Here is a 57671-nt window from a genome sequence, read left to right as displayed (position 1 = left end):
CTGGCATCGAAAGCCACCGGCTTCCCGATTGCGCGTATCGCTGCCAAGCTGGCGATCGGTTACACCCTGGACGAGTTGCAAAACGAAATCACTGGCGGCGCTACGCCTGCATCCTTCGAGCCGTCCATCGACTACGTCGTGACCAAGCTGCCACGTTTTGCCTTCGAGAAGTTCGCCAAGGCTGACGCTCGCCTGACCACCCAGATGAAATCCGTCGGTGAAGTCATGGCCATCGGCCGGACTTTCCAGGAGTCCCTGCAGAAAGCCCTGCGTGGCCTGGAAGTGGGTGTTTGCGGTCTGGACGAGAAGCTCGACCTGAGCAACCCGGAAAGCATGAGCGTGCTCAAGCGCGAGCTGACCGTGCCGGGCGCCGAGCGTATCTGGTACGTGGCCGATGCTTTCCGCGCTGGCATGACTGTCGAACAAATCTTCGGCATGAACATGATCGACCCGTGGTTCCTGGTGCAGATCGAAGATCTGATCAAGGAAGAAGAGAAGGTCAAGACCCTCGGTCTGTCCTCCATCGACCGCGACCTGATGTTCCGCCTCAAGCGCAAAGGTTTCTCCGACCAACGTCTGGCCAAGCTGCTGGGTGTGACCGAGAAGAACCTGCGCACGCATCGCCACAAGTTGGATATCTTCCCGGTCTACAAGCGCGTTGACACCTGCGCGGCCGAGTTCGCCACGGACACTGCGTACCTGTACTCCACCTATGAGGAGGAGTGCGAAGCCGCACCGTCGGGCCGCGACAAGATCATTATCCTGGGCGGCGGTCCAAACCGTATCGGCCAGGGCATCGAGTTCGACTACTGCTGCGTACACGCCGCTCTCGCCCTGCGCGAAGACGGGTACGAGACCATCATGGTCAACTGCAACCCGGAAACCGTTTCCACTGACTACGACACTTCCGACCGTCTGTACTTCGAGCCGGTCACCCTGGAAGACGTGCTGGAAATCTGCCGCGTCGAGAAGCCAAAAGGCGTGATCGTCCAGTACGGTGGCCAAACTCCGCTGAAACTGGCTCGCGCCCTGGAAGCAGCCGGCGTGCCTATCATCGGCACCAGCCCGGACGCCATCGACCGTGCCGAAGACCGTGAGCGCTTCCAGCAGATGGTTGAGCGCTTGAGTCTGCGTCAGCCGCCTAACGCCACCGTGCGCAGCGAAGACGAAGCCATCCGCGCAGCCAGCAAGATCGGTTACCCGCTGGTGGTGCGTCCGTCCTACGTATTGGGCGGCCGTGCGATGGAAATCGTCTACGAAGAAGAAGAGCTCAAGCGTTACCTGCGTGATGCGGTGAAAGTGTCCAACGACAGCCCGGTGCTGCTGGACCACTTCCTCAACTGCGCCATCGAGATGGATGTGGATGCTGTTTGCGACGGCACCGACGTAGTGATCGGCGCGATCATGCAGCACATCGAACAGGCGGGCGTTCACTCCGGTGACTCCGCCTGCTCACTGCCGCCATACTCGCTGCCGGCGCACATCCAGGACGAGATGCGCGAGCAAGTCAAGAAAATGGCCCTGGAGCTGGGCGTGGTCGGCCTGATGAACGTTCAGTTGGCGCTGCAAGGCGAAGACATCTACGTCATCGAAGTCAACCCGCGTGCTTCGCGTACCGTGCCATTTGTTTCCAAGTGCATCGGCGTTTCCCTGGCGATGATTGCTGCCCGTGTGATGGCCGGTAAGACCTTGAAGGAAATCGGCTTCACCAAGGAAATCATTCCTAACTTCTACAGCGTGAAAGAGGCGGTGTTCCCCTTCGCCAAATTCCCTGGTGTGGACCCGATCCTGGGCCCAGAGATGAAGTCCACCGGTGAAGTGATGGGCGTGGGCGACACCTTCGGTGAAGCGTTCGCCAAAGCCCAGATGGGTGCAAGCGAAGTGCTGCCGACCGGCGGTACCGCGTTCATCAGTGTGCGGGATGATGACAAGCCGCTGGTTGCAGGCGTGGCCCGTGATCTGATCAACTTGGGCTTTGAAGTCGTGGCCACCGCCGGGACCGCCAAGCTGATCGAAGCTGCCGGCCTGAAAGTGCGTCGCGTGAACAAGGTGACGGAAGGCCGTCCGCACGTGGTCGACATGATCAAGAATGACGAAGTCACCCTGATCATCAACACCACTGAAGGTCGCCAGTCGATCGCGGACTCCTACTCCATCCGTCGTAATGCCTTGCAGCACAAGATCTACTGCACCACCACCATTGCTGCTGGCGAAGCCATCTGCGAAGCGCTCAAGTTCGGTCCGGAAAAGACCGTGCGTCGCTTGCAGGATCTACACGCAGGATTGAAGGCATGACCAAATACCCAATGACCGTCCAGGGCGCCAAGGCCCTGGAAGAGGAACACGCCCATCTGACCAAGGTTGTCCGTCCGAAGCTGAGCCAGGATATCGGTACGGCCCGCGAGCTGGGTGACTTGAAGGAAAACGCTGAATACCATGCTGCTCGCGAGCAGCAAGGTATGGTCGAAGCGCGGATCCGGGACATTGAAGGCCGTATGCAGAACGCGGTGATCATCGACGTCACGACCATCCCGCATACCGGCAAAGTGATTTTCGGTACCACCGTGGAAATCGCCAACGTCGAGACGGATGAGCGCGTTGTTTACCACATCGTTGGCGAGGACGAAGCTGACTTCAAACTCGGCAAGATCTCGGTTGGTTCGCCTCTTGCTCGCGCCTTGATTGCCAAGGAAGAGGGTGATGTGGTGGCGGTGAAAACGCCCGGTGGCGTGATCGAGTACGAGATTGTTGAAGTTCGTCACATCTGAAAGACGGCGCCCGCTTCGTGCGGGCGCCATGCTTTGGCAGCTTGCCCAGATGCTTTGGGTGGGCGGCGTGTGGTTGTTACACATTGGTTTACTGCCGACGCTGGGCCTGATTGGCCTGGCGCCGTTGCTGATCGATGAAATCGACGGATTGCTCAGCGCGCTGCTGGTAGGTTTTGCGGCGGCGTGCGTGACGCTCCAGGTGCTGGTGCTGATCAAGGCCGAGGGCTTGGGGAGTTTGTGGCGGGATATTCGCGGCCAACTGCTGTTGATGGCGCTGTACGCATGCGCAATGTTTTGCGTGGTGCATACGTGGCTGCCGGAAGCGTTGCGCTGGCAGCTATTCAGCTATCTTGTGCTAGGGTTCTCCGGCTTGGTGCTGGTTTTACAACCGGCGCCAGGATGGAGTGGCGGGGCGCGCGAAGCACGCCCGTGACCCTTTTGTTACTTGAAGCGGTGTACGTTCGACAGTTGCTTGTTGACGCTGAAGTTCTTGCGATACAGCAGCGCCATCTTGCCGATGACCTGAACCAGATCCGCTTTGCCGACCTTGCACAGTTCTGCAACGGCGGCCAAACGCGCTTCGCGGTCAAGGATGTTGACCTTGATCTTGATCAGTTCGTGATCGCCCAATGCGCGTTCAAGTTCGGCTAACACACCTTCAGTCAAACCGTTGTCTGCCACAATCAGAACTGGTTTCAGATGGTGGCCAATGGATTTGTACTGTTTCTTCTGCTCTTGAGTGAGCGGCATAATCTGACCCCTGCGTCTGATCTTGTAAAAAGCGGCGGCCAGTTTACCCGAGCGAGTCCGGGACCGCCCAGTTAATCACGACCCGTTTTATTTTTCGAGGTGGCCCGTGGCCCGTTCCAAAACTAGCCTTAAGTGGCTGCAAGAGCATTTCAACGATCCTTACGTCAAAAAGGCTCAAAAGGACGGTTACCGTTCGCGGGCCAGCTACAAGCTCCTTGAGATCCAGGACAAGGACAAATTGATTCGCCCCGGCATGAGCGTTATTGATCTTGGCGCGGCCCCTGGTGGCTGGTCCCAAGTGACCAGTCGTCTGATTGGTGGGCAGGGCCGCTTGATCGCTTCCGACATCCTGGAAATGGACAGCATCCCGGATGTGACCTTTGTTCACGGTGACTTCACCCAGGACGCCGTGCTCGCAGAGATCCTCGAGGCAGTGGGAAATTCGCAGGTAGACCTTGTGATTTCCGACATGGCCCCCAATATGAGTGGATTACCGGCCGTCGATATGCCGCGCGCAATGTTCCTGTGTGAACTGGCGCTGGATTTGGCGGGGCGGGTGTTGCGTCCGGGTGGTGATTTTTTGGTGAAAGTCTTCCAGGGCGAAGGTTTTGACGAGTACCACAAGAACATCCGCAAGTTGTTCGACAAGGTGCAAACGCGCAAGCCAGACTCTTCTCGGGACAGGTCTCGAGAGCAATACCTGCTGTGCCGCGGCTTCCGCGGTGTTGAAGGTGCGGCGAGTGAAGAGCGTTTTTGAGGAATTCGAGGAGGGCGATAGGTTTTTTTATATCGCTTTCGTCACGAAGCTTTACGAATATTGTGTAGTCAAAGTTTCACAAAGGGTTACAGACGGCGCCTGCCAGAGTTGTAGGTAATGTAGTAAGTTAGGCCGGTGAATATCATGCGAAGCGCGCGCCAGTAGCGGAGCTTGCTTCAGAGGGTAGTTAATTGAACGATATGGCAAAGAATCTGATCCTGTGGTTGATCATCGCGGCAGTCCTGGTGACGGTGATGAACAACTTCTCCAGCCCTAACGAGCCGCAGACCCTCAACTATTCCGACTTCATCCAGCAAGTTAAGGATGGCAAGGTCGAGCGCGTAGCGGTTGATGGCTACGTGATCACCGGCAAACGCAACGATGGCGACAGCTTCAAGACCATTCGTCCGGCTATCCAGGACAACGGTCTGATCGGCGATCTGGTGGATAACCACGTAGTCGTTGAAGGCAAGCAGCCTGAGCAGCAGAGCATCTGGACTCAACTCCTGGTCGCCAGCTTCCCGATCCTGGTGATTATCGCCGTGTTCATGTTCTTCATGCGCCAGATGCAAGGCGGTGCGGGAGGCAAGGGCGGGCCGATGAGCTTCGGCAAGAGCAAGGCGCGCCTGCTCTCCGAGGATCAGGTCAAGACCACCCTGGCTGACGTTGCAGGTTGCGACGAAGCCAAGGAAGAGGTCGGTGAGCTGGTCGAGTTTCTGCGCGATCCGGGCAAGTTCCAACGCCTGGGCGGCCGTATTCCACGCGGCGTACTGATGGTTGGTCCTCCGGGTACCGGTAAAACCTTGCTGGCCAAGGCGATTGCCGGCGAAGCCAAAGTGCCGTTCTTCACCATTTCCGGTTCTGACTTCGTCGAAATGTTTGTTGGTGTGGGTGCCAGCCGTGTTCGCGATATGTTCGAACAGGCCAAGAAGCACGCACCGTGCATCATCTTCATCGATGAAATCGACGCTGTTGGTCGCCATCGTGGTGCTGGCATGGGTGGCGGTCACGATGAGCGTGAGCAGACCCTCAACCAGTTGCTGGTGGAGATGGACGGCTTCGAAATGAATGACGGCATCATCGTCATTGCTGCAACTAACCGTCCTGACGTACTGGACCCTGCACTGCTGCGTCCAGGTCGTTTTGACCGTCAGGTTGTGGTTGGCCTGCCGGATATCCGCGGTCGCGAACAGATTCTGAAAGTGCACATGCGCAAAGTGCCGATGGGCGACGATGTTGCGCCGGCCGTGATTGCTCGTGGTACGCCAGGCTTCTCGGGTGCAGACCTTGCCAACCTGGTGAACGAGGCTTCGCTGTTCGCAGCCCGTACCGGTAAACGCATCGTTGAAATGAAAGAGTTCGAGCTGGCAAAAGACAAAATCATGATGGGCGCCGAGCGCAAATCCATGGTCATGTCCGAAAAAGAGAAGCAGAACACCGCTTATCACGAAGCCGGTCACGCCATTGTGGGTCGTGTTGTGCCTGAGCATGACCCGGTCTATAAAGTGTCGATCATCCCTCGTGGTCGCGCGCTGGGTGTCACTATGTTCCTGCCGGAAGAGGATCGTTACAGCCTCTCCAAGCGAGCGCTGATCAGCCAGATCTGCTCGCTGTACGGTGGCCGGATTGCTGAAGAAATGACCTTGGGCTTTGACGGTGTGACCACCGGTGCCTCCAACGACATCATGCGTGCCAGCCAGATTGCACGAAACATGGTGACCAAGTGGGGCTTGTCGGAAAAACTCGGTCCATTGATGTATGCCGAGGAAGATGGTGAAGTGTTCCTGGGGCGTGGCGGCGGCGGTCAAAGCGCCAGCTTCTCCGGTGAGACGGCCAAGCTGATCGACTCCGAGGTGCGCAGCATCATTGACCAGTGCTACGGCACTGCCAAGCAGATCCTGACTGACAACCGTGACAAGCTGGATGCCATGGCTGATGCGCTGATGAAGTACGAGACCATTGACGCCGACCAGATCGACGACATCATGGCCGGTCGTACGCCTCGTGAGCCTCGCGACTGGGAAGGCGGTTCAGGCACCTCTGGCACCCCGCCAGTGGTTCAGAACGAACGCCCTGAAACCCCGATCGGTGGCCCTGCGGCTGACCACTAAGGTTTGAAATGACTTCTGCGTCGTCCTCCACCCGGTTGCCTTGCGGCAACCGGGTTCTTGATTTGGCCCATACACACGTCATGGGCATTCTTAATGTAACCCCTGATTCCTTTTCCGACGGCGGCCGTTTTAGTCAGCAGGACGCCGCATTGCGTCACGCCGAGGCTATGGTGCTGGCGGGGGCAACGTTGATTGATGTTGGTGGCGAATCGACTCGCCCGGGAGCACGTGTTGTTTCTCCCCTGGAGGAGCTGGAGCGCGTCGCGCCGATAGTTGAGCGTATCGCCCGCGAGCTTGATGTGATCATCTCGGTTGATACATCTACGCCGGCGGTAATGCGTGAAACGGCACGCCTGGGGGCGGGCCTGATCAACGATGTGCGCTCCCTGCAGCGAGACGGTGCCCTGGATGCAGCGGCGGCAACCGGTCTGCCGGTGTGCCTGATGCATATGCTGGGAGAGCCCGGCAACATGCAAGACAGCCCGCACTACGACGACCTGGTAGGTGAAGTGAGTGGGTTTCTCGCCGAACGAATCGCTCAGTGCGCCAAAGCGGGAATCGCTGCCGAAAAGATCATCCTTGATCCCGGGTTTGGGTTTGCCAAGACGCTCCAGCACAATTTGAGTCTCTTTAAGCATATAGAAGCCCTGCATGCCCTTGGTCGGCCCTTGTTGGTCGGTGTTTCGCGCAAGAGCATGATAGGGCTGGCCTTGAATCGCCCGGTAGGCGAGCGGCTGTACGGCGGTCTGGCGCTTGCTGCGCTTGCCATGACCAAAGGTGCGCGAATTTTGCGCGTGCATGATGTCGCCGAGACGGTCGACGTGGTGCGTATAATTGCCGCTGTAGAATCAGCCGTATAAGAATGATGGAGCACTTATGACTAAAAAATATTTTGGCACCGACGGTATTCGCGGTCGGGTCGGCGAATTTCCGATTACTCCTGATTTCATGCTCAAGTTGGGCTGGGCGGCAGGCATGGCGTTCCGCAGCATGGGCGCTTGCCGCATTCTGGTGGGCAAGGACACCCGTATTTCGGGTTATATGTTCGAATCGGCGCTGGAGGCAGGTTTGTCCGCCGCCGGTGCTGATGTGATGCTGTTGGGGCCAATGCCTACGCCTGCAATCGCTTACCTGACGCGTACCTTTCACGCTGAAGCCGGGATCGTGATCAGTGCGTCGCACAATCCCCACGATGACAACGGCATCAAGTTCTTCTCGGGCCAGGGCACCAAGTTGCCGGACGAGATCGAGTTGATGATTGAAGAGCTGCTGGATGCACCGATGACGGTGGTTGAGTCCAGCAAGCTGGGCAAGGTGTCGCGTATCAACGACGCATCAGGCCGTTATATCGAATTTTGCAAAAGCAGCGTTCCGAGCAGTACCAATTTTGCCGGGCTGAAGATCGTTGTCGACTGCGCCCATGGTGCGACCTATAAGGTGGCTCCGAGTGTATTCAAAGAGCTGGGTGCGGACGTGACGGTGCTTTCGGCGCAACCGAACGGCTTGAACATCAATGAAAATTGCGGTTCCACCCACATGGGGCAGTTGCAGGCGGCCGTTCTGGCTGAGCATGCCGACCTGGGCATCGCTTTTGATGGCGATGGCGACCGTGTGTTGATGGTGGACCACACCGGTACCGTGGTTGATGGCGATGACCTGCTGTTTATCATTGCTCGCGACCTGCATGAGCGTAACAAGCTGCAAGGCGGTGTCGTCGGCACATTGATGAGCAATCTTGGGCTTGAGCTCGCTCTGGCTGAGCTGGGTATTCCGTTCGTACGCGCCAACGTCGGTGACCGGTATGTGATCGCCGAGCTGCTGGAGCGTAACTGGCAGGTGGGGGGTGAAAACTCCGGGCATGTTGTCTGCTTCCAGCACACCACCACGGGCGATGCCATTATTGCTGCTCTGCAAGTGTTGTTGTCGTTGCGTCGCCGTGAAGAGAGCTTGGCTCAGGCGCGACAGGCGCTGCGTAAGTGCCCGCAAGTTCTGCTCAATGTGCGTTTTGCCGGTGGCGAAAACCCGATCGAGCACCCTGCTGTCAAAGACGCGTGCGAGCGCGTAACCCTGGCAATGGCGGGGCGTGGACGGGTGCTGTTGCGCAAGTCCGGCACAGAGCCTCTGGTGCGCGTCATGGTCGAAGGCGAAGACGAAACACAGGTTCGCGGCCATGCCGAAGACCTGGCAAAACTGGTAACTGAAATTTGCGCCTGAATTCGGCTTGCCAGTGATGATGTGGTTGGGTAACATCTGCGCCCACTTTGACCGACGAGGTACAGCATGCGTCGCACTATGGTAGCTGGTAACTGGAAGATGCACGGTACCCGCGCCAGTGTCGCTGAGCTGATCAATGGCCTTCGTCACTTGGCCTTGTCTGGCGGTGTTGATGTTGCGGTTTTCCCGCCTTGCTTGCATATCAACCAGGTTGTTGATGGCTTGAAGGGTAAGTCGATTCAGGTCGGCGCGCAGAATTCTGCGGTGGAGCCCATGCAAGGTGCGTTGACCGGCGAGATTTCGCCGAGTCAGCTGGTAGATGCGGGTTGTTCCTATGTGCTTGTCGGGCACTCCGAGCGCCGTCAGATGATGGGCGAGCGTGATGGGACACTCAACCGCAAGTTCGCAGCGGCACAGGCTTGTGGCTTGATTCCAGTGTTGTGCATAGGGGAGACCCTGGAGCAACGTGAATCGGGCAAGACTCTTGAAGTTGTCTCGCGTCAGCTGGGCAGCATCATCGAGGAGCTGGGTGTTGGTGCATTTGCAAAGGCAGTCATTGCTTACGAGCCGGTCTGGGCTATTGGCACCGGGCTGACTGCTACGCCGCAACAGGCGCAGGATGTGCACGCAGCCATCCGCGCTCAGTTGGCGGCAGAGAATTCTGAAGTCGCGCAAGGTGTGCGGCTTCTATACGGCGGCAGCGTGAAGGCGGCCAATGCGGTCGAACTGTTCGGCATGCCGGATATCGATGGGGGGCTCATTGGTGGAGCTTCCCTGAATGCAGATGAGTTCGGTGCGATCTGTCGCGCCGCGGGAAACTGAAAAAATGCTGGAAACAGTCGTAGTCGTTTTTCATCTGTTGGCTGCCCTGGGCGTAGTTGCCCTGGTTTTGTTGCAACAGGGTAAAGGTGCGGATGCTGGTGCGTCTTTCGGTGCAGGTGCTTCAAATACTGTGTTCGGAAGCCAAGGTTCCTCTACCTTTCTTAGTAAGTTTACTGCTATACTTGCCGCCGGTTTCTTCATAACCAGCTTGGGGTTAGGTTACTTTGCTAAAGAGAAAGCTCATGTGCTGACTCAAGTAGGTCTCCCAAACCCAGCAGTGTTGGAAGTACCAAAAGCAAAACCGGCTTCTGATGATGTCCCGGTGCTTCAAGAGCAAAAGTCGGCTACTCCAGCGACTGACGTACCTCCAGCTCAAGAGCAGAAGTAAGAAGGGTTGTAAACGCTGTATTGCCGAGGTGGTGGAATTGGTAGACACGCAACCTTGAGGTGGTTGTGCCCATAGGGTGTAGGGGTTCGAGTCCCCTTCTCGGTACCAATTATCAGGAGAGCCCGCTGTTGCGGGCTTTCTTGTAGGTGGAAGGTTACATTGACCCTGTAAGGGATCGGTCGTATACTTCCGCCCCAGCTTTGTCGCGGGGTGGAGCAGTCTGGTAGCTCGTCGGGCTCATAACCCGAAGGTCGTCGGTTCAAATCCGGCCCCCGCAACCAGTTTTAGCGGAGCCCCTTTTAAGGGGCTTTTTGTTAGCTGGACACTTTCAACGCCGCTGTTCGACGGCGTTTCAAGGATGGGCGTTTCGCCCATTTTTTTATTTTGCACAGCATGCACATACATGCACGAGGGGGTTCAGGTGTCGAGCAAGCTAGAAGAGTTGCAGGCCTTGTTGGCCCCGGTGGTCGTGGCCCTAGGCTATGAATGCTGGGGTATTGAGTTTTCGGCTCAAGGTCGCCACTCAATGTTGCGCGTTTATATCGATAAAGAGGGCGGCGTGCTGGTGGACGATTGTGCCATTGTCAGCCGTCAGATCAGCGGTGTCCTGGATGTTGAAGATCCGATTTCCGTTGAATACACCCTCGAAGTTTCCTCGCCAGGCATGGAACGCCCACTGTTCACTATTGATCAGTTTGCAAAATTTGCCGGTGAACAAGTGAAGATCAAGCTGCGCTCTCCCTTTGAAGGGCGACGCAACTTTCAGGGCCTTCTGCGCGGTGTAGAAGAACAGGATGTCGTGGTGCAGGTAGAAGACCATGAATTCCTGTTGCCGATCGATATGATCGACAAGGCCAACATTATTCCCAGTTTTGACTGAGACGCGGATCCCGCGGATCCAATGGCTTGCGAAAGGCGAGGCGTACGATGAGCAAAGAAGTACTGCTGGTTGTTGAGTCGGTATCCAATGAAAAGGGCGTACCGGCAAACGTGATTTTTGAAGCGCTGGAGCTGGCCCTGGCCACTGCTACCAAAAAGCGTTTTGAAGACGAAGTTGATCTGCGTGTGGAAATCAACCGCCACACCGGTGCCTATGAGACTTTCCGTCGCTGGACGGTCGTCGAAGAAGCCGATCTTGATGATCCGGCCATCGAAACCTGGCCAAGCAAGGTTGCCGAAACGCACCCTGGCGCCAAGGTCGGTGATGTCGTCGAAGAAAAGATCGAGTCGATCGAATTCGGCCGTATTGCTGCACAGACCGCCAAGCAGGTCATCGTGCAGAAGGTTCGCGAAGCTGAGCGCGCTCAAGTCGTTGACGCTTATCGCGAGCGCCTGGGTGAAATCATCTCCGGTACCGTGAAAAAAGTTACCCGCGACAACGTGATCGTTGACCTGGGCAACAACGCTGAAGCGTTGCTGGCCCGCGAAGACATCATCTCTCGCGAAACCTTCCGTGTCGGCGTGCGTCTGCGTGCGCTGCTCAAGGAAATCCGCACCGAGAACCGCGGCCCTCAGTTGATCCTGTCGCGTACCGCGCCGGAAATGCTGATCGAGCTGTTCCGTATCGAAGTGCCGGAAATTGCCGAAGGCCTGATCGAAGTCATGGCTGCGTCCCGCGACCCGGGTTCGCGCGCCAAGATCGCGGTCCGCTCCAAGGACAAACGCATCGACCCGCAAGGCGCTTGCATTGGTATGCGCGGTTCGCGCGTCCAGGCAGTGTCGGGCGAGTTGGGCGGCGAGCGTGTGGACATCGTCCTGTGGGACGATAACCCGGCGCAGTTCGTAATTAACGCCATGTCGCCGGCTGAAGTGGCGGCAATTATCGTTGACGAAGATGCCCATGCAATGGACATCGCCGTTGGCGCAGATAATCTGGCTCAGGCCATTGGTCGTGGTGGTCAGAACGTGCGTCTGGCCAGCCAACTGACCGGCTGGACCCTGAACGTGATGACCGAATCGGACATCCAGGCTAAGCAGCAAGCTGAAACCGGTGACATCCTGCGCAACTTCATCGACGAGCTGGAAGTCGACGAAGACCTGGCGCAGGTGCTGGTAGATGAAGGCTTCACCAGCCTGGAAGAGATTGCCTACGTACCGTTGGAAGAAATGCTCAACATCGACGGCTTTGACGAAGACACCGTCAACGAGCTTCGCGCTCGGGCCAAGGATCGTTTGTTGACTAAAGCCATCGCTACTGAGGAAAAGCTGGCAGACGCCCATCCGGCCGAAGACCTGCTCTCGCTTGAGGGTATGGACAAGGATTTGGCGATGGAACTGGCGGTGCGCGGCGTAATTACCCGCGAAGACCTGGCCGAGCAGTCTATTGACGATCTGCTCGACATCGACGGCATTGACGATGATCGTGCCGGCAAGTTGATCATGGCCGCCCGAGCCCATTGGTTCGAGTAACTAGGCGCGGCCTGAGGAGAGAAGTGCATGACGCAAGTCACGGTGAAACAACTGGCCGATGAGGTCAAAACACCGGTAGAGCGCCTGTTGCAGCAGATGCGTGAGGCAGGTCTGCCGCACACCGCCGCCGATGAAGGTGTGAGCGACAGTGAGAAGCAGTCTTTGCTGACTCACTTGAAGAGCAGCCACAAGGCGAAAGTGGAAGAACCGCGCAAGATTACATTGCAGCGCAAAACCACCAGCACCCTGCGTGTTGCTGGTAGCAAGAGCATCAGCGTTGAAGTACGCAAGAAGAAAGTCTTCGTACAGCGCAGCCCGGAAGAAATCGAAGCCGAGCGCAAACGCGAACTGGATGAACGTCGCGCAGTAGAAAATGCTGCTCGTCAGAAGGCTGAAGAAGAAGCCAAGCGTCGCGCCGAAGAAGAAGCGCGCCGCCAGCCTGCTGCTGCGCAACCTGCTGGTACTGACGCGGTCGCCGCTCCTGCAGCGCCTGTTGAAGCTGTGCGTGAGGCTGCTCCGGTTGCCGCTGCACCTGCTCCTGCAGCAGACGCTCGCAAGCGCGACGAACCTCGTCGTCCGGACAAGCCACGTGCCGACGATAACAATCGTCGCGGTGGTGGTGGCGATGGCGAGCGTAAAAACGCTCCACATCGTGCCTCGGTCAAAGAGAAGGCGCCTGCTCCACGCGTTGCCCCACGTACTACCGACGAAGAAAGCGATGGCTTCCGTCGTGGTGGTCGCGGCAAGGCCAAGCTGAAAAAGCGCAACGCCCACGGTTTCCAGAGCCCAACCGGCCCTGTCGTGCGTGATGTGCAGATCGGCGAGACCATCACAGTTGGCGATCTCGCCAATCAGATGTCGGTCAAGGCTGCTGAAATCATCAAGTTCATGTTCAAACTGGGTACGCCGGCGACCATCAACCAGGTACTGGACCAGGAAACTGCCCAGCTGGTTGCTGAAGAGCTGGGCCACAAAGTGACCCTGGTCAGCGACACCGCCCTGGAAGATTCCCTGGCCGAGTCCCTGAAGTTTGAAGGTGAGTCGTTCTCCCGTGCGCCAGTTGTGACCGTAATGGGCCACGTTGACCACGGTAAGACCTCGCTGCTCGACTACATCCGTCGTGCCAAGGTAGCTGCTGGCGAAGCCGGCGGTATCACCCAGCACATCGGTGCATACCACGTTGAAACCGAACGCGGCATGGTCACTTTCCTCGACACCCCTGGTCACGCCGCGTTTACCGCAATGCGTGCCCGTGGTGCCAAGGCGACTGACATCGTGATTCTGGTGGTTGCAGCGGACGACGGCGTGATGCCGCAGACCATTGAAGCTGTCCAGCACGCCAAGGCCGCTGGTGTTCCACTGGTTGTTGCCGTGAACAAAATCGACAAGCCGGGCGCCGATCTCGATCGCATCCGTAGCGAACTGTCGGTTCACGGCGTGACGTCCGAAGAGTGGGGCGGTGATACGCCGTTCGTTTCGGTTTCGGCAAAAGTCGGTACCGGTGTAGACGAACTGCTCGAAGCGGTCCTGCTGCAAGCTGAAGTGCTCGAACTGAAAGCAACGCCATCGGCCCCGGGTCGCGGTGTTGTGGTTGAATCGCGTCTCGACAAAGGTCGTGGCCCGGTTGCAACCGTTCTGGTTCAAGACGGTACGCTGCGCCAAGGCGACATGGTACTGGTTGGTTCGAACTACGGCCGTGTACGTGCCATGCTCGACGAGAACGGCAAGCCAATCAAGGAAGCCGGTCCTTCCATCCCTGTCGAGATTCTCGGCCTGGACGGTACCCCGGACGCTGGCGACGAGATGAGCGTAGTAGCCGACGAGAAGAAAGCCCGTGAAGTGGCTCTGTTCCGTCAAGGCAAGTTCCGCGAAGTCAAACTGGCCCGTGCTCACGCCGGCAAGCTGGAAAACATCTTCGAAAACATGGGCCAGGCAGAGAAGAAGACGCTTAACATCGTCCTCAAATCTGACGTCCGTGGTTCCCTCGAAGCGTTGAACGGCGCCTTGAACGGCCTGGGTAACGACGAAGTGCAAGTGCGCGTTGTCGGTGGCGGTGTCGGTGGTATCACCGAGTCCGACGCCAACCTGGCGCTGGCTTCCAACGCTGTACTGTTCGGCTTCAACGTGCGTGCCGATGCTGGCGCTCGCAAGATCGTCGAGCAGGAAGGCCTGGACATGCGTTACTACAACGTCATCTACGACATCATCGAAGACGTCAAGAAAGCCCTTACCGGTATGCTTGGCAGCGACGTTCGGGAGAATATCCTGGGTGTTGCCGAGGTGCGTGACGTGTTCCGCTCGCCGAAATTCGGCGCGATCGCCGGTTGCATGGTTATCGAAGGTGTTGTGCACCGTAACCGTCCAATCCGTGTACTGCGTGAAGACATCGTTATCTTCGAAGGCGAGCTGGAATCCCTGCGCCGCTTCAAGGATGACGCTTCCGAAGTGCGTGCCGGCATGGAATGCGGTATCGGCGTCAAGAGCTACAACGACGTCAAAGCTGGCGACAAGATCGAAGTCTACGAGAAGGTTCAGGTTGCTCGCAGCCTCTAACTCGCGCAGTTCCGGAGCCACGCGACGCGTGGGCATGCAGATGCCCCGCGCAGCGTACGGACTCTAAACGCAACGCCCGGTCTGGCTTTTGTCAGGCCGGGCGTTTGCCGCTTTCAGACCCCACGGGTTTCACCGTGTGGCAGTAACAGGTAACAAGACATGGCAAAAGAATACAGCCGTACCCAGCGTATCGGCGATCAGATGCAGCGCGAGCTGGCCCAACTGATCCGTCGCGAAGTCAAAGACCCACGCGTTGGCCTGGTCACCATCACCGCCGTTGAAGTGAGCCGCGACGTAGGTCACGCGAAGATCTTCATCACCGTGATGGGCCAGGACAGCAGCGAAGAAATCGCGCAAAGCATCAAGGTGCTCAACGCGGCTGCAGGTTTCCTGCGCATGCAGTTGGCCCGCGAAATGAAGCTGCGCAGCGTGCCTCAGTTGCACTTCCACTACGACGAAAGCGTCGTGCGTGGTGCGCACCTGTCGGCGCTGATCGAGCGCGCCGTGGCTGAAGACAGCCAGCACCCGTCCACACCTGAAGACGCCAAGGAGTAAGCGGTGGCTCAGGTCAAACGTATCCGTCGCAACGTCAGCGGCATTATTCTGCTCGACAAGCCCATTGGCTTTACCTCCAATGCTGCCTTGCAGAAAGTTCGCTGGCTGCTCAATGCCGAGAAGGCCGGGCATACCGGCAGTCTCGACCCCCTGGCCACCGGCGTGCTGCCGTTGTGCTTTGGTGAGGCGACCAAGTTCTCGCAATACCTGCTCGATTCCGACAAGGGTTACGAAACCCTGATGCAACTGGGCAAGACCACCACCACGGCCGATGCCGAAGGTGATGTTCTGCAGGTTCGCGACGTGACCGTTGGTCGTGCTGATATTGAAGCTGCTTTACCCGGTTTTCGTGGGCAAATCAGTCAGATACCGCCGATGTACTCGGCCCTCAAGCGTGATGGCCAGCCTCTGTACAAGCTGGCACGTGCGGGCGAAGTAGTGGAGCGCGAACCGCGTTCTGTTACTATTGCGCGCTTGGAATTGCTCGCCCATGAAGGCGACACTGCCCGCTTGGCCGTGGACTGCAGCAAAGGCACCTATATCCGTACCCTGGTGGAAGATATTGGTGAAAAGCTCGGTTGCGGCGCGTACGTTGCAGAACTGCGACGCACCCAGGCCGGTCCTTTCAGCCTGGCCCAGACGGTCACGCTGGAAGAGTTGGAAGCGGTACACGCCGAAGGCGGCAATGAAGCAGTTGATCGCTTCCTGATGCCATCGGACAGCGGTTTGCTGGATTGGCCATTGCTGCACTTCTCGGAGCACAGCGCGTTCTACTGGCTCAACGGCCAGCCGGTGCGTGCCCCGGACGCTCCGAAGTTCGGTATGGTGCGGGTACAGGATCATAACGGTCGCTTCATCGGTATCGGTGAAGTGAGCGAAGACGGGCGCATCGCGCCGCGTCGACTGATTCGGTCAGAATGACCGAACGAGTGTGGCTGTTAACAGGCACGGTCAACACTCATTTTTAGATACAGGGATTTGTCCCTGGCCTGTTGAGATCACCCTTTGGGTGGTTTCCTGAAAAAAGGATTGCCTCATGGCTCTCGACGTTCAAGAAAAAGCACAAATCGTAGCTGACTATCAGCAAGCTGTTGGTGACACTGGTTCGCCAGAAGTGCAAGTTGCACTGCTGACCCACAACATCAACAAGCTGCAAGGTCACTTCAAGGCCAACGGTAAAGATCACCACTCCCGTCGTGGTCTGATCCGCATGGTAAACCAGCGCCGTAAGCTGCTGGACTACCTGAAAGGCAAGGATCTGGGTCGTTATCAGGCTCTGATCGGTCGCCTGGGTCTGCGTCGCTAATCAGCGATTGCGCTAGAGGTTGGTTGTCTGCCGTGTGTCAGTGGGATTCCCGCTGGCCCATGGCAGGCTCCCAGCCTCAAGTTTTATCTGGATACACGTTTTACCCTGGACGAGCGTCGGGCCGATTCCCGGCATTGCCCAAGAATTTCGCAAGAAGACAAGTTCCCCAAGAGCCACAAAGAAGGTAGGACACCGTGAACCCGGTTATCAAAAAATTCCAGTTCGGTCAGTCGACCGTTACCCTCGAGACAGGCCGTATCGCCCGTCAAGCCTCCGGCGCAGTGCTGGTCACCGTTGACGACGACGTCACCGTATTGGTGACCGTTGTTGGCGCCAAGACCGCTGACCCAAGCAAAGGCTTCTTCCCTCTTTCCGTTCACTACCAGGAAAAGACTTACGCTGCCGGTAAGATCCCTGGCGGTTTCTTCAAGCGCGAAGGCCGTCCTTCCGAAAAAGAAACCCTGACTTCCCGACTGATCGACCGTCCGATCCGTCCGCTGTTCCCAGAAGGCTTCATGAACGAAGTGCAGGTTGTCTGCACCGTCGTTTCCACCAGCAAGAAGACCGATCCGGACATCGCTGCGATGATCGGTACTTCGGCTGCCCTGGCCATCTCCGGTATTCCTTTCGATGGCCCGATCGGCGCAGCTCGCGTTGCTTTCCACGAAAGCACCGGCTACCTGCTGAACCCGACTTACGAACAACAGAAAGCGTCGAGCCTGGACATGGTCGTTGCCGGTACGTCGGAAGCCGTGTTGATGGTTGAATCGGAAGCCAAAGAGCTGACCGAAGACCAGATGCTGGGCGCGGTACTGTTTGCTCACGACGAGTTCCAGGTTGTGATCAACGCTGTTAAAGAACTGGCTGCCGAAGCTGCCAAGCCGACTTGGACCTGGGCTCCACAGGCCGAAGCGACTGAACTGCTGGGTGCGATCCGCTCCGAGTTCGGCGCTGCCATCTCCGACGCCTACACCATCACCGTCAAGGCCGACCGCTACGCTCGCCTGGGCGAGCTGAAGGAGCAGGTTGTGGCCAAGCTGTCCGGCGAAGAAGGCCAGCCTTCTTCCAGCGACGTCAAAGCTGCCTTCGGTGAAATCGAATATCGCACCGTTCGCGAAAACATCGTTAACGGCAAGCCGCGTATCGATGGTCGCGACACGCGCACCGTACGTCCGCTGAACATCGAAGTCGGCGTTCTGCCGAAGACCCACGGTTCGGCTCTGTTCACCCGTGGTGAAACTCAGGCTCTGGTTGTTGCAACACTGGGTACTGCCCGTGACGCACAGCTGCTGGACACCCTGGAAGGCGAGAAAAAAGACCCGTTCATGCTGCACTACAACTTCCCTCCGTTCTCGGTAGGTGAGTGTGGTCGCATGGGTGGTGCAGGTCGTCGCGAAATCGGTCACGGCCGTCTGGCCCGTCGTTCGATTGCAGCCATGCTGCCTGCCGCCGACGTGTTCCCGTACACCATCCGTGTTGTGTCGGAAATCACCGAGTCCAACGGTTCCAGCTCCATGGCTTCGGTCTGCGGTGCTTCCCTGGCGCTGATGGACGCTGGTGTGCCGATGAAGGCACCGGTTGCCGGTATCGCCATGGGCCTGGTTAAAGAAGGCGAGAAGTTCGCCATCCTGACCGACATCCTGGGCGACGAAGACCACCTGGGCGACATGGACTTCAAAGTAGCCGGTACCGCTAAAGGCGTTACCGCGCTGCAGATGGACATCAAGATCAAGGGCATCACCGAAGAGATCATGGAAATCGCTCTGGGCCAAGCCCTGGAAGCGCGCCTGAACATCCTCGGCCAGATGAACCAGATCATTGGTCAGTCGCGTACCGAGCTGTCGGAAAATGCTCCGACCATGATCGCGATGAAAATCGACACCGACAAAATCCGTGATGTTATCGGTAAAGGTGGCGCGACCATTCGTGCGATCTGTGAAGAGACCAAGGCTTCGATCGACATCGAAGACGATGGCTCGATCAAGATCTTCGGCGAAACCAAAGAAGCTGCAGAAGCTGCACGTCAGCGCGTTCTGGGTATCACCGCAGAAGCCGAGATCGGCAAGATCTACGTCGGTAAAGTTGAGCGCATCGTCGACTTCGGCGCATTCGTCAACATCCTGCCGGGCAAAGACGGTCTGGTGCACATCTCCATGCTGAGCGACGCTCGTGTTGAGAAAGTGACCGACATTCTGAAAGAAGGTCAGGAAGTGGAAGTGCTGGTACTGGACGTGGACAACCGCGGCCGTATCAAGCTGTCCATCAAGGACGTAGCAGCAGCCAAGGCTTCGGGCGTTTAATTACCCGGCCTCACGCTGAAAAAAAGGACTCTTCGGAGTCCTTTTTTTATGCGCTTAGGAAAATGCCGATAAATCAGAAGCTTAGTAAATCCCAAAAGCCGCAACTTGCATGCAAGGACGGCCTTCTTCATGCAAGTTGCACGATTCCGAAAATTGGTCGTTTTTATAAGTTGTTGTTTTATAAGGATTTAATTCGAAAATCTAACTTGGCACACTGCCTGCAATAATCCTGGTAACGCTGCAGCATCAAGGTTTACCCACTGCAGACTTTCAATAAAACAGGAGTTACTAGTATGAAGAAGTTCGCTCTCGCTACTGCTACCGCTCTGACCCTGGCCATGGGTGCTAACGTGGCCTTTGCTCAGACTTCCCAAGCTCCAATGACCATGGCTGCTGGCGAAGTGACCAAAGCCAAAGAATCCACCTCGGATACTTGGATCACCACCAAAGTCAAAGCTGACCTGCTGACCGAGAAAGGCATTCCTGGTTCGGACATCAAGGTTGAAACCAACAAAGGTGTGGTTTCCCTGTCGTCGACCGTAGCGATCTCTGATTCGCAGAAAGCCACTGCAGTAGCAATCACCAAGCGTATCAAAGGTGTGACCGCTGTTTCTGCTGACGGCCTGCTGGCAGGCGGCGCAACTAAAGCCGACAACGTCGACAAAACCAAAGGCGCAGCAGCTGACGCCAAGGGCGCCACTTCCGATACCTGGATCACCACCAAAGTGAAAGCTGACCTGGTAACCGAGAAAGGCATTCCTGGCACCGACATCAAAGTCGAAACCAACAAAGGCGTAGTTTCTCTGTCCTCTTCGGTCGCTGTGACTGAAGCACAGAAAACCACCGCGGTGAATATCGCCAAGAAAATCAAAGGCGTTAAAGCTGTATCGGCCGATGGCCTGAAAGCAGAGTAACGCTTAACTGTTCGTCTGAACTGAATAGCGGCGGCTTAGGGTGAGTTAGATATCCACCCAAGGCACCTCTGGAGTTCATGCGACCGACCACACGGATGTGGTCATTACAGGCCCCGGCACTTGTGTCGGGGCCTGTTCTATTCTGGGCGCAAACAAAACCCCAGGCCGAGCACAAACAAATGTGGGAGCTGGCTTGCCTGCGATAGCATCACCTCGATTCAACTGAATGACCGAGGTATCTGCATCGCCGGCAAGCCAGCTCCCACATTTGGATGGGTGTCTCAGGTGTTACTCAGCATCCAGATGCATTGGGGTTACCACCCGGCCATCCTTCTCCGCCTGCCCCAGGTTGGCATCGATGAAGTACACCCGGTCATCTTCCAGCTGGCCCTTGTCCACCAGGTAGTCCTTGATGGCACTGGCTCGGTCTTGCCCCAGTTGACGCAGCAGTACATCACTGGCGCCCCAGAACTTGATCAGCCCGTCACGCAGCTTCGCGGTGCGTTCATCGCTGCTCAGGTCTTTCCACTCGGCCGGCGGTTGTTGTTTCAGACGGGTGCGGTAGATGCCTTCCAGCAACGGCGCTTTTTCCTTCTCGGGGACGACCAGCAGCGAAGCCTGGGCCGGAACCTTATCGCCACGGCGCTGCAGTATCTTGTAGTAGTTGTATTGATATTCACGTTCCAGTCGCTCGGCAGCGAGCAAGGGACCGTCACTGCTGGCAGCCGCCGTGCCTTCGATTTCAAGGCGCAGGGTAGGGCGCTCTTTCAGTGCTTTGGCCAGGGTATTCAGCGCGCCTTGAGCGTCTTTGTTCAATTCGCTGGAGCCTGGGGCGAACGACACATTGCCCAAGTCTTCCGAGCCTCCACCCGTGACCAGCCCACCGATGAACTTGAACGGCGCCGTCGCCGCGCGCACCACCAGGTTACGCAGGGTTTGCCAGACAATCGGCATCACGCTGAATTGCGGGTTGTTCAGGTCGCCGGTAACCGGCAGTTCGATGGAGATCTTGCCGTCGGAGTCCTTGAGCAGGGCGATGGCCAGGCGAATCGGCAAATCCACGGCGTCGGCGCTGTCGACTTTCTCACCCAGTTGCAGTTGCTCAACCACCACCTTGTTTTCAGCCTTCAACTGGCCTTTGGTGATCACATAATGCAGGTCCAGGTTGAGCCGGCCCTTGCGGATGCGGAAACCGGCGAACTTGCCGGAATACGGCGTCAACGTGGTCAACTCGACGCGTTTGAAGCTGGTGGCGATATCCAGCGCCGCCATCGGATCAAACGGGTTCACGCTGCCTTTGATGGTCACTGGCGCATAGCGATCCACCTTGCCCTTGATGTCGACGCTGGCCGGTTTGGCTTGGCGACTGTCAATGGTGCCGATCTGCCCGTTGAGCTGTTGAATGGCCGTGGCAAAGTTGGGCGTGAGGCTGAAGTCGGCAAAGTTGGCCGAGCCGTCATTGATCGCGATCTGCCCTATATGGATGCCCAGCGGCTTGTCTTTGCTGGCCGCCGGCTTGGCTGCCGATTTGGCCCCACTGTCGGCCGGCTGCGGGATCAACAGGTCATCGATGTTGGTGGTGCGGTCATCATTGATCATGAAGCGCGCGTACGGTTGCAGCAGGTTGACCTTGTCGATCGACAGGCTGTCGCCGTGTTGATAATTGACACCTTCGAGCACCAGGCGCTGCCATTTGAGGAAGTCGCGGGTCTTGAGCGTGTCCAGGGTGTGCAATTGGTCGACCTGAGCGCGGCCGGTGACCTGAAGCGCCAAGGGCTCGGTGCTCTTGAGGTTCACATCCAGGTTGCTGCCCAACATGCCGCTGCGCAGTTCCAGCCGAATGAACGGGCTGATATAGGACTGAGCAACCCGCAGGTCGATGTCCTGGGTATTCACTTTGAGTTTGGCGCTGACCGGGTTCAGATTGACCTGGCCGGCTGCCTGGATCTTGCCTTGTTTACCTAAGCCGGAGTCGACCTTCAAGGTAAACGGGCTTTGGTTGAGGCTGTCGAAGTTCTGCACATCGACGTTCAAGGGGCCCAGTTCCAGCGCTACCGCAGGTTTGGCCTGACGGTCGGCCAGGTGCACCTGATAGTTACGCAGCTGCACATCCTTGAGCAGTACTTGCCAGGGCTTGCCAGGCGCGGCCGGTTCAGCCTTTGGCGAGTCGGCCGTTGCCGGCGCATTGGCGGGCTCGGGCGCCTTGGCCGGCTTGCTCGGTTGGCTGGCGAACAGTTTCTGCCAGTCCAGTTGCCCATCGGCTTCGCGGGCGGCCCAGGTTTCCAGCTTGTTGCTGCGAATCTTGCCGACCACCACGTGCTGCTTGGCCAGGTCCACCGTGGTGTCACTGACGTCCAAGCGTTCCAGGCGCACCAATGGGCGGCCATCGGGCGCCTTAATAGCAAACGGCGCAATGCTGGCGGCGGTGTTGGTCAGGTTCAGTTCGGTTTCTTTAGCCAGGCTGAATGTGTAGTCGGTGCTGAAATTCAGCACACCGTCTTCCAGCACGAGCGGCACGGCATCACGAACATACGGCCACCAGGCCTTCATCTTGCCGTCGGTGACTTTCAGCGTGCCCTTGGAGGTGATCGGCACCAGGCTGAAATTGCCTTTCCAGTCGATTTGCCCACCCTCAGGGCCGGCGGCCACCAGCGTCATGTCGGCGTTGTCTTCCGGCAAGGTGCTGAGGTTTTTGAGTTCAAAGTCGAGTTTGTCGTAGAGGAATTCGATCGGTTCGCTGGGACGCAGGTCTCGAAAATGCACATAGCCGCCCGCCAGCTTGATGCTGTCGATGCGCAGCGGGAATGGCTTGGCGTCGGGATCGGCCGGGGTCGGCTCGCTCGGCGGCAGCTTGAACAACTGCGCCAGGTTCAGTTGGCCGGATTTGTCGAACAGCAGCTCGGTCTTGGGTTGGTCGAGTTGCACATCGGCCAGGTGCAGGGCGCGAGTCCAGAGGCTGTCGATCTGCAGGTTGGCGTAGAGACGCTCGAAACCCACTTGCTCTTTGCCCGGTTCGCCGATTTTCAAGCCCCAGGCTGTCACTTCCAGGCTGAACGGATTGAGTTCGATACGCTCGATGCGTGCCGGCACCGTGGCGTAATGGGCCAGCTGTTGATTGGCAATACGAAGGGCGATGCCCGGCAAAATCAGAAAACCCAGCAAGCTGTACAGAGCCAGGGCGGTCAACAAGGCGCCAGCGGCGCGGATCAATCCTTTGGGCATGAGTGACGCCATCTATGTCGAACAGGAGTGCCTTGGAGTATGGCACGGGATTTCGGTTCCGAAGCACCGGGCCGCTTGGGAAAAGTACTACAACTGCAGGATGAGGGTTTTCAACGGTGGCTGCTGGTCCTGGGAAGGGAAGTCGGCACCCGGTGTCATGATTTGCCAGTCGCGTACCGGGCGACCGGCTTTCTCGGCGCAACGCAGCACCTGTTCGCGCCAGTCATCCATGCTGACTTTCGCCAAATTGTTGCAGCAGATCAGCACGCCATTGTCGGCCGTCGCGAGCAGCGCAGGCTTGAGCAGGCTTTGGTAGTCACGCAACAGGTCAACGGTGCCAAAGGCGCTCTTGGCCCATGCCGGTGGGTCGAGCAATACCAGGTCATATTGGCGCTGGTCCAAGCGTGGATAGCTCGGCAGTTTCTGCCCGCGACGTTGAGTGATCGGCAAGCCCGCCAGTTGGCGAATCGCCGGGAAGTAGTCGGACTGCACGAATTGCATGGTTGGCAATTGTGGGTTGAGCAGACCGTTTTCGCGACCGACCGCCAGGTTGCCCTCGGCGAAGTCCAGGTTGCACACCTCACGCGCGCCACCGGCCGCCGCGCTCAGGCCGACGCCGCAGGTGTAGGCGAACAGGTTGAGCACGCTCTTGCCGGCGCTGTGCGCCTTGACCCAGCCGCGGGTGTTGCGCAGGTCCAGGAACAGCAGCGGGTCTTGCCCGGCATGGCGCCCACGCACGCGATAATTGAGGCCCCATTCGTGGCCCACCAGGTCTACCAGCGCGGCGGGCTCGGCGCGGTACACCGTGTCTTCACGGTCGATCCGCGAGTTGCCACGGGAGCGGTCGTTGTAGACCAGCAGCAATTCCAGGCCCATGAACTGGTTGATCAGCTGGTGCAGGTCCAAAAGGTCGGCTGTTTCCAGGGATTGGTGGAAACTCTGCACCAGCAACTGTGGGCCGTAACGGTCGATAGTCAGGCCGCCGGCGCCTTCCTGGCTGCCATGAAACAAGCGGTAGCAGTCAGTGCCTTGGGCATGCAACTCGTGGATCAGGTCTTGGCGGTAATCGAGGGCGGCGCGCAGCGCCTGATTCAAGGAAGTCATGGAGCGCGCCTTGCTGTAAATGGGGCGCGGAGTTTAACAGCTATAGGCGCCGGCCTACATCAACCCCATCCGCCGATGGGCACGCTGCACCGAGCCATTGCGCATCGCCCAGCGCAGCAACGGCGCACTGCGCTTGACCCCGGCGCGGATCATTTGCCGTTGCAGCGGGCTTTGGTGTTGCTCGAGCAGGCTGCTCGCCCAGTCGGGCAGCAAGTCAATCCCGGCCTGCATCATCAGCGCACCAAAAGGTTTGGCCAGCGTGCTGGGTGAGGGTGCATTGAGCAGCAGACGCAACACTTCGCGGCTGCGCTCGTCGCACAGCAGTTGCGGACGAATGCGCGCCAGGTAATCCGAAATTTCCTGCCGTGAACGCGGAACATGCCGCGCGCCCAAGCGTTCGGCCACCAACGCAATTTCACTGTAGTAGCGGTCCTGATCCCGCCCCGAAAGGCGCGGGTTGCAGTAACGCAGGTGGGCCGCGAGGAAGTTGCTGACCTCCGCCACATGCACCCACGTCAGCAACGCCGGATCGCTGGCCGCGTAAGGTCGCCCGTCCGGGGCATGCCCCGTCACTTGCAGGTGAATGGTGCGCACTTTTTCGATCAGCCATTCGGCGTCTTTGCGCGAGCCGAACGTGGTCCCGGAAATGAACTGCGAGGTGCGCCGCAAGCGCCCGAGCATGTCCTGGCGAAAATTCGAGTGGTCCCACACACCCGCCAGGGCCAACGGGTGCAAGGCTTGCAGCATCAAGGCGCTGATGCCACCAATCAACATGCTGCTGAAATCGCCATGGACTTGCCAACTGATCGAGTCCGGCCCGAACAGGCCTGGATCGCCCTTGGGGTTTTCCAGGTCCAGCTGGCCCAGCGACAGGCCGGTGAGGCTCATCAGCTGGGTTTCGATACGGCTGCGGATAAATTCCATGGCGACTCGAGGGTTCCTAGCGGTTCAGGCGTTTGTCGATCAGGCCATCCACGACGCTGGGGTCGGCCAGGGTCGAGGTGTCACCCAGGCTGTCCAGTTCGTTGCAGGCGATTTTGCGCAGAATCCGTCGCATGATCTTGCCGGAGCGGGTTTTCGGCAAGGCCGGCGCCCATTGGATCAGTTCCGGCTTGGCAAAGCTGCCGATTTCCTTGCTGACCAGCTCAAGCAGGTTTTTCTTCAACGCATCGCTGGGTTCAACGCCATTCATGGGCGTGACGAAGGCATAAATTCCCTGGCCCTTGACGTCGTGGGGATAGCCCACCACGGCGGCTTCGGCCACTTGGTCATGCAGCACCAGCGCGCTTTCCACCTCGGCAGTGCCGATGCGGTGGCCGGACACGTTGATCACATCGTCGATGCGCCCGGTGATCCAGTAGTCGCCGTCTTCATCGCGGCGTGCGCCGTCGCCCGTGAAGTAGTAGCCAGGGTAGGGTTTGAAATAGGTGTCGATCATGCGCTGCGGGTCGCCGTAGACGCTGCGAATCTGCCCCGGCCAGCTGGCTTTGATCGCCAGCACGCCACTGCCGGCGCCGTTGATTGGCTTGCCTTGCTCATCCAACAGCACCGGCTGCACGCCAAACATCGGCTGGGTTGCGCAGCCGGGCTTGATCCGCTGGGCGCTGACCAGGGGGCTGAGCATGATGCCGCCGGTTTCGGTCTGCCACCACGTATCGACAATCGGGCAGCGTTGTTCACCGACGGCGTTGAAGTACCAGTCCCAGGCTTCGGGGTTGATCGGTTCGCCGACACTGCCCAGCAGGCGCAAGCTGGCACGGGAGGTATTCTCCAGTGGTCCGTGACCCTCACGCATCAGGGCACGCAGGGCGGTGGGCGCGGTGTAGAAGATGTTCACCTGATGTTTGTCGATCACCTGCCAGAAGCGCGAGCTGTCCGGGTAGCTCGGCACGCCTTCGAACATCAGCGAAGTGGCGCCATTGGCCAGCGGGCCGTACACGATGTAGCTGTGGCCGGTCACCCAACCCACGTCGGCGGTGCACCAGAACACTTCGCCGTCGCGGTAGTCGAGCACGTACTTGAAGGTCATCGCCGCTTGCAGCAGGTAGCCGCCGGTGGTGTGCAGCACGCCTTTGGGTTTGCCGGTGCTGCCGGAGGTATAGAGGATGAACAGCGGGTCTTCGGCGTCCATGGGCTCGGGCGGGCAGTCGTCGCTGGCGGCATCCAGCGCTTGCTGGTACTTAAGGTCGCGGCCTTCGAGCCAGGCAAGGTCAGCGCCGGTACGCTCCACCACCAGCACTGTGCTGACGTTCGGGCGGCTGGCCAGGGCCTTGTCGACATTCTTTTTCAGCGCCACCGGTTTACCGCCGCGCACGCCTTCATCGGCGGTGATCACGGTGCGGCAGTCGGCGTCGAGAATACGGTCACGCAGGGCGTCCGGTGAGAACCCGCCGAAGACCACCGAGTGCACCGCGCCAATGCGTGTGCAGGCCAGCATTGCGTAGGCGGCTTCCGGGATCATCGGCATGTAGATGCACACGCGGTCGCCTTTTTTCACGCCACGGCTTTTCAACACATTGGCCAGGCGGCTGACGTTTTGATGGAGCTGGCGGTAAGTGATTTTTGCAGACCGTGTCGGATCATCGCCTTCCCAGATGAAGGCAGGCTGGTCGGCGCGTTGCGCCAGATGACGGTCGATGCAGTTGTAGCTGACGTTCAGTTGGCCGCCGGCAAACCATTGGGCGCCGCCGGTGTGAATGTCTGAATGCTGGACGGTGTGCCAGGGTTTGATCCAGTCGAGAAAGCTGTTGGCCTGTTCAGCCCAAAAAGTGTCGGGTTGCTCGATGGATTGGCGATAGAGGCGCTGGTAGTCGGCTTGACTGAGCTGCGCGGCCTGGCGGACGGCATCGGCGTTGGGGAATGTGCTGATATCGAACATGAGCGGTCCTTATTCTTGTTTTGGCGACAAGTCATAAAGATGCACGCAGTGGGGGGAGGGTTCAAGGCCAACGTCCAAACGGACGTTGGCCTTGGTTTACCGGCTTCAGCCGCGGTGACGACCGCGGAAGTAGTTGATCAGGCCTTGGGTCGAAGCATCCTCGGCCGAGGTTTCTTCGGCGCCGGTCAGACGGTTATACACGCCTTTGCCCAGCTCTTTGCCCAACTCCACGCCCCATTGGTCGAAGGCGTTGATACCCCAGACCACGCTTTGTACAAACACTTTGTGTTCATACATAGCCACCAGTGCGCCCAGGCGGCGCGGGCTGATGCGTTCAACCACAATGGTGTTGCTCGGACGGTTGCCCGGGATCACCTTGTGCGGGGCCAGCTTCTGCACCTCGGCTTCGGCAACGCCTTTCTCACGCAACTCGGCTTCGGCTTCGCTGCGGGTCTTGCCGAGCATCAGCGCCTGGCTTTGCGACAGGCAGTTGGCGTACAGCCACTGATGGTGGTCGGACACCGGGTTGAAGCTGACAATCGGCACAATGAAGTCGGCCGGAATCAGTTGGGTCCCTTGGTGCAGCAACTGGTGGTAGGCGTGCTGGCCGTTGCACCCTACGCCGCCCCAGATGACCGGGCCGGTATCGGTGGACACTGGCGTACCGTCCTGGCGCACACTCTTGCCGTTGGATTCCATGTCCAACTGTTGCAAGTGTTTGGTGATGTTGCGCAGGTAGTGGTCGTACGGCAGGATCGCGTGGCTCCGCGCACCCCAGAAGTTGCCGTACCACACGCCCAGCAAGCCCAGCAGCACGGGCATGTTGGCTTCGAATGGGGCGTTCTGGAAATGCTGGTCCATGGTGTAGGCACCGGACAGCAGTTCCTTGAAGTTGGACATGCCGATCGCCAGGGCAATCGGCAAGCCGATGGCCGACCACAGCGAGTAACGCCCGCCCACCCAGTCCCACATCGGGAAGATGTTTTCTTCGCGGATACCGAAGGCCACGGCCGCTGCGTTGTTGCTCGAGACGGCGATGAAGTGGCGATACAGCTCGGCTTCCGAGCCACCCTGGGCCAGGTACCAGGCACGGGCGGCCTGGGCGTTTTTCAGGGTTTCCAGGGTGTTGAAGGATTTTGACGAGACGATAAACAGCGTGGTCTCGGCGCGCAGCTTCTGGGTCAGCTCGTGGAACTCGCTGCCGTCAATGTTCGCCAGGTAGTGGCAGCGCACGCCTTTGTGGGCGTAGGACAACAGCGCTTCGGAGACCAGCTCCGGGCCGAGGAACGAGCCACCGATGCCGATGTTCACCACGTCGGTGATCGGCTTCTCGGTGTAACCGCGCCACAGGCCATCATGGATGCGGCCGACCAGGTCAGTGATCTGGTTCAGCACCTTGTGCACGTCCGGCATGATGTTCACGCCGTTGACCGACAACTTGTCGCCAACCGGGCGACGCAGTGCGGTGTGCAGGGCCGGACGGCCTTCGGAGGAGTTGACCGGCTCGCCGGCGTAGAGCGCGTTGATCGCGTCTTTAAGGCCGACTTCATTGGCCAGGTCGACAAGCAAGGCGCGCGTTTGGGCAGTGATGAGGTTTTTCGAGTAATCGAGGAAAAGCCCGCAGCTGCTCAAGGTGAATTGGGAAAAGCGCTGGGGATCGGCATTGAATGCGTCGCGCATGCTGAAATCCTGCATGGCTTGGCGATGTTTATCGAGCGCTTGCCAAGCGGGCAGAGCGGTAACGTCATGAGGAGTGCGGTAATACGCCATCGCTGCGGGTTTCCTTTTTATTACGGGGACTTGCCTTTAGGACACTTCTAAATCCGGAACGTCCAGTCTTTCATCAGGCGTTGGGTTCCGGTCAGCGCCAACAATGGCACAGGGCGTTTACATTAAACCTAGCGTGTCGATATGTCTTGGCTTTGTCTGCGCTGTAGCCGGTACTTTTTTATACCGGCACAGCGGGGAGGGCAACTAGCGCGCTTTTTTGACGGAGAAAAAGCGGGGTCAGGCCAGGGTCAGGTGCAGGTTGTCGATCAGGCGTGTGGCGCCCAAGTACGCGGCCACCAGGATCACTACATCGCGATCCTCTGGCGTGGCGGGACGCAGGTGCACACCTTGGCGCACTTCCAGGTAATCCATGCGCAATCCGGCCGCTTCGATCTGCTGGATCTGCTCGGCACGCAGCTTGGCGAAATCGTGGTCGCCGCCTTTGATGGCGGCGGCAATCTGGCTGAGGCTGCGGTACAGCACCGGCGCGATGGCGCGTTGCTCTTCGCTGAGGTAGCCGTTGCGCGAAGACAGCGCGAGACCGTCAGCGGCACGCACGGTGGGCTCGCCGATGATCTGGATGGGCATGTTCAGGTCATGCACCATGGCGCGAATCACTGCCAGTTGCTGATAATCCTTCTGGCCAAACACGGCCATATCCGGCTGGACCATGTTGAACAGCTTGCTGACCACCGTCGCGACACCTTCGAAGTGCCCGGGGCGGCTGGCGCCGCAGAGGCCTTCGGACAGTTGCGGGACGCTGACGCGGGTCTGGCCGGTCATGCCGCCGGGGTACATTTCTTCGACGGTGGGCGCGAACAGCAGGTTGCAACCGGCTTGCAGCAGTTTTTCCTGATCGGCAGCCAGGGTGCGCGGGTATTTGTCCAGGTCTTCGCCGGCACCGAACTGCAACGGGTTGACGAAGATACTCGCCACCACGAAATCCGATTGCTGGGCGGCCTTGGTCACCAGGGTGGCGTGGCCGCTGTGCAGGTTGCCCATGGTGGGCACAAAGCCAATGCGCTTGCCGGCACCGCGCGCGTGGGCGACTGCAGCGCGCAGTTCTCGTACGGTTTTAACGGTGTTCATGCAGAGAATCCGTGTTCGGCGCCTGGGAAAGTAACGGCTTTGACTTCGTCGACGTAAGCGCTCAACGCGGCCTGAATGCTGTCTTTACCTGCCATGAAGTTTTTCACGAACTTGGGTGCACGCCCGGTCAGCGACAGGCCGAGCATGTCATGCAAGACCAGAACCTGGCCGTCTGTGGCAGAGCCCGCGCCAATGCCGATTACCGGCACTTTGACTGCCTGAGTGATCTCTGCTGCCAATTCGCTCGGCACGCATTCGAGTAGGATCATCGCGGCACCGGCTTGTTCCAGGGCGATGGCATCCGCGCGCATCTGACGCGCCTGGGCTTCATTGCGGCCTTGTACCTTGTAACCGCCGAGGATGTTCACTGACTGTGGCGTCAGGCCCATGTGCACGCACACCGGCACACCGCGCTCGGCCAGCAGGCGGATCGACTCGGCCAGCCATACGGCGCCTTCGACCTTGATCATGTGCGCGCCGGCCTGCATCAGTTTGCCGGCGTTCTGAAAGGTCTGTTCCAGCGTGGCGTAACCCATGAACGGCAGGTCGGCGATGATGAAAGCGCCATCGTTACCGCGCTTGACGCTGGCCGTGTGGTAGGCGAGTTCATCGGTGGTGACGGGCAGGGTGCTGTCATTCCCTTGAAGAACCATGCCCAGCGAGTCGCCTATCAACAGCACTTCGACACCGGCCTGGCAACTGGCGTGGGCGAAGGTGGCGTCGTAGCACGTCAGCATGGTGATTTTTTCACCTTTGAGCTTGAGGCTCTGCAAGGTGGTCAGGGTAATGTCTGGCATGAAAAGGGTCCTCGTTCAGGCGCTTGGAAACAGCGAGTAACGCGCGTGAGTCTTCGTTTATACAGGCGCACCGTCTTGAGAGCAGTGCTTATAAGGCCTGGATTGCGCCCTTCAGCGCCGGGTTGGCGGCAGCGGGACGCCTATAGTCGTGATGAGGACTCGGGAAGTCAATTGGATGTGTTACCGCATTGTTACGATGGCGGTGTTACCGCTGTTACTGACGCGATTCAGCACGTAGAAGACCGCTTTTGATGGCCTGCGAGATCAATGTGGGAGCGAGCAAGCTCGCTTCCATAGGGGCTGCATCAGGCGGTAGAGAGGCGTTCCAGGCCGACAAACGGGCAGGCCTTCAACAGCTCTGCGAGCGTTCGGCCGTCGGGCAGTTGCAGCTCGGCGGGGGCCAGTTCGGCCAGCGGGTACAGCACGAACGCGCGCAGGTGCAGCTGGTAGTGCGGCACTTTGAGGCGCGGCTCGTCGATCAGGCGATCGCCAAACAGCAGGATATCCAGATCCAGCGTACGCGGGCCCCAACGCTCGAGACGTTCGCGGCCCTGGCCGTTTTCGATGGCTTGCAGTGCATCGAGCAGCGCCAGTGGCGCAAGGCTGCTGTCCAAGGCCGCGACCGCATTGGTATAGCGCGGCTGACCGGGGAGCAGGGAGTCACTCTGATAGAAGTCGGACACACCGACGAGGGCGGTGCCTGGCAATAACGCCAACGCCGCAATGGCGCTGCGCAATTGCTGGTCAGGGGCAGCGAGGTTGCTGCCCATACCGATGTAGATACGTTCCACGTTTATTCGCCTGCAGCGCCCGAGGCATCGGCAGACGTGCGTTTGCGCTTGCTGGAGCTGCGACGACGCTTCTTCGGCCCATCGCTGGCGCCATCGCCTTTGCTGCCAAGGTCACGAATCATGTCGCGGCGCTGGCTGTCGTTGGCGTCCTGGTAGTCGGTCCACCATTCGCCCAGGCCGTCGGTTTGCTCGCCGGCGCTTTCGCGCAGCAACAGGAAGTCGTAGCCAGCGCGGAAGCGCGGGTTGTCCAGCAGCAGGTCGGCGCGTTTGCCGCTGCGCCGTGGCAGGCGCTCCTGCATGTCCCAGATCTCGCGGATCGGCAGGGTGAAACGTTTCGGAATGGCGATGCGTTGGCATTGCTCGGCGATCAGCTCGTGCGCAGCTTCCTGCATGGCAGGAATCGGCGGCATGCCACGGTCCTGCAGGCGCAGTACGCGTTTGGGCAGGGCCGGCCACAACAGGGCGGCAAACAGGAACGCCGGGGTCACCGGTTTGTTCTGTTTGATGCGCAGGTCGGTATTGATCAAGGCTTCGCTGATCAGCGTGTGGGTGTACGTCGGGTTGTATTCCAGAGCCTCGGCGCTGGCCGGGAACAGTGGGTCGAACAACTGCAGGTCGACGAGCATTTCGAAAGTGTCGGCGGCGTACCCCGAGAGGAACAGCTTGAGCACTTCTTCGAACAGGCGTGCCGAAGGAATTTCCCGCAGCATGGGCGCCAGGTCGCGAATCGGCGCGGCCGTGTGTTTCTCAATACCGAAATTCAGCTTGGCGGCAAAACGCACGGCTCGCAGCATGCGCACCGGGTCTTCCTGGTAGCGCTGCGTCGGGTCGCCGATCAAACGGATCAGATTGTTACGAATGTCGTGTACGCCATTGGCGTAATCGAGGATGCGCTCACTGACCGGGTCGTAATACAAGGCGTTGATGGTGAAGTCGCGGCGTTGCGCGTCTTCTTCCAGGGTGCCGTAGACGTTGTCGCGCAGGATGCGGCCGCTTTCGTTGCGGGAAGACTGGTTGGTGTCTTCCTCTTCATCGTTTTGCGGGTGGCCGGCGCGGAACGTGGCGACCTCGATGATTTCGCGGCCGAAGTGGATATGCACCAACTTGAACCGGCGACCGATGATTCGCGCGTTGCGAAATTCGGCACGCACTTGCTCGGGCGTGGCGCTGGTGGCGACGTCGAAATCCTTGGGCGTGATATTGAGCATCATGTCACGTACACAGCCGCCCACCAGATAAGCCTGGTAGCCGGCGTTCTGCAAACGTTCGACGATGTTCACCGCATAGCGGCTGAATTGAGCACGCTGCAATGAATGCTGATTGCTGTTAAGCACTTCAGGCGTGCTGCGAATGTGTTGCGTACGACGCAAGGGAGAACGGAATGACTGGAACAACTTCTTCAGCATGGGATGCACTGTTTGAAGGAATGTTCGGCCATAACGAAGAATGACCGCATGATGGGCGGGGATTCTAGCATTTAGTCGAGGGATGGTGTAGGAACAAGCTGCAGGCCTTGCGCCATAAGCTTAAAAGACAGGGGAACCGGCCAAATGCCGGAAACTACAAGGGGAGCCGAAGCTCCCCCAGAAGTAGTTGCGTGCTCTATTTTTATTATTGATTTCGGGCTTCTTGTTTTTGTTGATCGCCCTCGCCATGAAGCTTCACCTTCATGACACTCCCAATCGGGAGTCAAGAGCAAACGGATTGCTTTGGTCGCTGTGTTGCTGATCTACGATCCAACCAGTTCAGGCTCTGCCTTAGGGCAGTTTTTGTTGTTCTCGGCCTGGTTGCGGGGCAAGCCCCAAATGCAACGCCTCTCCAAAAGAATCAGTTAGCTGCGCCTCCGCCGTGTTGTTTTTATTGTGCGTGAGTCGATACGTCTTATTTTTATTGTCGGGTACTGAGCTTGTTATTGTTTTTGTACTAAGCATATAGCAGGGTGCGTGCCAACTTTTGTGCCGCCCAGCAAAACCGGGGGGTTGAGGCGCTTTCGGCGTTTTCGGGGGCGAAAAAAAGCCGGGGCTTCGTTACCGTAAGCCCCGGCTTTTGTTACGTGAAAATTCAGCGGTAACAGTTTTTTCACATCTGAGGGTGTTACCTATGGGGGCGCACCCTCAACTCTCGCTGGCCACGCCGGTCTTGCGACGCGGAATGCCCAGGCGCTGGCGCCGTTCCCACAGGCACTTGCGGCTCACGCCCAGCTTGCGCGCCAGCTCGGTTTCGGTCATGTGGTCCTGGTGCTCAAGAACGAAATGCTGGAAGTAATCTTCCAGTGACAAATCTTCCGTCGGCTCGTGGCTGGTATTGCTACCGCCGCCCTGTTGTGGGGCCAGGCCGATGAAATCGTCGTCTTCCAGGTCACTCAACTCGATGTCGATGCCCAGCAGCTCGGCAGAAATCTCCGGGCTCTCCGACAGAATCACCGCGCGCTCGACCGCGTTCTCCAGCTCTCGCACGTTACCCGGCCACGAATAGTGACGAATCGCCTGTTCGGCGTCCGGGGCAAACTTGAGGTCGGTACGGTTGATCCGCGCGCTCTGGCGCAGCAGGAAGGCGCTGGCGATTTCGTTGACATCGGCGCCACGCTCACGCAGGGCCGGCAGCTTGAGGGCGATCACGTGCAGGCGGTAATACAAGTCTTCACGGAACTGGCCGATCTTGGCCAGGCTCTTGAGGTCGCGGTGGGTCGCGGCGATCAGGCGAACATCGACCTTTTGCGATTGCACCGAACCTACGCGGCGAATTTCGCCTTCCTGCAACACGCGCAGCAAGCGCGCCTGGGCTTCCAGCGGCAGTTCGCCGATTTCGTCGAGGAACAAGGTGCCGCCGTCCGCCGCTTCGACCAGGCCCGCACGCCCGGCGCTGGCGCCGGTAAACGCGCCTTTTTCGTGGCCGAACAGTTCGGACTCAATCAGCGATTCAGGAATCGCCGCACAGTTCACCGAAATCATGGGGGCCTTGGCGCGTTTGGACAGGTTGTGCAGGGCACGGGCGACCAGTTCTTTACCGGTGCCCGACTCGCCCTGAATCAATACATTGGAGTCGGTGGGCGCGACTTTGCGAATCTTGCTGTACAGGTCCTGCATCGGTGGGCAGGAGCCGATAATGCCGATTTCGCCATTGCTGTTGTTGACGCCGGGCTTGTCCGCACCGCTCGCGGTCTTGCCGGCGGGGCGCTGTTCGGCGGGCGCGCTGCTGGCCGACTGACGGTCGCGCAGAATGCGGGCCACGGCCTGCAGCATTTCGTCGTGGTCGAAAGGCTTTGCGATGTAATCCACCGCGCCCATCTTCATCGAGTCCACCGCCGAACGCAGGCTGGCGTAACTGGTCATGATCAGCACCGGCGTGCCCTGGCCAAGCTTGATCAGCTCGGTGCCTGGCGCGCCCGGCAAACGCAGGTCGCTGACAATCAGGTCGAACGTGGGAATGCTGAATCGCTCTTGGGCTTCCTGCACCGAGCCGGCTTCGCTGACCTGATACTGATTACGTTCAAGCAGGCGACGCAAGGCAGAGCGGATAATTGTTTCGTCTTCGACGATCAAAATGTGCGGCATTGATTCAATTCTCTCGACGGTCTCAGTTCACAGCGGACGTCGCTTCGACATGACGCGGCAAGGTCACCCGAATACGGGTGCCGCGTTGGCTTTCGGTGTCAGCCGGGCTGTCGATGGTGATTTGTCCATAATGCTCTTCAACGATGGAATAGACCAGTGCAAGGCCCAGACCGGTACCTTCACCCGGGTCCTTGGTGGTAAAGAAAGGTTCGAACAATCGGTCCATGATGTTCTGTGGAATACCGCTGCCTTCATCCTCCACGATCAGATCGACCGTGTGCTCGAAAGCCTCGCTCTTGACGCGTACCGCGCTGTGCGGCGGGGACGCGTCACGGGCGTTGGACAGCAAGTTGATCAACACCTGCGCCAAGCGTTGGGAATCGCCGTCGACCCAGTGGTCCGGGTCGCACAGATTGAAGAACTGTACTTCGAAATTGCGCCGGTTCAAGGCCAGCAGCCCAATGGCATCCTGCGCGACTTCGGCCAGGCACACGGCCTCGTCCTGATTCTGATGAGCGCCGGCATGGGCGAAGCTCATCAACGACTGCACGATGCGTGAAACGCGCTTGGTCTGCTCAAGGATCTGCCCGCTGATTTCGGTGATTTCGCCGTCCTCTTCGCGCTCTTCCCGCAGGTTCTGCGCCAGGCAGGCGATACCGGTGATCGGGTTGCCAATCTCGTGGGCCACGCCTGCCGCCAAACGACCAATGCTGGCCAGGCGCTCGGAGTGCACCAGCTTGTCTTCGAGCATTTGCGTGTCGGTCAAGTCTTCCACCAGCAGCACCAGGCCGCTGTTGCCGGGTGCCAGCGGTTCGTCGATCGCCGCTTTGTGCAGGTTGAGCCACCGCGTCTGGCCGTCGAGTGCCAAGTGCTGCTTGTGCAAATGCTCGTCGGGCAGGTTGATAAAGCCCTGCAGCAGTTCTTTCCACGGATCGCCCAGGGTGTTCAGGCGCGAACCCACTACTCGTTGCGCGGCGATGCCGGTGAGTTCTTCCATGGCCTTGTTCCACATCAGGATCTCTTGATCCTTGGCCAGGGAGCACACGCCCATCGGCAGTTCCTGCAGGGTCTGGCGGTGGTAGCGGCGCAGTGCGTCGAGTTCGGCGGCAAGGCCGGTGAGGCGCGAGTGGTAATCCTCCAGCCGGCTCTCGATGAAATGGATGTCTTCGGTGACGTAGTTTTCGCCGCCAGCCTTGTAGGGCAAGAACGTTTCGACCATGTCCTGGGACACGCTTGGCCCCATCAGCCCGGACAAGTTGGCCTCGATACGGTCACGCAAGCGTCGCAGCGCATACGGGCGGCGCTCGTCGAACGGCAGGTAGAGGTCGCGCAGTGCCTGTTCGACTTCCTTTTGCGCGGCTTTCGCACCCAGCGGCTTGGCCAGTTGCGTGGCGAACTCCTGGGGTGAGGCGGCATGCAGCTCGCGGCGTTGCGGGCGGCGCACGTTGTCCACCGCGCAGGCTTCGGCGGCGCTGGTTTCTTCGGGGCTGGCGTTGGTGAACAGTGAGATCAAGGTGAACATCAACACGTTGGCAGCCAGTGAAGCGATGGCGGCCATGTGCCAACTGGTGTCGTCCAGCACGTAAATCATGTTCAGCAACGGAATGTAGAAACCCTGCAGGTTGCCGACCAGCGGCAGCAGCATGGTAACGATCCACACCAGAATCCCCGCCAGCAGGCCGGCGATAAACCCGCGGCGATTAGCGGTCGGCCAGTACAGCACCGACAATACGCCCGGCAGGAACTGCAAGGTGGCAACGAACGCGACAATGCCGAGGTTGGCAAGGTCTTGCCCTGCGCCCAGCAACAGGTAGAAGCCATAACCGGCCATGATGATCGCGACGATCAGCGCGCGGCGCGTCCACTTCAGCCAGCGGTAGATGTTGCCTTCGGCCGGCGGCTGATACAGCGGCAACACCAAGTGGTTGAGCGCCATGCCCGACAGCGCCAGCGTGGTGACAATGATCAAGCCACTGGCCGCCGACAAACCGCCGACGTACGCCAGCAACGCCAGGGATTTGCTGTTGGCGGCAATACCCACGCCGAGGGTGAAGTATTCCGGGTTGGTGGTTGCGCCCAGCTTGAGGCCGGCCCACAGGATCAGCGGCACCGCCAGGCTCATCAGCAGCAGGAACAGCGGCAAGCCCCAGCTTGCACTCACTAATGAGCGCGGATTGAGGTTCTCGGTGAAGGTCATGTGGTACATGTGCGGCATCACAATCGCCGAAGCGAAGAACACCAGCAACAGCGTGCGCCATGGGCCTTCCTGCAACGGCGTGTGCAGGGCGGCGAGGGCGGTCTGGTTTTGCAGCAGCCACAGTTCCAGCTGTTGCGGGCCGTCGAACACGCCATACAGCGCATACAGGCCGACGCCGCCGATGGCGATCAGCTTGATTACCGACTCAAAGGCAATCGCAAACACCAGGCCCTCGTGTTTTTCACGGGTGGCGATATGGCGCGAACCGAAGAAAATCGTGAACAGCGTGATCAACGCGCAAAAAGCCAGGGCGACGCGATGCTGCACCGGCTCACGGGTCAGGATGCTGATGGAATCTGCCACGGCCTGGATCTGCAGGGCCAGCAATGGCAACACGCCGAGCAGCATGAAAATCGTGGTCAGCGCGCCGGCCCAGGTGCTGCGAAAGCGGAAGGCAAACAGGTCCGCCAGGGATGACAGCTGGTAGGTACGGGTGATTTTCAGGATCGGGTACAGCAACACTGGCGCCAGCAGGAATGCGCCGGACACCCCAAGGTAACTGGACAGAAAGCCGTAGCCGTACTGATAGGCCAGGCCCACGGTGCCATAAAACGCCCAGGCGCTGGCGTAAACGCCCAGGGACAAGGTGTAGGTCAACGGATGGCGAATGATCGCCCGCGGAATCATTCCGCGCTCACTGATCCAGGCCACGGCGAACAGCGCGGCCAGGTAGGCGGCGCTGATCAGCAGCATCTGGGTGAGGCTAAAGCTCATCGGCATCTTTTTGGCTCTGCAGGATGAAGGTCACGACGATCAGGATCAGCCACAGCAGATAAGGGCGATACCAGGCGCCCGTGGCGTCGATCCACCAATCCATGATGGCGGGGGAAAACAGGTAGATCCCGACGACCAGCAGCAGGACCAATCGATAGATGTACATGTTGGCCTCTGATTAAAAAACTGCGGCGATGGTAACGGATGGCTGGCAAGCTGCAAGCGCCTTCAGCGCAATTGCGCTTCGGCCAGCGTGAGTGTGCGCGGGATCAGGGTTGCATCCCAGTGCGCAATGCCCCAATCGAGCAGTTCCCGTGGGCTGGCGTGCAGCAGTTCAGCGCCGGCGGGCTGGCCGAGGGCGCGCAATGCCCTTAACAGCAAAGGCGTGGCCTGGTCCGGTGTCAACGGCGGGGAACGGTAGGTTTTGCCCAACTTGTTACCGTCCGGCTGCACGATCAACGGCACGTGCAGGTAGCGCGGCTGGCGCAGGCCCAGCAGTTCTTGCAGGTAGAGCTGGCGTGGCGTGGAATCGAGCAGGTCGGCGCCGCGCACGATGTCGGTTACACCTTGCCAGGCGTCGTCGAGCACGACGGCCAATTGATAGGCATACAAGCCGTCGCGGCGACGGATGACGAAATCGCCTGCATCGCGGCCCAGGTGCTGTCGGAATTCGCCCTGTACGCGGTCGGTAAAGTGGTATTCCAGCTCGGGTACGCGCAGGCGAATGGCCGCGTCGTGCTGATCGTGCCCGGCATTGCGGCATAAACCCGGGTAAATCCCGTGGTAGGGCTCCAGCTGTTTGCGCGAGCATGTGCAGGCGTAGGCCAGGCCGTGGTTGAACAGGCCGTCGAGGACTTTGGCGTAGGCATCATGCCGCTCGCTTTGTCGGACGAGTTCGCCATCCCACTCGAAGCCGTAGCTTTCCAGGGCGTGCAGGATCGCCGTCTGGGCGCCGGGTTCTTCACGCGGTGGGTCGAGGTCTTCCATGCGCATCAGCCAGCGGCCGTGATTGGCGCGGGCATCGAGGTAGGAAGCGAGGGCGGCAACCAGCGAGCCGAAATGCAAATGGCCGCTGGGCGTGGGGGCGAAACGCCCGATATAGGTAGAGGCTGTCATGGGCCGGATACTACTGGAAAATCGGTAAACGCCAGAAACAAAAATGGGGCGTTTGCACGCCCCATTCGTTCAGCCCGGCAGGATTATTTGCCGACCTGTTTTTCCTTGATTTCAGCCAAGGTTTTGCAGTCTACGCACAGGTCCGCGGTTGGGCGGGCTTCCAGGCGGCGAATACCAATCTCGACGCCGCAGGATTCGCACCAGCCATATTCCTCGTCTTCGATCAGTTGCAGCGTTTTGTCGATTTTCTTGATCAGCTTGCGTTCACGATCACGGGCGCGCAGTTCGAGGGCGAATTCCTCTTCCTGGCTGGCACGGTCTGCCGGGTCCGGGAAGTTGGCGGCTTCGTCCTTCATGTGGTCAACGGTGCGGTCGACCTCTTGCATCAAGTCCTGCTTCCACTTTTGCAGGATCTTGGTGAAGTGCTGGCGCATGGGCTTGCCCATGTACTCCTCACCTTTCGTTTCGACGTAAGGTGTGAAGCCACTGAGGCTCTGCTGCTGTTGCTTTGCTTGGGTGGACATGAATAGACCGCCTCTCACTCTTCTAATCCATTGCGCAGGATTGCAACGTCACCGACACCTGCCGGCCCTGCGGCTGCAAGCGGGCGAACTTACCAGATAGATTCGGGGTGCGCCACTCCCGGTTGTCGAGGCCCAACTTGGCGGGGGTGCAAACTGCAACAGCCCGCCATGGCTGGGTATAGCGTGTCTCGAATGTTGATTTTAGTCGTTTTGCAAGCGCTTGCTCGGTTCGTCATGGACGGCCGAGCAGGCAATAGAGCATGTTTTACCGCGAGGGTTCGGTAGAATCCTGATTTTGTCCTCACCGTTAAGGAAGGCTAATGGCTCAGCCCTACAGTGCGCGCAGTCGCGCCATCGAACCTTTTCATGTCATGGCGCTGCTGGCGCGAGCCAATGAGCTGCAGGCAGCCGGCCATGACGTGATCCACCTGGAAATCGGCGAGCCGGATTTCACCACGGCCGAGCCCATCATCCAGGCCGGCCAGGCGGCGCTGGCCAACGGCAAGACCCGCTACACCGCAGCGCGCGGGTTGCCGGAGTTGCGCGAGGCCATCAGTGGTTTCTACCAGCAGCGCTACGGGCTGAACATCGATCCTGAGCGCATTCTGATCACCCCCGGTGGTTCCGGTGCGTTGCTGCTGGCGAGCAGCCTGCTGGTCGATCCGGGCAAACATTGGTTGCTCGCCGACCCGGGCTATCCGTGCAACCGACATTTTCTGCGCTTGGTGGAAGGCGCGGCGCAGCTGGTGCCGGTTGGCCCGGACGTGCGCTACCAATTGACCGCCGAGTTGGTGGCCAAACATTGGGACCAGGACAGCGTAGGCGCGTTGGTCGCTTCCCCGGCCAACCCCACCGGCACGATCCTTACACGGGACGAGTTGGCGGGGTTGTCCAGTGCAATCAAGGCGCGCGACGGCCACTTGGTGGTGGACGAGATCTATCACGGCCTCACATACGGCACCGATGCCGCCAGCGTGCTGGAAGTGGACGACGACGCGTTCGTCCTGAATAGTTTTTCGAAGTATTTCGGCATGACCGGCTGGCGCCTGGGTTGGCTGGTGGCGCCGCCCGCGGCGGTGGGTGAATTGGAAAAGCTCGCGCAAAACCTCTACATCAGCGCGCCGAGCATGGCCCAGTACGCGGCACTGGCGTGTTTTACCCCGCAAACGTTGAGCATTCTGGAGCAGCGCCGCGCCGAATTCGGTCGCCGTCGGGACTTCCTGCTGCCCGCCTTGCGCGAACTTGGATTCGGGATCGCCGTAGAGCCGGAAGGAGCGTTCTATTTGTATGCCGATATCAGCGCGTTCGGCGGTGATGCCTTCGCGTTCTGTCGGCATTTCCTCGAAACCGAACACGTGGCGTTTACGCCCGGGCTGGATTTTGGCCGCTATCAAGCCGGCCACCATGTGCGTTTTGCCTACACGCAAAATATCGATCGGCTACAACAGGCGGTAGAGCGTATCGCCCGTGGTTTGCGGAGCTGGCAAGGCTGATGCGTTTTCATCCTCCTCTCGAAGAAGCGCGGCTGATCCGCCGCTACAAGCGTTTTCTCACCGATATCGAAACCGTTACCGGCGAGTTGCTGACGATTCACTGCCCGAACACCGGCTCGATGCTCAATTGCATGGTGGAGAGCGGCCAGGTCTGGTTCAGTCGCTCCACGGACCCCAAGCGCAAGTTGCCCGGCACCTGGGAAATTGCCGAAACGCCGCAGGGGCGGCTGGCGTGCGTCAACACGGCGCGCGCCAACCAACTGGTCGAAGAGGCGCTGCGCGCGGGGGTGATCACTGAGCTCAACGGGTTTACTGCCTTGAGGCGCGAAGTGCCTTATGGCCAGGAGAAAAGCCGCATCGATTTTCGCCTCGATTACCCGCAGGGCGCGGCGTTTGTCGAAGTCAAAAGCGTCACCCTGGGCTTTGATGGCACGGCGGTGGCAGCCTTCCCCGATGCGGTGACCCAGCGCGGCGCCAAGCACCTGCGCGAGTTGGCGCACCTGGCGCGTGACGGGGTGCGGGCGGTGCAGTTGTATTGCGTCAACCTGTCGGGGATCGAGGCAGTGCGCCCAGCGGTTGAAATCGACGCTGGTTACGCTGCGGCATTGCGTGAGGCCAGGGCCGCCGGTGTGGAGGTATTGGCCTACGGTGTGCGAGTCACGCCTGAGGAAATTGTTGTGGAACGTCGCTTGGATGTACTGATCAGCGACTAGAGTTGCACCCACAGGCCCTGCGCGTCTTCGCGGCCGGGCAGGGCGGTGAGGCTCTGGCCCGCGCAGGGGCCGGCGATGCATTCGCCGCTTTCGATCAGGAACAGCGCGCCGTGAGTGGCGCACTGGATCAGGCTGGCGCTGGTGTCGAGGAACTGATCGGGTTGCCATTCCAGCGCGATGCCGCGATGGGGGCAACGGTTGATATAGAAGTAGGCAACGCCGTCCCGGCGCACGGCCAACAGTTTGCAACCGTCGATCTCGAAGCCGAGGCTGCTGTTGGCTGCAAGGGTGTCGGAGGTGCAGAGAAACTTCATTTCAATCCTTAAGTGCCTTGACGTTCAAATGCAAACAATTATCAAATGCCGGCTTCGCCCCGCCCCTGGAAGGAAACCCTGTTATGCGTCTGAGTACCAGCGCTATTGCGCTTGTTGTCTCACTGCTGGTCCACCACGGGGCGCAAGCCTCTGAACTGCCGCAACGCTGGGTGAGTGCCGGTGGAGCGCTGTCGGAATGGGTGACGGCCTTGGGCGGCGAATCGAAACTGGTGGGCGTGGATACTACCAGCCAGCACCCGGAATCGCTGAAGGCCTTGCCGAGCATAGGTTACCAGCGCCAGTTGTCGGCGGAAGGCATTCTCAGCCTTCGCCCGCAAGTACTGGTCGGCACCGAGGAAATGGGGCCGCCGCCGGTACTTGCGCAAATTCGCGGCGCCGGCGTGCAGGTGGAAATGTTTTCGGCCGAGCCGGACCTGCCAACCCTGAAAGGCAACTTGCAGCACCTTGGCAAGTTGCTGGGCAGTGAGGCTAAAGCCAACGAATTATTTACCGGATATGAACAAGCACTCGAGCGGCAGAAGCGCTGGGTCACTCAGGCCCAGGCCACGCAAAAATCCCCGGGTGTGCTGTTGGTGCTCGGTCATGCGGGCGGCAAGCCGCTGATCGCAGGTAAAGAGACCGCCGCCGATTGGCTGTTGCAGCAGGCGGGCGGACGCAACTTGGCCACCCATACTGGCTACAAACCTTTTTCGGTGGAGTCGTTGGCGGGGCTGAGTCCTGATGTGCTGGTATTTGCTGACCGTGCCTTGACCGGCGATGCAGCGCGCGCGGCGCTGTTCAAGGAAAACCCGATTTTGGCCTCAACGCCGGCGGCCGAAAATGGCCGGGTGTTTGAGCTGGACCCCACCCTGCTGGTGGGCGGCCTGGGCCCGCGTGTGCCGCAAAGCCTGGTGCAACTGTCTGCCGGGTTCTATCCGTCCCAGGCTAAACCTGCTCCATGACCCCTCTGGTTAAGCCGAAAACACTGTTTGTCGGGCTGGCGCTGTTGTGTGTATTGGCGACCTGGTTCTCATTAGCCTTGGGGCCGGTCAGCCTGCCGTTGCTGGACACACTCAGGGCCGCGTTGCGCTTGATGGGCGTGCCGATTGCAGGCGAAGGCCTGGAGCAGGCCGAATTGATCCTGGGGCAGATTCGCCTGCCGCGCACATTGCTTGGCCTGGCGGTCGGCGGCGTGCTGGCGTTGTCGGGCGTGGCGATGCAGGGGTTGTTCCGTAATCCGTTGGCGGATCCCGGGCTGGTCGGGGTGTCGAGTGGCGCGGCGCTGGGGGCGGCGATTGCGATTGTCGGGGGTTCGTTTTTTGGCGGACTGCCGGATGCGTTCGGGCCTTACTTGCTGTCGCTGTGTGCGTTTCTCGGTGGTTTGGGAGTGACTGCGCTGGTCTATCGCCTGGGGCGCCGTAACGGCCAGACCAATGTTGCGACGATGCTGCTTGCCGGCATCGCGCTCACGGCCCTCGCCAGCTCGGCGGTCGGGCTGTTTACCTATTTGGCCGACGACGCCACTCTGCGCACCCTGACGTTCTGGAACCTGGGCAGCCTCAATGGCGCGAGCTACTCGCGGTTGTGGCCGTTGCTGCTGGTGAGCGCGGGTGTCGCGCTTTGGTTGCCGCGCCGCGCCAAGGCGCTGAATGCCTTGTTGCTGGGTGAGTCCGAGGCCAGCCACCTGGGGATTGATGTGGAAGGGCTCAAGCGTGAGCTGGTGTTCTGCACCGCTTTGGGCGTGGGGGCGGCAGTAGCGGCGGCGGGGATGATCGGGTTTGTCGGGCTGGTGGTCCCGCACTTGGTGCGGTTGCTGGCCGGGCCCGACCATCGTGTGCTGTTGCCAGCCTCGGTGCTGGCCGGCGCGAGTTTGTTGCTGTTTGCAGATTTGGTGGCGCGCCTGGCCTTGGCGCCCGCGGAGTTGCCGATCGGCATTGTTACGGCGTTTATCGGTGCGCCGTTTTTTCTTTTTCTGTTGTTGCGAGGACGCGCCTGATGCTGCGAGTGGAAGCGCTGCAGATCCGGCGTGGTCGCAAGACTGTGTTGGCCGATGTCAGCCTGGACCTGTTACCGGGCCAGGTACTTGGCGTGCTGGGCCCCAATGGTGCTGGCAAAAGCACCTTGCTCAGCGCGCTGTGCGGTGAGCTGCGCCCTGATCAGGGCACGGTGTGGCTGGATCAGCAGGCGCTCAAGAGCTGGACCGGCCCGCAGCGCGCCCAGCGCTTGGCGGTATTGCCGCAAACCTCGACCCTGGATTTTGCGTTTCGCGTTGAAGAGGTTGTCGGCATGGGGCGTTTGCCGCATCAGACCGGGCGCGTGCGTGACGACGAGATCATCCGTGCGGCGTTGCAGGCGGCGGACATCAGCCATTTGAGCGGCCGCAGCTACTTGGCGTTGTCTGGCGGGGAGCGCCAACGTGTGCACCTGGCGCGGGTATTGGCGCAACTATGGCCGGGCGAGGCGGGGCAGACGTTGCTGCTGGATGAGCCGACGTCGATGCTTGACCCTTTGCATCAGCACACGACCTTGCAGGCTATTCGCAGTTTTGCCGATCGAGGCGCGGCCGTACTGGTGATTCTCCATGACCTGAATCTGGCTGCGCGTTACTGTGATCGCATTCTGCTGCTGGAAGGCGGGCGTCCGCATGCGTTGGATACGCCCGCACACGTCTTGCGACCTGAGCCGCTCAAAGCTGTGTTTGGGCTGGATGTGTTGGTGCAGCCGCACCCGGAGCGTGGGCATCCGTTGATTATCGCGCGCTGAGCCTCACGGTTTTATAGGCGTTTTACAGGCAAAAAAAGACCCGGCAAGAGCCGGGTCAAATAACCGTGATTAGCCTGATGAGGAGATAATCTGAGAGTCCGAACCAATGGTCTTTCAGTTATCGGCTGATCTCGCGATCAGTTGTGATAATCATAACGATTCTCATTTGAGAGTCAACATTTGTTTTTGCTCGACCTGTGGATTTTCTCAAACAGGCGTTCGTAATGCCTGTAAACGTTGAGTTTTATCGCTGAGCTAATTCTTCTGACGTGCCGAAATCGCATCCAGCTGGCGGTTCAGCGCTTCCTTTCGCTCCGCGGGAATGTCGTTCCAGTGCACATCCATCAATGCGCCTTCAATGGCGTACAGCAATACCTTCGACGCCCGGAAACCGCGAGTTCGCACTGCCCGGTAGGCATCGACCGCTCCCAGGCGGCGCAAGTCGGACGCGCTGTGGATGCCCACCGCATGCAGCCACTGCGCCGATGTCTTGCCAAGGTTTTTCAGGTGTTGCAGCTCATCGTTCATCAAGCCTCCTTGCGACGGCCGAATGGTTCGGTGGGTATCGTGACCAGGCAAGCCTGAAAAGGAGTGTAGCGCTCAGTAGGAAAAGCGTAGTTCTTTGGTCAGGAACGGCTGAAACGCTTATAAGAATGCTCAGGAGTTTTTAAGCAGAGGCACGGCGAATCACCCGGCACACTTGATGCGTAGCCGGGGGCGGGCGTATGGCGTCACTTGGTGCGATAGCGCAGGCGAGTGCCGAAATTAACCGACATGAGGATCTCGTCGGCGGTCAGTTCAGGTGGAAAGTAGGTGCCGGAAATTTGTGCATGCGCCAGGCTGGCGCCTTCCAATGAGCAGTCGCGTAGATCCAGGCCACGCAGATCGGCAGAGCGGAAATACGCGTCGGTGAAATCTACGCCCGTGGCGTTCAGGTCGCGCAAGTCCAGCCCACGAAAGTCACCGCCACGCATGTCGATGCTGCCGTCTTTAGGCCGTTCCTGGTTGAAGCCTCGAATGTCGTCCTTGTGCAGGAGCGCGTAGAGCGGAGTATCAAGAAGCTTGGGCTGACTCATGACGGCGACTCCTGTTGGAATTATGACGCCATTATAGTGCCACTATTGCTCGGTCGTGCACCGTAGATCGGTGACACGACCAAGAAATATTTCTTACAGGCCTGGCAGGCGTTGGCGAATATGCGCCACCAGGGCATCCAGGGTTCCGCTTTCATTGGTCTCTACACGCTTGCTGAGCAGCAATTCTTCAGCCGTCAGCGGGTCTCGGTTGGCCTGCTGCTCTTCAATGATGGTCAGCGTCGCGTCGGAAGGGTCGTTCTTATCCGCCTGACGTTGTGCCAACCAGCTGGCGATAACGGCTTGCGGTGCGTTGCAATCCAGGATCAGGAATGGCGCGCCGGTGGCCTCGGCAATCTTCGCGGCGGCGTCGCGCTGTTCACGTTTGAGGAAGGTGGCATCCAGTACGACCGGGTAGCCGGCGCGCAAGACGATATCGGCGATTTCATTCAGGCGAGCATAGGTTGCTGCGCTGGCGTCGGCGGCATAGATGCCGGCCTGTGGTGTGTTTTCCACGTGCTGTTCGCCAAACAGGCGTTTGCGTTCCACATCCGAGCGCAGGCGCACGGCGCCCAAGGCTTCCACCAGGCGCATGGCAACGTGGCTCTTGCCGACTGCCGATACGCCGTGGGTAATTGCCAGGAAGCGCGAAGGAATAGTGCTGTAGCTTTCGGCCAGGTTGGCGTAGTTGCGGTACTGGCGCAGGGTAGTGGCGCGCTGCACCGGGCTTGCCTCGCTCGGCATGCTGAACAATGCAACCTTGGCGCGTACCAGCGCCCGGTACGCTTTATAGAAGTTCAGCACTTCCAGGCCTTGGTAATCGCCGGTCAGTTCCAGGTATTGGCTGATAAAGCGACGCGCCAGGGATTTGAGGCCACGGTCTTCCAGGTCCATCGCCAGGAAGCCCGTGTCGGCGTACACATCGGTGAAGCGGAACGGCTCGTTGAACTCGATGCAGTCGAAGATGACGACTTGGCCGTCGATCATCGTCGCATTGCCCAAGTGGATATCGCCGTGACATTCACGCGTGAAGCCCTCGAGCTTGCGCTGCGCCAGCAGAGGCTTGAGGCGCTCGAAGCTGCTTTCGGCCCAGGCCTGCAGAGCTTCAAGCTGGGCCAGGTCGGCCTTGTCGCTGAGGAAAGGACGGATCTGATCGAAGTTCTGGCGCACCGGCGCCATCACCTCGTCCGGGGTGCCGGCCGGGTGCGCCTGTGGAACCTTTGGTGCGGTGAGGTGGAAATGCGCAATCTGCTTGGCCATTTCATCGATGTGTGCGCTGGTCAGTTCGCCGTTGGCTTGCAAAGTGCTCAGCAGTTGGCTTTGCGGGAACTGGCGCATTTTCAGCGCGTACTCGATTACCGGGCCATCGCCGCCCAGTTGCGGAGCCTCGGCGGTGCCGGTAATCGGCAACACTTCAAGATACAAATCTTCGGTCAGGCGCTGGTTGAGGCGTAGTTCTTCGTTGCAGAAGTGCCCCCGGTCGTCCAGTTGGGTGAAATCCAGAAAGCCGAAGTTCATCGGCTTCTTCAGTTTGTAAGCGAAGGGGCCAGTCAGAATGACCCAGGAAATATGGGTCTCGATAACTTGAAACGCTTCAACCGGATGGGGATACAAAGCCGGGTTTTGCAGGGCAGCGATCAGGGACTGGCTCACGGGCGATCCTTCAAAGTCTGGGGGAAATCATGGCGGGCATTATGGCTGTTAGAGCCGGTCGTGCAAACCGCTGTCCGGCTCATGTTGATCATCAATAAAGTGCGTATAATCCGCCGCCATGACTCGAACCCGATCTCCCCGTTCCCGTAAAAAACCTCCTTCCCGCGGCCTGCGTCCGTGGCTGGGCTGGGCGCTCAAGCTCAGCCTGGTGGGCCTTGTGGTGCTCGCCGGCTTCGCGGTGTACCTCGATGCCGTGGTCCAGGAGAAGTTCTCCGGCAAGCGCTGGACCATTCCGGCCAAGGTGTACGCACGCCCGCTGGAACTGTTTACCGGCCAGAAGCTGAGCAAGGATGACTTTCTCACCGAGCTCGACGCCTTGGGTTACCGCCGCGAAGCCGTGAGCAATGGCCCTGGCGCCGCGGCCGTCAGCGGCAATACCGTCGACTTGAATACCCGCGGCTTCCAGTTCTATGAAGGCCTGGAAAAAGCTCAACCGGTGCGCGTGCGCTTCTCTGGCGATTACGTCGCCGAGCTATCGTCGCTCAATGGTTCGAAGTTGCCTGTGGTGCGCCTGGAGCCGCTGCTGATCGGCGGCATTTACCCCAAGAACCTGGAAGATCGCATCCTGATCAAGCTTGATCAGGTGCCGCCGTATCTGCTTGAAACATTGGTTGCCGTCGAAGACCGCGACTTCTACAGCCACTGGGGTGTCTCGCCCAAGTCGATTGCCCGCGCCATCTGGGTTAACACCTCTGGCGGCAAGATGACGCAGGGTGGCAGTACGCTGACGCAACAATTGGTCAAGAACTTCTACCTGACCAACGAGCGCAGCCTGACCCGCAAACTCACCGAAGCCATGATGGCGATGCTGCTGGAGCTGCATTACAGCAAGCAGGAAATCCTTGAGGCTTACCTCAACGAAGTATTTGTCGGTCAGGATGGCCAGCGCGCCGTTCACGGCTTTGGCTTGGCCAGCCAGTTCTTCTTCGGTCAGCCGTTGTCCGAGTTGAAATTGCATCAGGTCGCGTTGCTGGTGGGCATGGTCAAGGGGCCGTCCTATTACAACCCGCGTCGCAACCCGGAGCGTGCGCTTGAACGTCGTAACCTGGTGCTGGACGTACTCGAGCAGCAGGGCGTGGCTACCGCTGAACAAGTCGCGGCCGCAAAGAAAATGCCACTGGGTGTAACCACTCGCGGCAAGCTGGCCGACAGCTCCTTCCCAGGCTTTATCGACCTGGTCAAACGTCAGTTGCGCGAAGATTACCGTGACGAAGACTTGACCGAGGAAGGCCTGCGGATCTTCACCAGCTTCGACCCGATTTTGCAGATGAAAGCCGAAGCGTCGGTCAACGACACCTTCAAACGCCTGACCGGCCGCAAGGGCGCCGATGAAGTCGAGGCGGCCATGGTGGTGACCAACCCGGAAACCGGTGAAGTCCAGGCGATGATCGGCAGTCGCCAGGCCAGTTTTGCCGGTTTCAACCGCGCGCTGGATGCCGTGCGGCCGATCGGCTCGCTGGTCAAGCCTGCGGTCTACCTGACGGCCCTGGAAAAACCGAGCAAATACACCCTGACCAGTTGGCTCTCAGATGACCCATTGTCTGTCAAAGGTGCCGATGGCCAAGTGTGGACGCCGCAGAACTTCGATCGCCGCTCTCACGGCACGGTTTTCCTGTATCAGGGCCTGGCGCATTCCTACAACATCTCCACCTCACGCCTCGGGCTGGAAGTCGGGGTGCCGAATGTGTTGAAAACCTTGGGCCGCCTGGGCATCAACCGTGAATTTCCGTCATTCCCATCGATGCTGTTGGGCGCTGGCGCCATGACCCCGATGGAAGTGGCCACGATGTACCAGACCCTCGCCAACGGCGGCTTCAATACCCCGATGCGCGGTATCCGCAGCGTGCTGACTGCCGAGGGCGAACCGCTCAAGCGCTATCCTTTCCAGATTCAACAGCGCTTTGATGCAGGCTCCATTTACCTGATCCAGAACGCCATGCAGCGCGTAATGCGCGAAGGCACCGGGCGCTCGGTTTACAGCGTGCTGCCGTCGAACCTGACGCTGGCGGGCAAGACCGGTACCAGTAACGATTCGCGTGACAGCTGGTTCGCAGGCTTCGGCCAGGACGTGCTGGCCGTGGTTTGGCTGGGGCGTGACGACAATGGCAAGACGCCGTTCACCGGTGCCACCGGTGCGCTGCAGGTCTGGACCAGCTTCATGCGCAAGGCCGACCCGCTGCCGCTGAACATGCCGCAACCGGACAACATCGTGCAGGCCTGGATTGATCCGCACACGGGGCAGGGCTCTGATGCCAACTGTCCGGGTGCGGTGCAGATGCCGTATATTCGCGGCAGCGAGCCACCACCCGGCGCCGCATGCGGTGGCAGTGCCCCTGCTGACGCGGAATCGGTGATGGATTGGGTCAAGGGCTGGATGAACTAAGCAAAGAGGGTTTCACGTGAACAAGTGGTTGATTCCAGCTATTACAGCTCTGGCAGTGCTCAGCGGTTGCTCCAGCGTGCAGCGCGGTTCGATTCCCGTGGTGGATTCGAGTACCACCGTTTCCAATAACGATCGCATTTCGGCCAACGGCGGCTTCCGTCAGACCGTGGTCAAGCGTCCGGCCCAAGCCACACCGCAGGCCATGCCGCAGGATTCGGGTGTGGTAGTGATGGTGCCGGGCGGTGGTGCTGCAACGTCGGCGCCGATCAGCGCCGAGCCGTGGACCCCAGGCCCAAGCACGTCGGGGCCGGTTGATTCCACGCCGATCCAGACGGCGCCGGTTAACCAGGGCACCTACAACATGCCGTCGACGCCGAGCGGTATTCCGTCGTCGTCGAACGCTGGCGGCCTGTCGGCTGATGAGCAACTGGACGGACCAGTGCTCTCGCTGTTGACCACCGCCCAGCAACAGCAGGCCGGTGGTGATTTGAACGGCGCTTCGTCCAGCCTTGAACGTGCCCAGCGCGTGGCACCTCGCGAGCCGCAAGTGTTGTATCGCCTGGCCCAGGTGCGTATGGCTCAAGGTGATGCGCCGCAAGCCGAACAGTTCGCCCGTCGCGGCCTGAGCCTGGCCAATGGTCGTCCCGATCTGCAAGCCAACCTGTGGGCCCTGATTGGTGACGCGCGTGCTGCCCAAGGCGATGCCGCCGGTGCTGCGCAGGCTCGCCAGAAAGCCAAGGTCAGCCTCTGATGGATGCACGTTTTCCCGCAATTGCCGAGCAGTTATTGCTGATCGAGCGCGAATTGCGCGTGCAGGGCTGGTGGGACGAGGTGTCCCCCAGCGCAGAGGCGCTCAGCAGTGTCGAGCCTTTTTCGGTTGATACCCTGGATTTTCATCAGTGGCTGCAATGGATCTTCTTGGTGCGCATGAAGCAGATCCTCGAGCAGGACCTGCCGTTACCTAATGCGTCGGGGATTCTGGAGATGGCGGAGATGGTTTACGCCGATCGCCCGCGTGAGAGCCTCGGTTTGCGTAACGCGCTGAAAAAGTTCGACCAATTGATCGTCGACGCTCGTTAATTGCCTGACTGCCGGGTTTTCCGGCAGTCTTGCGCACATTTCTACCGCTTGACGACATTCAGGCGAGTTTTATCCCTCCTCAAACCCCTTTAATCTACGTTCTCATGCGCTTAGTTGGAAAAAAGCGCAATTATTGCTTGACTTGAAGGGGCTGAAACAGAAGAATCCAAAGTCCGCTGTATCGGGACTGCCAGAAGCAGACCCGCTCAGCAGATCATGAGGCGCATATCCGCGCCGACCTGTAACACCCGCAACGCGTTACCTCGCGCTGGGTGGGAAAAGCCCGCAACACTTGGGACGATCCCAATACTTGCTCAGTCAGTGCTGACGTAGTCGGCGACCACCGTCGCTCATGCTCTGTTGAGAAGTAAACCTATTAAGACCCGTCGGTTTTTAACGGACGGTATTCTGGCGTTTTAGAGGTGAACAACGTGGAGCTTTTATCTGGCGGTGAGATGCTCGTCCGCTTTTTGCGTGACGAAGGCGTCGACTATATCTACGGGTACCCAGGTGGTGCTCTGCTGCATGTTTACGACGCACTGTTCAAGGAACCGGCTGTTACCCACATCCTGGTTCGCCACGAACAGGCCGCGACCCATATGGCTGACGGTTACGCCCGTGCCACCGGTAAAGCCGGTGTGGTACTGGTGACGTCCGGCCCAGGCGCAACGAATGCCATTACCGGCATCGCGACTGCGTATATGGACTCTATTCCGATGGTGATCATTTCCGGCCAGGTCGCAAGCACCATGGTGGGTACCGATGCATTCCAGGAAACCGACATGATCGGTATCTCCCGGCCGATCGTGAAACACAGCTTCATGATCAAGCATGCCTCGGAAATCCCGGAAGTCATGAAAAAGGCGTTCTACCTCGCACAGTCCGGTCGCCCGGGCCCTGTTGTGGTCGATATCCCGAAAGACATGACCAACCCGGCTGAAAAGTTCGAATACATCTTCCCGAAGAAAGCCAAGCTGCGTTCCTACAGCCCGGCTGTTCGTGGGCACTCGGGGCAAATCCGCAAGGCGGCAGAAATGCTTCTGGCGGCCAAGCGCCCGGTGCTGTACTCGGGCGGTGGCGTGATCCTGGGTGGCGGTTCTGCGCCGCTGACCGAACTGGCCAAACTGCTCAATTTGCCGGTCACCAACACGTTGATGGGCCTCGGCGCATTCCCGGGCACGGACCGTCAGTTCGTCGGCATGCTCGGCATGCACGGCAGCTACACCGCCAACCTGGCCATGCACCACGCCGACGTGATCCTGGCAGTGGGCGCGCGTTTTGATGACCGTGTGATCAACGGCGCGAGCAAGTTCTGCCCGAATGCCAAGATCATCCATATCGACATCGACCCGGCGTCCATCTCCAAGACCATCAAGGCCGATGTGCCGATCGTGGGTCCGGTAGAAAGTGTGTTGACCGAGATGGTTGCCGCGCTCAAGGACATCGGCGAAACGCCGAACAAGGAATCCGTTGCCAGCTGGTGGAAGCAGATCGACGAATGGCGCGGTGACCGCGGCCTGTTCCCTTACGACAAAGGCGACGGCAGCGTCATCAAGCCACAAACCGTAATCGAAACCCTGTGCGAAGTGACCAAGGGCGATGCCTTTGTAACCTCCGATGTGGGCCAGCACCAAATGTTCGCCGCGCAGTACTACAAGTTCGACAAGCCTAACCGCTGGATCAACTCCGGTGGCCTGGGCACGATGGGCTTTGGTTTTCCTGCGGCCATGGGTGTGAAGCTGAGCTTCCCTGACACCGACGTCGCGTGCGTCACCGGTGAGGGCAGCATCCAGATGAACATTCAGGAGTTGTCGACGTGCTTGCAGTACGGCCTTCCGGTGAAGATCGTCTGCCTGAACAACGGCGTACTGGGCATGGTTCGTCAGTGGCAGGACATGAGCTACGGCAGCCGTCACTCCCATTCCTACATGGAATCGCTGCCAGATTTCGTAAAATTGGTTGAAGCCTACGGCCACGTCGGCATTCGCATCACCGATTTGAAAGATCTGAAGCCGAAGATGGAAGAGGCGTTCGCCATGAAGGACCGCCTGGTGTTCCTCGATATTCAAGTGGATACCAGCGAGCACGTCTACCCGATGCAGATCAAAGACGGCTCTATGCGCGACATGTGGTTGAACAAGACGGAGCGTACTTAATCATGCGGCACATTATCTCCCTGCTTCTGGAGAACGAACCCGGCGCTCTGTCTCGTGTTGTCGGCCTGTTTTCGCAACGCAACTACAACATCGAAAGCCTGACCGTGGCGCCGACCGAAGACCCGACCCTGTCGCGCCTGACGTTGACCACCGTGGGCCACGATGAGGTGATCGAGCAGATCACCAAGAACCTCAACAAGTTGATCGAAGTGGTCAAGCTGGTCGATCTTTCGGAAAGTGCCCACATTGAGCGTGAGCTGATGTTGGTTAAGGTCAAGGCTACGGGTGCCCAGCGTGCCGAGATTAAACGGACTACTGACATTTATCGCGGGCAGATCGTCGATGTGAGCGCCAGCGTTTATACCGTTCAACTGACCGGTACAAGCGACAAGCTGGACAGTTTCATCCAGTCGATCGGGACGGCCTCGATTCTGGAAACCGTACGCAGTGGTGTCACCGGGATTGCCCGTGGCGACAAAGTACTCAGCATCTAACCCAAATTAGCGAATGGCCTTACGGCCTGGATATATAGAGGAACCTCATGAAAGTTTATTACGATAAAGATTGTGACCTGTCGATCATCCAGGGCAAGAAAGTCGCCATCATCGGCTACGGTTCCCAGGGCCACGCCCAAGCGTGCAACCTGAAAGATTCAGGCGTTGACGTCACTGTCGGCCTGCGCAAAGGTTCGGCCACTGTTGCCAAGGCTGAAGCCCATGGCCTGAAAGTGACCGACGTTGCTTCCGCCGTTGCTGCTGCTGACCTGGTCATGATTCTGACCCCGGACGAGTTCCAGTCCGCGCTGTACAAGAATGAAATCGAGCCGAACATCAAGAAGGGCGCCACCCTGGCCTTCTCCCACGGCTTCGCGATTCACTACAACCAGGTTGTTCCACGCGCTGACCTCGACGTGATCATGATCGCGCCGAAAGCCCCGGGCCACACCGTGCGTTCCGAGTTCGTCAAAGGCGGCGGTATCCCTGACCTGATCGCGATCTACCAGGACGCCTCGGGCAACGCCAAAAACGTTGCACTGTCCTACGCAGCTGGCGTGGGTGGCGGTCGTACCGGCATCATCGAAACCACCTTCAAGGACGAGACTGAAACCGACCTGTTCGGCGAGCAAGCCGTTCTGTGCGGCGGTACCGTTGAGCTGGTCAAAGCTGGTTTCGAAACATTGGTTGAAGCTGGCTACGCGCCAGAGATGGCCTACTTCGAATGCCTGCACGAACTGAAGCTGATCGTTGACCTCATGTACGAAGGCGGTATCGCCAACATGAACTACTCGATCTCCAACAACGCCGAATACGGCGAGTACGTGACTGGCCCGGAAGTGATCAACGCCGAGTCCCGTCAGGCCATGCGCAATGCCCTGAAACGTATTCAGGACGGCGAATACGCCAAAATGTTCATCAGCGAAGGCGCAACCGGCTACCCTTCGATGACCGCCAAGCGTCGTAACAATGCCGCTCACGGTATCGAAGTCATCGGCGAGCAACTGCGCTCCATGATGCCGTGGATCGGTGCCAACAAGATCGTCGACAAAGCCAAAAACTAAGTCGTACGCATCAACAGAAAACGCGGCTTAGGCCGCGTTTTTTCGTTTGAGGGGCTGGTTCTGGTATAAAGCTGCATCGTTTGCGGGCGAACACTCGCCGCAAGTTTCTGTCGAATTTTTTTCACACCGTTGCAAGGTAAAATCCATGAGCGAACGTCCCGAAGAGCCACACCAGGCCTCTGACGCCGAAAGCCTGCTGCCGATCGATGAGCATGTCGAAGAAGGGCATGACGCGGAAGGTCGCAAGGTCCGGCATCGTGGCATCTATCTTCTGCCTAACCTGTTCACCACCGCGAACCTGTTTGCCGGCTTCTATTCCATCATCAACTCCATGAGCGCCCAAAGTGCGCTGGCGGCGGGTGATGCGGTGAGTGCCAGCAAGTATTTCGGTTTTGCCGCCATCGCAATCTTCGTGGCCATGGTGCTTGATGGCCTTGACGGCCGTGTGGCGCGCATGACCAACACGCAAAGTGCCTTTGGCGCCGAGTACGACTCGCTGTCGGACATGGTCGCTTTCGGGGTCGCACCGGCGCTGCTGGCGTTTGCCTGGGCGCTGGGGGATATGGGCAAGGTCGGCTGGATGGTCGCCTTCATCTATGTCGCCGGCGCCGCTTTGCGTCTGGCGCGCTTCAATACCCAGGTGGGCACCGCTGACAAGCGTTACTTCATCGGCCTTGCCAGCCCGGCGGCGGCGGGCGTGGTGGCTGGTATTGTCTGGGCATTCAGTGACTATGGAATCCAGGGCTCGAAAATGTCGTTCCTGGTGGCCTTGATGGTGGCTGCGGCCGGCATGCTGATGGTCAGCAATATCAAGTACAACAGCTTCAAGGAGTTCGACCTCAAGGGGCGCGTGCCTTTCGTGGCGATCCTGGTGGTGGTGTTGGTGTTCGCTGTAGTGTTCAGCGACCCGCCGCGTATCCTGCTGCTGGCGTTCCTGGTCTACGCCGCTTCGGGGCCGATTCAGTACTTGCTGCATCTGCGCCGCGACAAAACATTGTCTTAATGTAATGTCCGCCATACTCCGCAGTCTATTGGTGCATCAGTCCTCCAATGCTGCGGAGTTGCCATGTTAATCAAGATCCCCAAAGCGTCCGATTGTCACGAATCGGATGTCACGCCTGAATCCTTCTATTTATCTCGCCGCAGCTTGCTCGGTGGTGCGCTTGCAGGCGTCGCTGCCAGTACCCTGCCGCGCTGGGCCAGTGCTGACGATGCAGCGCGTTATGCCGACGTCGAGCCGGGCGATGCCCCGAGTTGGTTTGCCCAAAAGCTGCCAGGCACCCAGTGGCAGGCTGTTACGGTAAAGGACGAAGCCATCACGCCGTTCAAGGACGCAACCCACTACAACAACTTCTATGAATTCGGTACTGACAAGGGGGACCCGGCGAAGAACGCGGGTTCACTCAAGACCGAGCCCTGGAGTGTGGTGATTGATGGAGAGGTCGGCAAGCCGGGGCGTTATGCCTTGGAAGACTTCATGAAGCCTTATCAGTTGGAAGAGCGCATCTACCGTTTGCGCTGTGTCGAGGCGTGGTCGATGGTGATTCCGTGGATGGGTTTCCCCCTTTCCGCTTTGCTCAAGCAGGTGGAGCCGACCTCCAAAGCCAAGTACATCCGTTTTGAAACGCTCCAGGACCCCAAAAGCATGCCGGGGCAGCGTTCAAGTTTCGGCTTGATCGACTGGCCATATGTAGAAGGGTTGCGCCTGGACGAGGCCATGAACCCATTGGCTATCCTTGCCGTTGGCATGTACGGGCGTGAATTGCCTAACCAGAACGGCGCGCCACTGCGTCTGGTGGTGCCGTGGAAGTATGGCTTCAAGAGTGTGAAGTCGATTGTGCGGATCAGTCTTGTAAGCGAACAACCCAAGACGACCTGGCAGAGCATCGCGGCCGATGAGTATGGGTTCTACGCGAACGTGAATCCTACGGTCGACCATCCTCGTTGGACTCAGGCGCGAGAACGTCGCCTGCCCAGCGGCTTGTTCAGCCCGAACGTGCGCGAGACGCAGATGTTCAATGGCTACTCGGATGAGGTCGCTTCTCTTTATACGGACCTCGATCTGCGGAAGAATTACTGATGCGTTATCCGATCTGGCGCATAGGCGTCTTTATAGCCGCAGCAATATGGCCATTTTTCTGGTTGTACGAGGCATGGAGTTCTGTGCTCGGGCCTGATCCAGGCAAAGTGCTGATGGATCGGTTGGGGCTTGGGACCTTGGTTCTGTTGCTGATCACGCTGAGCATGACGCCATTGCAGAAGCTCAGTGGGTGGGCGGGGTGGATTGCTGTCCGCCGGCAGCTGGGTCTCTGGTGTTTTGCGTATGTGGTTTTGCACCTGGCGGCTTACTGCGTCTTTATCCTGGGACTCGATTGGTCGCAATTCGGGGTGGAGCTGCGTAAGCGGCCCTACATTATTGTGGGCGCGTTGGGTTTCCTCTGCTTATTGGTGCTGGCAGTGACCTCCAATCGCTATAGCCAGCGTCGACTTGGCAGTCGTTGGAAGAAGCTGCATCGCTTGGTGTATGTGATCCTTGGGCTTGGTTTGCTGCATATGTTGTGGATTGTGCGGGCCGATCTGAAGGAGTGGGCAGTATATGCATCTATAGGTGCGCTGCTTTTGGCCCTGCGTATTCCGCCTGTTATGCGCCGGATTCCCCGCCTTATCGCGAAAAAACCAGTTTCTGCACCAAAAGCGTAATTAGTGCTTGACGGCAGATTCTGGAAGTCTATAATTCGCCCCACTTCCGGCGCAGTCGAAAC

50 protein-coding genes and 2 tRNA genes (1 of these 52 running past the window's edge) are annotated in these 57671 nt (G+C 59.1%); 33 read left to right on the top strand and 19 right to left on the bottom strand.

Annotated features, from left to right (window positions below):
• The 3 genes in view from carB to FPT15_RS14480 are tightly spaced (at most 28 nt apart) and all read left to right on the top strand, a layout consistent with a single transcriptional unit that may run on beyond the window.
• Positions 1 to 2295, top strand: partial view of a carbamoyl-phosphate synthase large subunit gene (gene carB / locus FPT15_RS14490; RefSeq protein WP_145162157.1) — the 3' portion only. Its footprint begins 927 nt before the window's first position; the window shows 2295 of its 3222 coding nt (coding positions 928-3222); its start codon lies beyond the left edge, outside the window; its stop codon occupies positions 2293 to 2295.
• Positions 2292 to 2768 carry a transcription elongation factor GreA gene (gene greA / locus FPT15_RS14485; protein ID WP_083356716.1) on the top strand — a complete coding sequence of 159 codons (477 nt, stop codon included), beginning with the start codon at positions 2292 to 2294 and terminating at the stop codon, positions 2766 to 2768. The genes carB and greA overlap by 4 nt, the downstream gene beginning before the upstream one ends.
• A 28-nt stretch (positions 2769 to 2796) precedes the next feature.
• Entirely contained in the window at positions 2797 to 3201 is a 405-nt protein-coding gene (locus tag FPT15_RS14480) for an MFS transporter (RefSeq protein WP_106579259.1), read from the top strand.
• A gap of 8 nt (positions 3202 to 3209) precedes the next feature.
• Here the strand turns inward: FPT15_RS14480 and FPT15_RS14475 are convergent, their stop codons facing one another.
• Positions 3210 to 3518 carry a YhbY family RNA-binding protein gene (locus tag FPT15_RS14475; protein WP_106579258.1) on the bottom strand — a complete coding sequence of 103 codons (309 nt, stop codon included), beginning with the start codon at positions 3516 to 3518 and terminating at the stop codon, positions 3210 to 3212.
• 106 nt (positions 3519 to 3624) lie between these two features.
• On the opposite strand from FPT15_RS14475, the gene rlmE reads away from it, so the two are divergent.
• The 16 genes from rlmE to FPT15_RS14395 all read left to right on the top strand — a co-directional run bounded on the left by rlmE (position 3625) and on the right by FPT15_RS14395 (position 19847).
• On the top strand, positions 3625 to 4275 hold the full coding sequence (gene rlmE, locus FPT15_RS14470) for a 23S rRNA (uridine(2552)-2'-O)-methyltransferase RlmE (RefSeq protein ID WP_034117848.1): 651 nt from the start codon (positions 3625 to 3627) through the stop codon (positions 4273 to 4275).
• 200 nt (positions 4276 to 4475) lie between these two features.
• Positions 4476 to 6386 (top strand): ATP-dependent zinc metalloprotease FtsH, encoded by a 1911-nt coding sequence (ftsH, locus tag FPT15_RS14465; RefSeq protein WP_106579257.1) that lies wholly within the window; start codon positions 4476 to 4478, stop codon positions 6384 to 6386.
• A gap of 8 nt (positions 6387 to 6394) precedes the next feature.
• Positions 6395 to 7246, top strand: a complete 852-nt coding sequence (gene folP, locus FPT15_RS14460) for a dihydropteroate synthase (RefSeq protein WP_145162154.1) — start codon at positions 6395 to 6397, stop codon at positions 7244 to 7246.
• Between the two features lie 16 nt (positions 7247 to 7262).
• Positions 7263 to 8600 (top strand): phosphoglucosamine mutase, encoded by a 1338-nt coding sequence (glmM, locus tag FPT15_RS14455; RefSeq protein ID WP_145162150.1) that lies wholly within the window; start codon positions 7263 to 7265, stop codon positions 8598 to 8600.
• A gap of 66 nt (positions 8601 to 8666) precedes the next feature.
• Positions 8667 to 9422, top strand: coding sequence for a triose-phosphate isomerase (tpiA, locus tag FPT15_RS14450; RefSeq protein WP_145162147.1), 756 nt, complete (start codon positions 8667 to 8669; stop codon positions 9420 to 9422).
• Between the two features lie 4 nt (positions 9423 to 9426).
• Positions 9427 to 9810 carry a preprotein translocase subunit SecG gene (gene secG / locus FPT15_RS14445; RefSeq protein WP_010206600.1) on the top strand — a complete coding sequence of 128 codons (384 nt, stop codon included), beginning with the start codon at positions 9427 to 9429 and terminating at the stop codon, positions 9808 to 9810.
• A 22-nt stretch (positions 9811 to 9832) separates the two neighbouring features.
• Positions 9833 to 9918 (top strand) — tRNA-Leu (locus FPT15_RS14440).
• Positions 9919 to 10014: 96 nt separating this feature from the next.
• Positions 10015 to 10091: transfer RNA gene (locus FPT15_RS14435), tRNA-Met, on the top strand.
• 140 nt (positions 10092 to 10231) lie between these two features.
• On the top strand, positions 10232 to 10690 hold the full coding sequence (gene rimP / locus FPT15_RS14430; protein WP_003235029.1) for a ribosome maturation factor RimP: 459 nt from the start codon (positions 10232 to 10234) through the stop codon (positions 10688 to 10690).
• A 47-nt stretch (positions 10691 to 10737) separates the two neighbouring features.
• Positions 10738 to 12219, top strand: coding sequence for a transcription termination factor NusA (gene nusA, locus FPT15_RS14425; protein ID WP_008057419.1), 1482 nt, complete (start codon positions 10738 to 10740; stop codon positions 12217 to 12219).
• Between the two features lie 27 nt (positions 12220 to 12246).
• Positions 12247 to 14772: a translation initiation factor IF-2 gene (infB, locus tag FPT15_RS14420; protein ID WP_145162144.1), complete on the top strand. Its 2526-nt coding sequence runs from the start codon at positions 12247 to 12249 to the stop codon at positions 14770 to 14772.
• A gap of 159 nt (positions 14773 to 14931) precedes the next feature.
• On the top strand, positions 14932 to 15327 hold the full coding sequence (gene rbfA, locus FPT15_RS14415) for a 30S ribosome-binding factor RbfA (protein WP_057725021.1): 396 nt from the start codon (positions 14932 to 14934) through the stop codon (positions 15325 to 15327).
• 3 nt (positions 15328 to 15330) lie between these two features.
• Positions 15331 to 16248, top strand: coding sequence for a tRNA pseudouridine(55) synthase TruB (gene truB, locus FPT15_RS14410; RefSeq protein WP_106579253.1), 918 nt, complete (start codon positions 15331 to 15333; stop codon positions 16246 to 16248).
• A gap of 115 nt (positions 16249 to 16363) precedes the next feature.
• The gene (gene rpsO / locus FPT15_RS14405) at positions 16364 to 16633 is read left to right on the top strand and encodes a 30S ribosomal protein S15 (protein WP_003176135.1); all 270 of its coding nucleotides are present in this window, start codon (positions 16364 to 16366) and stop codon (positions 16631 to 16633) included.
• Between the two features lie 194 nt (positions 16634 to 16827).
• Positions 16828 to 18933, top strand: coding sequence for a polyribonucleotide nucleotidyltransferase (pnp, locus tag FPT15_RS14400; RefSeq protein ID WP_119741048.1), 2106 nt, complete (start codon positions 16828 to 16830; stop codon positions 18931 to 18933).
• A 293-nt stretch (positions 18934 to 19226) separates the two neighbouring features.
• A complete protein-coding gene (locus FPT15_RS14395) occupies positions 19227 to 19847 on the top strand; it encodes a BON domain-containing protein (RefSeq protein WP_119741050.1) in 621 nt (206 codons plus the stop codon).
• A gap of 288 nt (positions 19848 to 20135) precedes the next feature.
• On the opposite strand, the gene FPT15_RS14390 is transcribed toward FPT15_RS14395, so the two are convergent.
• From FPT15_RS14390 to dksA, 14 genes are all read right to left on the bottom strand, one after another.
• Positions 20136 to 23069, bottom strand: coding sequence for a DUF748 domain-containing protein (locus FPT15_RS14390; RefSeq protein ID WP_145162141.1), 2934 nt, complete (start codon positions 23067 to 23069; stop codon positions 20136 to 20138).
• 87 nt (positions 23070 to 23156) lie between these two features.
• On the bottom strand, positions 23157 to 24173 hold the full coding sequence (locus FPT15_RS14385; RefSeq protein WP_145162111.1) for a class I SAM-dependent rRNA methyltransferase: 1017 nt from the start codon (positions 24171 to 24173) through the stop codon (positions 23157 to 23159).
• Positions 24174 to 24227: 54 nt separating this feature from the next.
• Positions 24228 to 25097, bottom strand: coding sequence for an oxygenase MpaB family protein (locus tag FPT15_RS14380; RefSeq protein ID WP_145162109.1), 870 nt, complete (start codon positions 25095 to 25097; stop codon positions 24228 to 24230).
• Positions 25098 to 25113: 16 nt separating this feature from the next.
• Complete coding sequence (acs, locus tag FPT15_RS14375; protein WP_145162106.1) at positions 25114 to 27051, bottom strand: acetate--CoA ligase; 1938 nt, start codon at positions 27049 to 27051, stop codon at positions 25114 to 25116.
• 105 nt (positions 27052 to 27156) lie between these two features.
• Positions 27157 to 28821 carry a glucose-6-phosphate isomerase gene (gene pgi / locus FPT15_RS14370; RefSeq protein WP_145162103.1) on the bottom strand — a complete coding sequence of 555 codons (1665 nt, stop codon included), beginning with the start codon at positions 28819 to 28821 and terminating at the stop codon, positions 27157 to 27159.
• Positions 28822 to 29058: 237 nt separating this feature from the next.
• Positions 29059 to 29910, bottom strand: a complete 852-nt coding sequence (gene panC / locus FPT15_RS14365; RefSeq protein WP_145162102.1) for a pantoate--beta-alanine ligase — start codon at positions 29908 to 29910, stop codon at positions 29059 to 29061.
• Positions 29907 to 30707 carry a 3-methyl-2-oxobutanoate hydroxymethyltransferase gene (panB, locus tag FPT15_RS14360; RefSeq protein ID WP_145162101.1) on the bottom strand — a complete coding sequence of 267 codons (801 nt, stop codon included), beginning with the start codon at positions 30705 to 30707 and terminating at the stop codon, positions 29907 to 29909. The genes panC and panB overlap by 4 nt, the downstream gene beginning before the upstream one ends.
• 305 nt (positions 30708 to 31012) lie before the next feature.
• The gene (folK, locus tag FPT15_RS14355; RefSeq protein WP_145162100.1) at positions 31013 to 31498 is read right to left on the bottom strand and encodes a 2-amino-4-hydroxy-6-hydroxymethyldihydropteridine diphosphokinase; all 486 of its coding nucleotides are present in this window, start codon (positions 31496 to 31498) and stop codon (positions 31013 to 31015) included.
• Between the two features lie 2 nt (positions 31499 to 31500).
• A complete protein-coding gene (locus FPT15_RS14350; protein ID WP_145162099.1) occupies positions 31501 to 32904 on the bottom strand; it encodes a polynucleotide adenylyltransferase PcnB in 1404 nt (467 codons plus the stop codon).
• A 708-nt stretch (positions 32905 to 33612) separates the two neighbouring features.
• Complete coding sequence (locus FPT15_RS14345) at positions 33613 to 35052, bottom strand: sigma-54 dependent transcriptional regulator (protein WP_145162098.1); 1440 nt, start codon at positions 35050 to 35052, stop codon at positions 33613 to 33615.
• A 22-nt stretch (positions 35053 to 35074) separates the two neighbouring features.
• Complete coding sequence (locus FPT15_RS14340; protein ID WP_162530298.1) at positions 35075 to 38029, bottom strand: sensor histidine kinase; 2955 nt, start codon at positions 38027 to 38029, stop codon at positions 35075 to 35077.
• Entirely contained in the window at positions 38013 to 38189 is a 177-nt protein-coding gene (locus FPT15_RS14335) for a hypothetical protein (RefSeq protein WP_003176118.1), read from the bottom strand. The genes FPT15_RS14340 and FPT15_RS14335 overlap by 17 nt, the downstream gene beginning before the upstream one ends.
• A gap of 62 nt (positions 38190 to 38251) precedes the next feature.
• The gene (gluQRS, locus tag FPT15_RS14330; RefSeq protein WP_145162096.1) at positions 38252 to 39139 is read right to left on the bottom strand and encodes a tRNA glutamyl-Q(34) synthetase GluQRS; all 888 of its coding nucleotides are present in this window, start codon (positions 39137 to 39139) and stop codon (positions 38252 to 38254) included.
• An 83-nt stretch (positions 39140 to 39222) separates the two neighbouring features.
• The gene (gene dksA / locus FPT15_RS14325; protein WP_034100675.1) at positions 39223 to 39663 is read right to left on the bottom strand and encodes an RNA polymerase-binding protein DksA; all 441 of its coding nucleotides are present in this window, start codon (positions 39661 to 39663) and stop codon (positions 39223 to 39225) included.
• Between the two features lie 320 nt (positions 39664 to 39983).
• On the opposite strand from dksA, the gene FPT15_RS14320 reads away from it, so the two are divergent.
• Both FPT15_RS14320 and sfsA read left to right on the top strand, forming a co-directional pair.
• On the top strand, positions 39984 to 41156 hold the full coding sequence (locus FPT15_RS14320) for a pyridoxal phosphate-dependent aminotransferase (RefSeq protein ID WP_106579238.1): 1173 nt from the start codon (positions 39984 to 39986) through the stop codon (positions 41154 to 41156).
• Positions 41156 to 41869 (top strand): DNA/RNA nuclease SfsA, encoded by a 714-nt coding sequence (sfsA, locus tag FPT15_RS14315; RefSeq protein ID WP_145162093.1) that lies wholly within the window; start codon positions 41156 to 41158, stop codon positions 41867 to 41869. The genes FPT15_RS14320 and sfsA overlap by 1 nt, the downstream gene beginning before the upstream one ends.
• Here the strand turns inward: sfsA and FPT15_RS14310 are convergent.
• Entirely contained in the window at positions 41866 to 42183 is a 318-nt protein-coding gene (locus FPT15_RS14310; RefSeq protein ID WP_145162090.1) for a Rieske 2Fe-2S domain-containing protein, read from the bottom strand. The two genes, sfsA and FPT15_RS14310, sit on opposite strands and share 4 nt — an antisense overlap.
• An 83-nt stretch (positions 42184 to 42266) precedes the next feature.
• Between FPT15_RS14310 and FPT15_RS14305 the strand changes: the two genes are divergently transcribed.
• From FPT15_RS14305 to FPT15_RS14295, 3 genes are read left to right on the top strand one after another with little or no spacing between them, the layout of a single operon-like run.
• Positions 42267 to 43145 carry a hemin ABC transporter substrate-binding protein gene (locus tag FPT15_RS14305; RefSeq protein WP_145162087.1) on the top strand — a complete coding sequence of 293 codons (879 nt, stop codon included), beginning with the start codon at positions 42267 to 42269 and terminating at the stop codon, positions 43143 to 43145.
• Positions 43142 to 44179 (top strand): iron ABC transporter permease, encoded by a 1038-nt coding sequence (locus FPT15_RS14300; protein ID WP_145162084.1) that lies wholly within the window; start codon positions 43142 to 43144, stop codon positions 44177 to 44179. Before FPT15_RS14305 ends, FPT15_RS14300 begins: the two co-directional genes overlap by 4 nt.
• The gene (locus tag FPT15_RS14295) at positions 44179 to 44946 is read left to right on the top strand and encodes a heme ABC transporter ATP-binding protein (protein WP_145162081.1); all 768 of its coding nucleotides are present in this window, start codon (positions 44179 to 44181) and stop codon (positions 44944 to 44946) included. The genes FPT15_RS14300 and FPT15_RS14295 overlap by 1 nt, the downstream gene beginning before the upstream one ends.
• A gap of 255 nt (positions 44947 to 45201) precedes the next feature.
• Here the strand turns inward: FPT15_RS14295 and FPT15_RS14290 are convergent, their stop codons facing one another.
• The 3 genes from FPT15_RS14290 to FPT15_RS14280 all read right to left on the bottom strand — a co-directional run bounded on the left by FPT15_RS14290 (position 45202) and on the right by FPT15_RS14280 (position 47672).
• Positions 45202 to 45474 carry a TfoX/Sxy family protein gene (locus FPT15_RS14290; RefSeq protein WP_010562703.1) on the bottom strand — a complete coding sequence of 91 codons (273 nt, stop codon included), beginning with the start codon at positions 45472 to 45474 and terminating at the stop codon, positions 45202 to 45204.
• A gap of 203 nt (positions 45475 to 45677) precedes the next feature.
• The gene (locus FPT15_RS14285; RefSeq protein ID WP_106579232.1) at positions 45678 to 46022 is read right to left on the bottom strand and encodes a pentapeptide repeat-containing protein; all 345 of its coding nucleotides are present in this window, start codon (positions 46020 to 46022) and stop codon (positions 45678 to 45680) included.
• Positions 46023 to 46115: 93 nt separating this feature from the next.
• Positions 46116 to 47672 carry a bifunctional aminoglycoside phosphotransferase/ATP-binding protein gene (locus tag FPT15_RS14280; protein WP_145162078.1) on the bottom strand — a complete coding sequence of 519 codons (1557 nt, stop codon included), beginning with the start codon at positions 47670 to 47672 and terminating at the stop codon, positions 46116 to 46118.
• Between the two features lie 118 nt (positions 47673 to 47790).
• Here FPT15_RS14280 and mrcB point away from each other — a divergent pair, with 118 nt between their 5' ends.
• The 9 genes from mrcB (at position 47791) to msrQ (ending at position 57609) form a co-directional block, all read left to right on the top strand.
• Positions 47791 to 50115, top strand: a complete 2325-nt coding sequence (gene mrcB / locus FPT15_RS14275) for a penicillin-binding protein 1B (RefSeq protein WP_145162075.1) — start codon at positions 47791 to 47793, stop codon at positions 50113 to 50115.
• A 16-nt stretch (positions 50116 to 50131) separates the two neighbouring features.
• Positions 50132 to 50866, top strand: coding sequence for a M48 family metallopeptidase (locus FPT15_RS14270; protein ID WP_145162072.1), 735 nt, complete (start codon positions 50132 to 50134; stop codon positions 50864 to 50866).
• Complete coding sequence (locus FPT15_RS14265; RefSeq protein ID WP_145162069.1) at positions 50866 to 51195, top strand: YqcC family protein; 330 nt, start codon at positions 50866 to 50868, stop codon at positions 51193 to 51195. The genes FPT15_RS14270 and FPT15_RS14265 overlap by 1 nt, the downstream gene beginning before the upstream one ends.
• Before the next feature lie 431 nt (positions 51196 to 51626).
• Positions 51627 to 53351 (top strand): acetolactate synthase 3 large subunit, encoded by a 1725-nt coding sequence (locus tag FPT15_RS14260; RefSeq protein ID WP_106579404.1) that lies wholly within the window; start codon positions 51627 to 51629, stop codon positions 53349 to 53351.
• A 2-nt stretch (positions 53352 to 53353) separates the two neighbouring features.
• Positions 53354 to 53845, top strand: a complete 492-nt coding sequence (gene ilvN / locus FPT15_RS14255; RefSeq protein WP_003176102.1) for an acetolactate synthase small subunit — start codon at positions 53354 to 53356, stop codon at positions 53843 to 53845.
• A gap of 47 nt (positions 53846 to 53892) precedes the next feature.
• Positions 53893 to 54909 carry a ketol-acid reductoisomerase gene (gene ilvC, locus FPT15_RS14250; RefSeq protein ID WP_003176099.1) on the top strand — a complete coding sequence of 339 codons (1017 nt, stop codon included), beginning with the start codon at positions 53893 to 53895 and terminating at the stop codon, positions 54907 to 54909.
• Between the two features lie 145 nt (positions 54910 to 55054).
• Positions 55055 to 55912 (top strand): CDP-diacylglycerol--serine O-phosphatidyltransferase, encoded by an 858-nt coding sequence (gene pssA / locus FPT15_RS14245; protein WP_145162066.1) that lies wholly within the window; start codon positions 55055 to 55057, stop codon positions 55910 to 55912.
• A 63-nt stretch (positions 55913 to 55975) separates the two neighbouring features.
• Positions 55976 to 56989 (top strand): protein-methionine-sulfoxide reductase catalytic subunit MsrP, encoded by a 1014-nt coding sequence (gene msrP / locus FPT15_RS14240; RefSeq protein WP_145162063.1) that lies wholly within the window; start codon positions 55976 to 55978, stop codon positions 56987 to 56989.
• Positions 56989 to 57609, top strand: coding sequence for a protein-methionine-sulfoxide reductase heme-binding subunit MsrQ (msrQ, locus tag FPT15_RS14235; protein WP_145162060.1), 621 nt, complete (start codon positions 56989 to 56991; stop codon positions 57607 to 57609). The genes msrP and msrQ overlap by 1 nt, the downstream gene beginning before the upstream one ends.
• The last annotated feature ends 62 nt before the right edge of the window (positions 57610 to 57671 follow it).

The organism is Pseudomonas sp. RGB (genome assembly GCF_007713445.1).
In the GTDB taxonomy this organism is placed as follows: Bacteria; Pseudomonadota; Gammaproteobacteria; order Pseudomonadales; family Pseudomonadaceae; genus Aquipseudomonas.
The sequence above is the reverse complement of the archived record's forward strand: the minus strand, read 5'-3'. Positions and strand labels throughout refer to the sequence as shown.

Bases quoted from the DNA above. Each gene is read 5' to 3' on its own strand.
- secG (WP_010206600.1), top strand. From the start codon at position 9,427: ATGCTGGAAACAGTCGTAGTCGTTTTTCATCTGTTGGCTGCCCTGGGC.
- rbfA (WP_057725021.1), top strand. From the start codon at position 14,932: ATGGCAAAAGAATACAGCCGTACCCAGCGTATCGGCGATCAGATGCAG.
- FPT15_RS14285 (WP_106579232.1), bottom strand. From the start codon at position 46,022: ATGAGTCAGCCCAAGCTTCTTGATACTCCGCTCTACGCGCTCCTGCAC.
- FPT15_RS14295 (WP_145162081.1), top strand. From the start codon at position 44,179: ATGCTGCGAGTGGAAGCGCTGCAGATCCGGCGTGGTCGCAAGACTGTG.
- FPT15_RS14335 (WP_003176118.1), bottom strand. From the start codon at position 38,189: ATGTACATCTATCGATTGGTCCTGCTGCTGGTCGTCGGGATCTACCTG.
- FPT15_RS14385 (WP_145162111.1), bottom strand. From the start codon at position 24,173: ATGACTTCCTTGAATCAGGCGCTGCGCGCCGCCCTCGATTACCGCCAA.
- FPT15_RS14395 (WP_119741050.1), top strand. From the start codon at position 19,227: ATGAAGAAGTTCGCTCTCGCTACTGCTACCGCTCTGACCCTGGCCATG.
- FPT15_RS14265 (WP_145162069.1), top strand. From the start codon at position 50,866: ATGGATGCACGTTTTCCCGCAATTGCCGAGCAGTTATTGCTGATCGAG.
- FPT15_RS14305 (WP_145162087.1), top strand. From the start codon at position 42,267: ATGCGTCTGAGTACCAGCGCTATTGCGCTTGTTGTCTCACTGCTGGTC.
- ilvC (WP_003176099.1), top strand. From the start codon at position 53,893: ATGAAAGTTTATTACGATAAAGATTGTGACCTGTCGATCATCCAGGGC.
- ilvN (WP_003176102.1), top strand. From the start codon at position 53,354: ATGCGGCACATTATCTCCCTGCTTCTGGAGAACGAACCCGGCGCTCTG.
- infB (WP_145162144.1), top strand. From the start codon at position 12,247: ATGACGCAAGTCACGGTGAAACAACTGGCCGATGAGGTCAAAACACCG.
- nusA (WP_008057419.1), top strand. From the start codon at position 10,738: ATGAGCAAAGAAGTACTGCTGGTTGTTGAGTCGGTATCCAATGAAAAG.
- FPT15_RS14340 (WP_162530298.1), bottom strand. From the start codon at position 38,029: ATGCCGATGAGCTTTAGCCTCACCCAGATGCTGCTGATCAGCGCCGCC.
- panB (WP_145162101.1), bottom strand. From the start codon at position 30,707: ATGCCAGACATTACCCTGACCACCTTGCAGAGCCTCAAGCTCAAAGGT.
- FPT15_RS14320 (WP_106579238.1), top strand. From the start codon at position 39,984: ATGGCTCAGCCCTACAGTGCGCGCAGTCGCGCCATCGAACCTTTTCAT.
- rpsO (WP_003176135.1), top strand. From the start codon at position 16,364: ATGGCTCTCGACGTTCAAGAAAAAGCACAAATCGTAGCTGACTATCAG.
- folP (WP_145162154.1), top strand. From the start codon at position 6,395: ATGACTTCTGCGTCGTCCTCCACCCGGTTGCCTTGCGGCAACCGGGTT.
- msrQ (WP_145162060.1), top strand. From the start codon at position 56,989: ATGCGTTATCCGATCTGGCGCATAGGCGTCTTTATAGCCGCAGCAATA.
- panC (WP_145162102.1), bottom strand. From the start codon at position 29,910: ATGAACACCGTTAAAACCGTACGAGAACTGCGCGCTGCAGTCGCCCAC.
- FPT15_RS14390 (WP_145162141.1), bottom strand. From the start codon at position 23,069: ATGCCCAAAGGATTGATCCGCGCCGCTGGCGCCTTGTTGACCGCCCTG.
- acs (WP_145162106.1), bottom strand. From the start codon at position 27,051: ATGTTCGATATCAGCACATTCCCCAACGCCGATGCCGTCCGCCAGGCC.
- FPT15_RS14300 (WP_145162084.1), top strand. From the start codon at position 43,142: ATGACCCCTCTGGTTAAGCCGAAAACACTGTTTGTCGGGCTGGCGCTG.
- FPT15_RS14345 (WP_145162098.1), bottom strand. From the start codon at position 35,052: ATGCCGCACATTTTGATCGTCGAAGACGAAACAATTATCCGCTCTGCC.
- FPT15_RS14290 (WP_010562703.1), bottom strand. From the start codon at position 45,474: ATGAACGATGAGCTGCAACACCTGAAAAACCTTGGCAAGACATCGGCG.
- FPT15_RS14475 (WP_106579258.1), bottom strand. From the start codon at position 3,518: ATGCCGCTCACTCAAGAGCAGAAGAAACAGTACAAATCCATTGGCCAC.
- dksA (WP_034100675.1), bottom strand. From the start codon at position 39,663: ATGTCCACCCAAGCAAAGCAACAGCAGCAGAGCCTCAGTGGCTTCACA.
- tpiA (WP_145162147.1), top strand. From the start codon at position 8,667: ATGCGTCGCACTATGGTAGCTGGTAACTGGAAGATGCACGGTACCCGC.
- msrP (WP_145162063.1), top strand. From the start codon at position 55,976: ATGTTAATCAAGATCCCCAAAGCGTCCGATTGTCACGAATCGGATGTC.
- FPT15_RS14350 (WP_145162099.1), bottom strand. From the start codon at position 32,904: ATGCTGAAGAAGTTGTTCCAGTCATTCCGTTCTCCCTTGCGTCGTACG.
- FPT15_RS14480 (WP_106579259.1), top strand. From the start codon at position 2,797: ATGCTTTGGCAGCTTGCCCAGATGCTTTGGGTGGGCGGCGTGTGGTTG.
- pgi (WP_145162103.1), bottom strand. From the start codon at position 28,821: ATGGCGTATTACCGCACTCCTCATGACGTTACCGCTCTGCCCGCTTGG.
- greA (WP_083356716.1), top strand. From the start codon at position 2,292: ATGACCAAATACCCAATGACCGTCCAGGGCGCCAAGGCCCTGGAAGAG.
- gluQRS (WP_145162096.1), bottom strand. From the start codon at position 39,139: ATGACAGCCTCTACCTATATCGGGCGTTTCGCCCCCACGCCCAGCGGC.
- pssA (WP_145162066.1), top strand. From the start codon at position 55,055: ATGAGCGAACGTCCCGAAGAGCCACACCAGGCCTCTGACGCCGAAAGC.
- glmM (WP_145162150.1), top strand. From the start codon at position 7,263: ATGACTAAAAAATATTTTGGCACCGACGGTATTCGCGGTCGGGTCGGC.
- sfsA (WP_145162093.1), top strand. From the start codon at position 41,156: ATGCGTTTTCATCCTCCTCTCGAAGAAGCGCGGCTGATCCGCCGCTAC.
- ftsH (WP_106579257.1), top strand. From the start codon at position 4,476: ATGGCAAAGAATCTGATCCTGTGGTTGATCATCGCGGCAGTCCTGGTG.
- FPT15_RS14310 (WP_145162090.1), bottom strand. From the start codon at position 42,183: ATGAAGTTTCTCTGCACCTCCGACACCCTTGCAGCCAACAGCAGCCTC.
- FPT15_RS14380 (WP_145162109.1), bottom strand. From the start codon at position 25,097: ATGGAATTTATCCGCAGCCGTATCGAAACCCAGCTGATGAGCCTCACC.
- mrcB (WP_145162075.1), top strand. From the start codon at position 47,791: ATGACTCGAACCCGATCTCCCCGTTCCCGTAAAAAACCTCCTTCCCGC.